The sequence below is a fragment of the Pseudoalteromonas sp. SG43-6 genome, from assembly GCF_014164365.1.
Classification (GTDB): domain Bacteria; phylum Pseudomonadota; class Gammaproteobacteria; order Enterobacterales; family Alteromonadaceae; genus Pseudoalteromonas; species Pseudoalteromonas rhizosphaerae.
Map to the genome: position 1 here is coordinate 1 of NZ_JACJEZ010000028.1, position 57671 is coordinate 57671.

51 protein-coding genes, 1 other RNA gene and 1 pseudogene (1 of these 53 running past the window's edge) are annotated in these 57671 nt (G+C 40.9%); 16 read left to right on the forward strand and 37 right to left on the reverse strand.

What is annotated here, in order from left to right; translation table 11 throughout:
• Both H5201_RS13030 and H5201_RS13035 read left to right on the forward strand, forming a co-directional pair.
• Positions 1-510, forward strand: a pseudogene (locus H5201_RS13030) (chitodextrinase); the annotation flags it as partial.
• Positions 507-1661, forward strand: a complete 1155-nt coding sequence (locus tag H5201_RS13035; protein ID WP_182784761.1) for a KTSC domain-containing protein — start codon at positions 507-509, stop codon at positions 1659-1661. The pseudogene H5201_RS13030 and the gene H5201_RS13035, both read left to right, overlap by 4 nt.
• A gap of 138 nt (positions 1662-1799) precedes the next feature.
• On the opposite strand, the gene gcvP is transcribed toward H5201_RS13035, so the two are convergent.
• The 4 genes from gcvP to H5201_RS13055 form a co-directional block, all read right to left on the reverse strand.
• A complete protein-coding gene (gcvP, locus tag H5201_RS13040; protein WP_182719175.1) occupies positions 1800-4691 on the reverse strand; it encodes an aminomethyl-transferring glycine dehydrogenase in 2892 nt (963 codons plus the stop codon).
• Between the two features lie 176 nt (positions 4692-4867).
• On the reverse strand, positions 4868-5257 hold the full coding sequence (gene gcvH / locus H5201_RS13045; RefSeq protein WP_145241859.1) for a glycine cleavage system protein GcvH: 390 nt from the start codon (positions 5255-5257) through the stop codon (positions 4868-4870).
• A gap of 219 nt (positions 5258-5476) precedes the next feature.
• Positions 5477-6559, reverse strand: a complete 1083-nt coding sequence (gcvT, locus tag H5201_RS13050; protein ID WP_145241861.1) for a glycine cleavage system aminomethyltransferase GcvT — start codon at positions 6557-6559, stop codon at positions 5477-5479.
• A gap of 186 nt (positions 6560-6745) precedes the next feature.
• The gene (locus H5201_RS13055; protein WP_182784763.1) at positions 6746-7345 is read right to left on the reverse strand and encodes a hypothetical protein; all 600 of its coding nucleotides are present in this window, start codon (positions 7343-7345) and stop codon (positions 6746-6748) included.
• A 126-nt stretch (positions 7346-7471) separates the two neighbouring features.
• Between H5201_RS13055 and H5201_RS13060 the strand changes: the two genes are divergently transcribed.
• Positions 7472-8317, forward strand: coding sequence for a LysR family transcriptional regulator (locus H5201_RS13060; RefSeq protein WP_145241866.1), 846 nt, complete (start codon positions 7472-7474; stop codon positions 8315-8317).
• Positions 8318-8523: 206 nt separating this feature from the next.
• The gene (locus H5201_RS13065) at positions 8524-10674 is read left to right on the forward strand and encodes a TonB-dependent receptor domain-containing protein (protein WP_182784765.1); all 2151 of its coding nucleotides are present in this window, start codon (positions 8524-8526) and stop codon (positions 10672-10674) included.
• Positions 10675-10947: 273 nt separating this feature from the next.
• On the opposite strand, the gene H5201_RS13070 is transcribed toward H5201_RS13065, so the two are convergent.
• Genes H5201_RS13070 through H5201_RS13085 form a run of 4 tightly spaced genes read right to left on the reverse strand, consistent with a single transcriptional unit; the run spans position 10948 to position 15231 of the window.
• Complete coding sequence (locus H5201_RS13070; protein WP_182784767.1) at positions 10948-12114, reverse strand: FAD-dependent monooxygenase; 1167 nt, start codon at positions 12112-12114, stop codon at positions 10948-10950.
• Positions 12111-13295 (reverse strand): 2-octaprenyl-6-methoxyphenyl hydroxylase, encoded by a 1185-nt coding sequence (ubiH, locus tag H5201_RS13075; protein ID WP_149983223.1) that lies wholly within the window; start codon positions 13293-13295, stop codon positions 12111-12113. The genes H5201_RS13070 and ubiH overlap by 4 nt, the downstream gene beginning before the upstream one ends.
• Before the next feature lie 9 nt (positions 13296-13304).
• On the reverse strand, positions 13305-14636 hold the full coding sequence (gene pepP, locus H5201_RS13080; protein WP_182719171.1) for a Xaa-Pro aminopeptidase: 1332 nt from the start codon (positions 14634-14636) through the stop codon (positions 13305-13307).
• A 31-nt stretch (positions 14637-14667) separates the two neighbouring features.
• Complete coding sequence (locus H5201_RS13085) at positions 14668-15231, reverse strand: UPF0149 family protein (protein ID WP_145241895.1); 564 nt, start codon at positions 15229-15231, stop codon at positions 14668-14670.
• Positions 15232-15425: 194 nt separating this feature from the next.
• Between H5201_RS13085 and ssrS the strand changes: the two genes are divergently transcribed.
• Positions 15426-15609: non-coding RNA, 6S RNA (ssrS, locus tag H5201_RS13090), on the forward strand.
• A 15-nt stretch (positions 15610-15624) separates the two neighbouring features.
• Here ssrS and H5201_RS13095 read toward each other — a convergent pair.
• Positions 15625-16548 (reverse strand): DMT family transporter, encoded by a 924-nt coding sequence (locus tag H5201_RS13095; protein WP_149983224.1) that lies wholly within the window; start codon positions 16546-16548, stop codon positions 15625-15627.
• A gap of 149 nt (positions 16549-16697) precedes the next feature.
• Between H5201_RS13095 and H5201_RS13100 the strand changes: the two genes are divergently transcribed.
• On the forward strand, positions 16698-17600 hold the full coding sequence (locus H5201_RS13100; protein ID WP_182762185.1) for a LysR substrate-binding domain-containing protein: 903 nt from the start codon (positions 16698-16700) through the stop codon (positions 17598-17600).
• Positions 17601-17629: 29 nt separating this feature from the next.
• Here the strand turns inward: H5201_RS13100 and H5201_RS13105 are convergent, their stop codons facing one another.
• The 6 genes from H5201_RS13105 to hrpB form a co-directional block, all read right to left on the reverse strand.
• Positions 17630-17821 (reverse strand): DUF3185 family protein, encoded by a 192-nt coding sequence (locus H5201_RS13105; RefSeq protein ID WP_149983225.1) that lies wholly within the window; start codon positions 17819-17821, stop codon positions 17630-17632.
• 99 nt (positions 17822-17920) lie between these two features.
• Positions 17921-18388 (reverse strand): nuclear transport factor 2 family protein, encoded by a 468-nt coding sequence (locus H5201_RS13110; protein ID WP_182784769.1) that lies wholly within the window; start codon positions 18386-18388, stop codon positions 17921-17923.
• Positions 18389-18834: 446 nt separating this feature from the next.
• On the reverse strand, positions 18835-19197 hold the full coding sequence (gene bamE / locus H5201_RS13115; RefSeq protein ID WP_145241390.1) for an outer membrane protein assembly factor BamE: 363 nt from the start codon (positions 19195-19197) through the stop codon (positions 18835-18837).
• A 415-nt stretch (positions 19198-19612) separates the two neighbouring features.
• Positions 19613-20074: a DUF4019 domain-containing protein gene (locus H5201_RS13120; protein ID WP_182784771.1), complete on the reverse strand. Its 462-nt coding sequence runs from the start codon at positions 20072-20074 to the stop codon at positions 19613-19615.
• Positions 20075-20194: 120 nt separating this feature from the next.
• Positions 20195-20539 carry a 5-carboxymethyl-2-hydroxymuconate Delta-isomerase gene (locus tag H5201_RS13125; protein WP_182719168.1) on the reverse strand — a complete coding sequence of 115 codons (345 nt, stop codon included), beginning with the start codon at positions 20537-20539 and terminating at the stop codon, positions 20195-20197.
• Between the two features lie 115 nt (positions 20540-20654).
• Positions 20655-23078: an ATP-dependent helicase HrpB gene (gene hrpB, locus H5201_RS13130; protein ID WP_182784773.1), complete on the reverse strand. Its 2424-nt coding sequence runs from the start codon at positions 23076-23078 to the stop codon at positions 20655-20657.
• A gap of 269 nt (positions 23079-23347) precedes the next feature.
• Between hrpB and H5201_RS13135 the strand changes: the two genes are divergently transcribed.
• Together H5201_RS13135 and H5201_RS13140 are read left to right on the forward strand one after the other, a co-directional pair.
• On the forward strand, positions 23348-23545 hold the full coding sequence (locus H5201_RS13135) for a CsbD family protein (RefSeq protein ID WP_182719166.1): 198 nt from the start codon (positions 23348-23350) through the stop codon (positions 23543-23545).
• Between the two features lie 220 nt (positions 23546-23765).
• Entirely contained in the window at positions 23766-24398 is a 633-nt protein-coding gene (locus tag H5201_RS13140; protein WP_182719165.1) for an RpiB/LacA/LacB family sugar-phosphate isomerase, read from the forward strand.
• A 64-nt stretch (positions 24399-24462) separates the two neighbouring features.
• Here the strand turns inward: H5201_RS13140 and H5201_RS13145 are convergent, their stop codons facing one another.
• The 6 genes from H5201_RS13145 to metA all read right to left on the reverse strand — a co-directional run bounded on the left by H5201_RS13145 (position 24463) and on the right by metA (position 33688).
• On the reverse strand, positions 24463-25221 hold the full coding sequence (locus H5201_RS13145; protein WP_182719164.1) for a hypothetical protein: 759 nt from the start codon (positions 25219-25221) through the stop codon (positions 24463-24465).
• 179 nt (positions 25222-25400) lie between these two features.
• The gene (locus H5201_RS13150; RefSeq protein ID WP_182784775.1) at positions 25401-27563 is read right to left on the reverse strand and encodes a DKNYY domain-containing protein; all 2163 of its coding nucleotides are present in this window, start codon (positions 27561-27563) and stop codon (positions 25401-25403) included.
• A gap of 166 nt (positions 27564-27729) precedes the next feature.
• The gene (locus H5201_RS13155) at positions 27730-28830 is read right to left on the reverse strand and encodes an NADH:flavin oxidoreductase/NADH oxidase (protein ID WP_182740792.1); all 1101 of its coding nucleotides are present in this window, start codon (positions 28828-28830) and stop codon (positions 27730-27732) included.
• Between the two features lie 212 nt (positions 28831-29042).
• The gene (gene metH, locus H5201_RS13160; protein ID WP_182784777.1) at positions 29043-31673 is read right to left on the reverse strand and encodes a methionine synthase; all 2631 of its coding nucleotides are present in this window, start codon (positions 31671-31673) and stop codon (positions 29043-29045) included.
• Between the two features lie 10 nt (positions 31674-31683).
• Positions 31684-32751: a homocysteine S-methyltransferase family protein gene (locus tag H5201_RS13165; RefSeq protein ID WP_149982019.1), complete on the reverse strand. Its 1068-nt coding sequence runs from the start codon at positions 32749-32751 to the stop codon at positions 31684-31686.
• A complete protein-coding gene (gene metA / locus H5201_RS13170; protein WP_182784779.1) occupies positions 32741-33688 on the reverse strand; it encodes a homoserine O-succinyltransferase in 948 nt (315 codons plus the stop codon). The genes H5201_RS13165 and metA overlap by 11 nt, the downstream gene beginning before the upstream one ends.
• A gap of 211 nt (positions 33689-33899) precedes the next feature.
• Here metA and ettA point away from each other — a divergent pair, with 211 nt between their 5' ends.
• The 5 genes from ettA (at position 33900) to H5201_RS13195 (ending at position 38295) form a co-directional block, all read left to right on the forward strand.
• On the forward strand, positions 33900-35573 hold the full coding sequence (ettA, locus tag H5201_RS13175) for an energy-dependent translational throttle protein EttA (RefSeq protein WP_182784781.1): 1674 nt from the start codon (positions 33900-33902) through the stop codon (positions 35571-35573).
• Between the two features lie 116 nt (positions 35574-35689).
• Entirely contained in the window at positions 35690-36178 is a 489-nt protein-coding gene (locus H5201_RS13180) for a TlpA disulfide reductase family protein (RefSeq protein WP_182784783.1), read from the forward strand.
• A gap of 43 nt (positions 36179-36221) precedes the next feature.
• A complete protein-coding gene (locus H5201_RS13185) occupies positions 36222-36578 on the forward strand; it encodes a PilZ domain-containing protein (protein WP_182784785.1) in 357 nt (118 codons plus the stop codon).
• 70 nt (positions 36579-36648) lie between these two features.
• On the forward strand, positions 36649-37557 hold the full coding sequence (locus H5201_RS13190; protein ID WP_182784787.1) for a histone deacetylase: 909 nt from the start codon (positions 36649-36651) through the stop codon (positions 37555-37557).
• 69 nt (positions 37558-37626) lie between these two features.
• Positions 37627-38295 (forward strand): hypothetical protein, encoded by a 669-nt coding sequence (locus H5201_RS13195; protein WP_182784789.1) that lies wholly within the window; start codon positions 37627-37629, stop codon positions 38293-38295.
• A 26-nt stretch (positions 38296-38321) separates the two neighbouring features.
• Here H5201_RS13195 and H5201_RS13200 read toward each other — a convergent pair whose 3' ends face one another.
• Positions 38322-39782, reverse strand: a complete 1461-nt coding sequence (locus H5201_RS13200) for a PLP-dependent aminotransferase family protein (protein WP_182784791.1) — start codon at positions 39780-39782, stop codon at positions 38322-38324.
• Positions 39783-39897: 115 nt separating this feature from the next.
• On the opposite strand from H5201_RS13200, the gene H5201_RS13205 reads away from it, so the two are divergent.
• Positions 39898-40473: a GNAT family N-acetyltransferase gene (locus tag H5201_RS13205; RefSeq protein ID WP_182784793.1), complete on the forward strand. Its 576-nt coding sequence runs from the start codon at positions 39898-39900 to the stop codon at positions 40471-40473.
• Entirely contained in the window at positions 40473-41075 is a 603-nt protein-coding gene (locus tag H5201_RS13210; RefSeq protein ID WP_182719155.1) for an FMN-binding negative transcriptional regulator, read from the forward strand. Before H5201_RS13205 ends, H5201_RS13210 begins: the two co-directional genes overlap by 1 nt.
• 79 nt (positions 41076-41154) lie before the next feature.
• Here H5201_RS13210 and cyoE read toward each other — a convergent pair whose 3' ends face one another.
• From cyoE to H5201_RS13240, 6 genes are all read right to left on the reverse strand, one after another.
• The gene (gene cyoE, locus H5201_RS13215) at positions 41155-42039 is read right to left on the reverse strand and encodes a heme o synthase (protein WP_064665626.1); all 885 of its coding nucleotides are present in this window, start codon (positions 42037-42039) and stop codon (positions 41155-41157) included.
• Between the two features lie 44 nt (positions 42040-42083).
• Positions 42084-42443: a cytochrome o ubiquinol oxidase subunit IV gene (cyoD, locus tag H5201_RS13220; RefSeq protein WP_182784795.1), complete on the reverse strand. Its 360-nt coding sequence runs from the start codon at positions 42441-42443 to the stop codon at positions 42084-42086.
• Positions 42443-43063 (reverse strand): cytochrome o ubiquinol oxidase subunit III, encoded by a 621-nt coding sequence (cyoC, locus tag H5201_RS13225; protein WP_182784797.1) that lies wholly within the window; start codon positions 43061-43063, stop codon positions 42443-42445. The genes cyoD and cyoC overlap by 1 nt, the downstream gene beginning before the upstream one ends.
• Entirely contained in the window at positions 43060-45063 is a 2004-nt protein-coding gene (gene cyoB / locus H5201_RS13230; protein ID WP_182784800.1) for a cytochrome o ubiquinol oxidase subunit I, read from the reverse strand. Before cyoB ends, cyoC begins: the two co-directional genes overlap by 4 nt.
• Positions 45064-45065: 2 nt before the next feature.
• Positions 45066-45989, reverse strand: coding sequence for a ubiquinol oxidase subunit II (gene cyoA, locus H5201_RS13235; RefSeq protein ID WP_182784801.1), 924 nt, complete (start codon positions 45987-45989; stop codon positions 45066-45068).
• A 236-nt stretch (positions 45990-46225) separates the two neighbouring features.
• Positions 46226-46636 carry a hypothetical protein gene (locus H5201_RS13240; RefSeq protein ID WP_182784803.1) on the reverse strand — a complete coding sequence of 137 codons (411 nt, stop codon included), beginning with the start codon at positions 46634-46636 and terminating at the stop codon, positions 46226-46228.
• A gap of 1267 nt (positions 46637-47903) precedes the next feature.
• Here H5201_RS13240 and H5201_RS13245 point away from each other — a divergent pair.
• A complete protein-coding gene (locus H5201_RS13245; RefSeq protein ID WP_182761750.1) occupies positions 47904-48365 on the forward strand; it encodes a M14 family zinc carboxypeptidase in 462 nt (153 codons plus the stop codon).
• Between the two features lie 101 nt (positions 48366-48466).
• On the opposite strand, the gene H5201_RS13250 is transcribed toward H5201_RS13245, so the two are convergent.
• The 9 genes from H5201_RS13250 to H5201_RS13290 form a co-directional block, all read right to left on the reverse strand.
• Complete coding sequence (locus H5201_RS13250; protein WP_182784806.1) at positions 48467-49606, reverse strand: PepSY domain-containing protein; 1140 nt, start codon at positions 49604-49606, stop codon at positions 48467-48469.
• The gene (locus H5201_RS13255; protein ID WP_182784808.1) at positions 49606-51648 is read right to left on the reverse strand and encodes a TonB-dependent receptor; all 2043 of its coding nucleotides are present in this window, start codon (positions 51646-51648) and stop codon (positions 49606-49608) included. The genes H5201_RS13250 and H5201_RS13255 overlap by 1 nt, the downstream gene beginning before the upstream one ends.
• Before the next feature lie 195 nt (positions 51649-51843).
• The gene (gene nqrM / locus H5201_RS13260; protein WP_149982042.1) at positions 51844-52056 is read right to left on the reverse strand and encodes a (Na+)-NQR maturation NqrM; all 213 of its coding nucleotides are present in this window, start codon (positions 52054-52056) and stop codon (positions 51844-51846) included.
• An 84-nt stretch (positions 52057-52140) separates the two neighbouring features.
• The gene (locus H5201_RS13265) at positions 52141-53172 is read right to left on the reverse strand and encodes an FAD:protein FMN transferase (RefSeq protein WP_149982043.1); all 1032 of its coding nucleotides are present in this window, start codon (positions 53170-53172) and stop codon (positions 52141-52143) included.
• A 97-nt stretch (positions 53173-53269) separates the two neighbouring features.
• Positions 53270-54499, reverse strand: a complete 1230-nt coding sequence (gene nqrF, locus H5201_RS13270) for an NADH:ubiquinone reductase (Na(+)-transporting) subunit F (RefSeq protein WP_145241329.1) — start codon at positions 54497-54499, stop codon at positions 53270-53272.
• Positions 54500-54518: 19 nt separating this feature from the next.
• Positions 54519-55127: an NADH:ubiquinone reductase (Na(+)-transporting) subunit E gene (gene nqrE / locus H5201_RS13275; protein ID WP_145241327.1), complete on the reverse strand. Its 609-nt coding sequence runs from the start codon at positions 55125-55127 to the stop codon at positions 54519-54521.
• 10 nt (positions 55128-55137) lie between these two features.
• On the reverse strand, positions 55138-55770 hold the full coding sequence (locus H5201_RS13280) for an NADH:ubiquinone reductase (Na(+)-transporting) subunit D (RefSeq protein WP_145241325.1): 633 nt from the start codon (positions 55768-55770) through the stop codon (positions 55138-55140).
• Positions 55770-56534 (reverse strand): Na(+)-translocating NADH-quinone reductase subunit C, encoded by a 765-nt coding sequence (locus H5201_RS13285; protein ID WP_145241323.1) that lies wholly within the window; start codon positions 56532-56534, stop codon positions 55770-55772. Before H5201_RS13285 ends, H5201_RS13280 begins: the two co-directional genes overlap by 1 nt.
• Positions 56527-57671 carry the 3' portion of an NADH:ubiquinone reductase (Na(+)-transporting) subunit B gene (locus H5201_RS13290; protein WP_145241321.1) on the reverse strand. It continues 58 nt past the right edge of the window, so the window shows 1145 of its 1203 coding nt (coding positions 59-1203); its start codon lies off the right edge, out of view; its stop codon occupies positions 56527-56529. The genes H5201_RS13285 and H5201_RS13290 overlap by 8 nt, the downstream gene beginning before the upstream one ends.

Below are 57671 nucleotides of genomic sequence, written 5' to 3' on the forward strand. Positions count from 1 at the left end.
TATTGGAATGAGAATAACGAACCTAAACTTCATAGTAGTTGGCAAAAAATTAAAGATTCATTCTACCAAACCCCAGATTTACCACCTGAACACCCTGACGACTATAAAACGCTGGACGGTGTTGACCAAAATGATAACGGTATTCGTGATGATTATGAGCGCTATGTGTATGAAAAGTTTGATTCTCCACAGCTCATCACCTTTAGTTTAGGCGCAGCTTCAACATTACAACTGGTTATTGATATTGAACAAGGGCGTATACCAAATTTAGATACTGAGATCAGTAAGCAGATTATTTTGGATATGATCAACATAAGCTACTGTGTTCGATATTTACAAAATTCACACCCACACTTTAGAGAACCCGAAGTTTTATACTTTAATACGATAGATAGAGCTTACGCGAACCGAAAAAGCCAAAATAAAATTAGTGACTATATTGCTTGGGATGACGGTTTTCATCGAAGTGCTGATCAAGACTGCAATATCCTTAAGAAGGACATAAAATGAAAGCTATATATATTTTACTCTTACTTATATTTCCAGTTTTGGCGAATGGTAATTATCAAGCACAAGATCGGTATTGCTCTAGAAATATTGATAATGTGCGCATTTTCTATGTAAATGGTATGCGGACTAATATCAAGCAATATAGGGCAAACTTAAATAGATTAGGTAACTTTCAAAATTCTCACCTACCTGAATTTAAAAAAGGAGCATTTCCTACAGGGAGTCATAATAAAAGTGAAGCTATATTTATGCAAATATATGAAGTCGCACAGCAAAAGTATAGTGACTTGCCCGTATTTTCACCTGAGTATCGTATAATAACTGCAATAATTGGAGGCACTGTTAGCTCACTATCAGATATAGATATCGCTCAAATTGAGTCTGTTTTACAGGATGTATTTACTGAAGTAAATTACTCTATTATTGACGAGACAGACTATAAAAATGCATTTCAAAGACTTCAATTTCAGATGCATTCTTGCAACCGTATTATTCTTATTGGTCACTCGCAAGGTAACTTTTACACCAATGCTCTTTTTGAGGAAACCATATCTACTTATCAATATAGCGACGGGTATCTTGCTTCCGATTATCCACTGGTTAGCCTAGCCGCAATAGCAACACCAACAAGTTCAATAGGAGGAAGTTTGGGGGAGGAATATAAAGAGATCATTTCACACCTTACACTTGACGAAGACTGGGTCATACGAGCCGTAAGGATTTTATTTGGTAGTTTACCTTCAAACTATTCTGCTGAGTCTTTATTTGACTCAACTGGTCATGGGTTAATTGCTGCATACCTAAGAAATAATGCAGTTGCAAATGCAATAAGTGCTAAAATTGAAGCTTCTATTTTAAACCAAACTCCTTTCCCCTTATTTGAACAACACCCTGTAAATTCAGATGCTTTTTCACACATCGGCTATTCAACGATTAATAAAATTCTTGATCTCAAATTTGAATCAGGAAGTGTTTATCGTTATTACAATATACCTATTTTAGTATGGGATGAGTTGTATTACTCAACATCAATGGGGAAGGTTTTTAATGATAATATTCGAGGCCAATACCCTTTTGATAAGTTAGATATTGAAAGTATGACTTATCTAAAAATGACGTCACTTGAACCAGTTGCAAAAGTTGAAAAATAACTAAACATTGGACTAGAAATAAAAAAGGGTGAGCCACTTCAGCTCACCCTTTTTAATAATTATTGTTTGGGAATAGAGATTGGATTCCCAATCTATAATTTCATTCCCAAACTATAATGACTTTTATCAATAAAATTATTAGTCTCTGTATGTCTCTACCGCTGGGCATGAACACACTAGATTACGGTCGCCGTATACGTCATCGATACGCGTTACTGTAGGCCAGAATTTGTTTTTGGCCACTGCTGGTACTGGGAACGCAGCGTAGAAGCGGTCGTATGCTCTGTCCCACTCGTTACCAAGTACGTCGCCTTGTGTATGCGGTGCAAACACTAGCGGGTTGTTTTCTATAGACCATTCGCCAGAGATCACTTTGTCGATTTCGCCTTTGATTGATACCATAGCTTCGATGAAACGGTCGATCTCAACTTTAGACTCAGACTCAGTGGGCTCAATCATCAAGGTGCCCGCTACTGGGAACGACATAGTTGGTGAATGGAAACCGTAATCTTGTAAACGCTTAGCAACATCCATTTCAGTGATGCCCGAAAGCTCTTTAAGTGGGCGTAAGTCAACAATACATTCGTGAGCAACACGGTTGTTGCGACCACGGTATAAAATTGGGAAGTGCTGGCTTAACTCATGAGTTAAGTAGTTAGCACTTACGATTGCCATTTCAGTGGCTTGTTTAAGGCCTTCGCTACCCATCATGGTGATGTAAGCCCATGAGATAGGTAAAATAGCTGCTGAGCCGTATGGCGCTGCTGATACTGCTCCGTTGCCGATACTCGTACCAGGTACGTTAATTACGCTGTGGTTAGGCATAAATGGCGCTAGGTGTGATTTAACACCGATTGGGCCAACACCTGGGCCACCGCCGCCATGTGGGATACAGAACGTTTTATGCAAGTTTAAGTGCGATACGTCTGAACCGATAAAGCCTGGGCTTGTTACACCTACTTGTGCATTCATGTTCGCGCCGTCCATGTAAACTTGGCCGCCGTGTTGATGAATGATGTCACAAATTTCACGAATTGTTTCTTCGTATACACCGTGCGTAGACGGGTATGTGATCATGATACACGATAGGTTTTCTGATACTTCTTCTGCTTTCGCTTTAAGATCAGCCATATCTACATTACCGTTTTTGTCACAATCAACAACTACAATTTTCATGCTTGCCATTTGTGCAGAAGCTGGGTTAGTACCGTGCGCTGAACTTGGGATCAAACAAATATTACGGTGTGCATCGCCACGTGACTCGTGGTATTTGCGAATCGCGATTAAGCCTGCGTATTCACCTTGTGCACCAGAGTTTGGCTGTAATGAAACGGCATCGTAACCGGTGATGTTAACTAACCAATCATGTAGTTCGCCCATCATGATTTGGTAACCTTCTGCTTGGTCTAGCGGGCAGAATGGGTGAAGATTAGCAAACTCAGGCCAAGTAATTGGGATCATCTCAGCGGTCGCGTTTAGTTTCATAGTACATGAACCTAACGAGATCATTGAGTGATTAAGTGCTAAATCTTTGTTTTCAAGACGTTTGATATAACGCAGCATTTCAGTTTCGCTGTGATATGAATTGAAGTTAGGGTGCGTTAAGATTTCATCATCGCGTTCAAGGTTTGCAGGGATTGAATCGCTACCGTTTGCTTCGATGTCTGCTGCGATTGCATCAACACTTAAGCCGTGGTCTTCGCCAAGAATGATATCGAACAACTGTGCTACGTCTGCGCGCGTTGTGGTCTCAGACACTGAGATTGAGTATTCGCCATCATGGTTAGTAGCAAAGTTTACGCCGTTTGCTACAGCACGCGCTGTTACATCGTCTTTGTTATCGCTAACAACTGTTAGGGTATCAAACCAGGTGCTGTGCTTAAGGTTTACACCTTTAGCTTTAAGGCCTGCGGCTAAAATATCAGCAAAACGATGAATACGCTGTGCAATTGTTTTTAAGCCTTGTGGGCCATGGTACACCGCATAAAACGCAGCCATGTTAGCGAGTAATACTTGCGCTGTACAAATGTTTGAGTTGGCTTTGTCGCGGCGAATGTGTTGCTCGCGGGTTTGCATTGCCATACGTAGTGCATCGTTACCTAAACGGTCTTTAGACACACCAATGATACGACCTGGTAATGAACGTTTGTATGCATCACGTGTTGCGAAAAATGCAGCGTGTGGACCGCCGTAACCCATTGGTACACCAAAACGCTGGGCAGAACCAAGTACTACGTCTGCGCCAAGTTTACCTGGTGCTTTTAATAGTAATAAGCTCATGATGTCAGCAGCAACACAGGCAATCGCTTTTTTGCTTTGTACGCCAGCGATTAAATCTGTGATATCGACTACTTCACCTGATGTTGACGGGTATTGGAATAACGCACCAAAAATTTCGTGATTTACAGCATCAGCAGCAGGACCTACCACAACTTCAAAACCAAACTGCTCGGCGCGAGTTGTCACTACGTCGATAGTTTGGGTATGTACGTCATCAGCGATGAAGAAGATGTTGGCTTTTTTAGCTTTAGATACACGCTTTGCAAGGCCCATGGCCTCGGCAGCCGCAGTTGATTCATCAAGTAATGATGCACTTGCTAAATCAAGACCGGTAAGGTCTAAGGTCATAGTTTGGAAATTAAGTAATGACTCTAAACGCCCTTGAGCAATCTCTGGTTGGTATGGAGTGTACGCTGTGTACCAGCCTGGGTTCTCAAGTACGTTACGTAATATTACGTGTGGTACGTGAGTTGGGTGGTAGCCTTGACCGATGTAAGATTTGAATACTTTATTTTTGCTTGCTACTGATTTTAAGTAGCTTAGTGTTTCAACTTCAGTGCGGCTTTCACCCACTGTTAGGCCTTGCTCTAAGCGGATGCTTGCAGGTACAGTTTGACCGATCAGCTCTTCAACACTCGATACTCCAAGAGCACTTAGCATATCGCTTACTTGTGCTGGGCTTGGCCCAATATGACGGCGAATAAAATCTTGCGTTTGCTCTAATTGTTCAAGAGATTTGGCGTTTGACATTTGTCCAGATTCCTATGATCCAAAAAATAAATGGTTATTACTAATGGGTGACCAGTAATAACTTAAAAGCTTTTGATTTAATAACTTACAGTGTATGGAAAAGTAAGCAGTAAAATCATAAAAGCCCCAATTATGTTAGGTATAATGGGGCTTTTAGTACGGCGATAAACTAATTATTAGTCTTCGTCGATGGTGTTTGCATAGCCTTCAGCGTCAAGCAAGTTTTCTAGCTCAGACTCGTCAGATGCTTTAATGCGGAATAACCAACCGTCGCCGTAAGCGTCGTTGTTAACTGTTTCAGGTGCATCTTCAAGGTCTTCGTTGATTGCAACGATTTCACCGCTGATTGGTGCATAGATGTCTGATGCCGCTTTTACTGACTCTGCTACTGCACAGTCTTCGCCTGCATCTACTTCATCGCCTACTTCTGGTAATTCAACAAATACCATGTCGCCAAGTAGTTCTTGTGCGTGCTCAGAAATACCTACAGTGAAAGTACCGTCACCTTCGTTGCGAACCCACTCGTGTGAAGAGGCATACTTTAACTCGCTAGGGATATTGCTCATTTTATTCATCCTTTGGTTTTGATACCAATCAACTTAAAAATTTAACCATTCTAGCGGTCTAAATAAAGCGCTAACAGCGTTATTAATTTATCAGGTAGAACAACTACATATCAAAATTAATGCCTTGTTATCACTCTATTTATCTGTCGCTATAACTGGTTAATAACTCAACATGATTGGTATTATTGGGTGATAACACCAAATTTTTTAATTAATACTTTAAAGTACAGACTTACCGTTACGTACAAAGCTTGGTTTAACTACTTTTACGTTAACTAATTTTTTACGCATTTCTACTTGAGCAGTTTCGCCAGTTGAACGTGGTACACGTGCAAGGGCAACACTAAAACCAAGTGTAGGTGAGAAAGTACCAGAGGTAATGACCCCTTCGCCACCATCAACAATTACTTTAGAACCACTACGCAATACGCCTTTTTCTTCCAGCACTAGGCCAACAAGTTTATCAGTGCTTTTGTCAGCGCGTTGCTGTACTAGTACGTCACGACCGATAAAGTCACGATCTTCAGGTTCCCATGCAATGGTCCACGCCATGTTAGCAGCAAGTGGTGATACGCTCTCGTCCATATCTAGGCCGTAAAGGTTCATACCCGCTTCTAAACGTAGTGTGTCACGTGCACCAAGGCCCGCAGGCGCAACACCAGCATCTAGCAGTTGTTGCCAAAGATCCGCAGCTTGCTCGTTCGGTACAACAATTTCGTAACCGTCTTCGCCAGTATAGCCTGTTGTAGCAATAAATAAATCACCAGTTTGCACACCAAAAAACGGCTTCATATCTGCAACAGCTGCTTGTTGATCAGCCGTTAAGATAGTGGCAGTTTTTGCTTTAGCATTAGGGCCTTGTACTGCAATCATGGCAAACTCTGGGCGCTCTGTTACTGCAACGGCAAAATCAGCTGAAACTTTAGCCATGTGCGCTAAATCTTTTTCACGAGTTGCAGAATTAACCACTAAGCGATAATCAGTATTTGAGAAGAAGTAAATGATAAGGTCGTCAATTACGCCACCTTGCTCATTCAGCATGCCAGTGTAAAGCGCTTTACCAGGAACGGTTAATTTAGCAACATCGTTAGCGACTAGTTTACGAAGGAATGCTTGTGCTTGCTCGCCTTTGACATCAACAATAGTCATATGTGAAACGTCAAACATGCCTGCATCGGTGCGCACTGCGTTGTGCTCTTCGATTTGCGAACCATAGTTGATTGGCATTTCCCAGCCATGAAAATCAACCATTTTTGCTTTTGATTCTAGGTGCTTTGCATGTAAAACTGTTTTAGAAGTCATAATATTCCTTCACTTTATAATTAACCCAAGATTGGGCGTGGCCTCAATTTAATGAGGGGGAATAACATGGGCGGCGATTATACATAAGTTGTAATGCACCTAACACCCAAATTGCGATTTGTTCTAACAAATAAATTACAAAAGCTGGCAACTAAAAAATACGCTAGCCAGCTTATCAATTTATGTTTAAGCAACGTCTGGTAGTGACATATCAAAACCGCGTTGCTGTAAATATGTTTGCCATTTAGTCAGCTCAGGCGCTTTGGCCACCAGCTGAAAATACTGTATTGATTGTTTATCAATAGCGGTAATAAATACCTCACCACTTTGCGCACCGTAGCAGCTGTTGGCGTCTGACAAGCGCAGTCCAGGGGTGAGTTTAAATGCTTCGACTAACGCGTCAAATGCCTGCTCACCAGATAAAGTTAAGGTCGCTAAATCAGTGCGGGTAACAAACTCAATATCGTAGCGCAGTTGCTGTTCACTGATCAGTGCTTGTAATTGAGCCGCTGCATCTGTGTGCAACACAAATCTAAACGCTGTTGCACTAAAGTAATATAACGCAAAGCTATAATTGCTGTTTAGGTCACCATCTAAGGTGCCTTTCACACCTAAACCACTGGCGGTTAGTTTGTTTAAATCTAACCCTAATATAGTGGTTAAAAACGGGATTGCTTCAGTGCCGCTAAAATCGATCACCACGGTGTTTGTATTGAGCTGCAGCATATTGCTATCAGCTGCTTCAATCTGGCTATGACGAGCAAACATTATCGGGCTAAAAGTCATTATCGACACCTATCAATCTTTAATGGCAAAAGTATATTGTGCAAGTCTAGCAACAACAAATTGTAATTATTAATCAATTGATAAATAATACTTATCAATCTACCCCCATAAATTGTAATTTTTAATATGAAAAATATCTCAACAGACAGCTTACGCACGTTAGTTACTGTGGTTGAAGTAGCAGGTTTTGCTAAAGCAGGTGATTTACTTGGCTTATCGCAACCCGCTGTAAGTTTACAAATAAAGCGGTTAGAAGAAATGCTCGGGCATAAGCTATTTAAAAAACAAGGCCAGCGCCAAGTACTCAATCAATACGGTGAACTGCTGCTGCCGATGGCAAAGCAAATGCTGCTGCAAAACGACACCATTTTGCAATTATTTACTAAAGAGAATGTGACCGGTAAGGTGAGGTTGGGAATACCCAGCGAATTTGCCGCTCGGATCTTACCCGCTATTATCGGTGACTTTGTGGCACTTTACCCTGAAGTATCGTTAGAGGTTAAATCGCGTTTAAGTAAGCATTTATTGTCGGTTTCACGAGAAGACCAGTTTGATTTAGTACTGGCGTTAAATGAAGATTTAAACTCTGAAAAGTTCCCTGTTTTTATGCAAGACCAACTGGTCTGGGTTGGTGATTTATCAATAGCACAAAATGACGTTGTTACGCTTGTGACTGCACCGGAAGGTTGTATTTATCGACGCCGCGCCATCGAGGCATTGCAACTTGCAGGTATTAAGTACCGCATAAGTTATAGTAACGCTGATTTAACAGGCCTTACTGCGGCTTTAAAAGAAGGATTAGGGATCACCGTTTTGGCTAGAAGCACAGTGCCTAATGAACTTAACTATGAGTTAAACACCGCTATTTTACCGAGCCTAGGTAAAATAGGTATTAGCTTAACAAAGCATGCAGAACAAGCCGAGCATGCGGTAGATAAACTTGCCGAGTTTATTGCATTACGCTTGACTTAATAGCTAACAAAAAGCCGCCTTTAGTTACCTTTTGATAATTTAGATTATCGCAACGAATATAGTAATACAATATTAACAACAATATGTTTTCATATTTATATTCAAAAACTTACTTAACGATCGGAATTGTTACAAATAGGATTGATTCGTATTATTTTACATGTTTAAATTGCGCCAGTTAAAATTAGACACATACAGGATCTATAATGCCTCCTAAGCTTATTGTTTCAACACTTTCGATGGCTATTGCTTTATCATTAAGCGCTAATGCCGTTGCAAATGATGCAACAAATAAAAAAAAGAACTTTGAGCAAATTACCGTTATTGGCTCGCAAGCTGCTATTAACGATATTCCGGGCTCTGCTACATTTATCTCAGACGAACAATTACAAAAATTCGAATTTACCGATATTTCTCGTGTTTTAGCATCTGTACCAGGTGTTTATGTGCAAGAAGAAGATGGTTATGGCCTGCGCCCTAACATTGGTATGCGTGGCACAGGTACTGGCCGTAACGATAAAATATCAGTAATGGAAGATGGTGTTCTCGTAGCACCCGCACCTTACTCAGCGCCATCGGCTTACTACTTCCCTACTATGGGCCGTATGGAGTCGATTGAAGTATTAAAAGGCGCAGCCTCTGTTAAGTATGGTCCGCGTACAACCGGTGGTGTTTTAAACTTACTTTCGCGCAGCTTACCGACCGAAGGTTCAACGGGTTTAGTAAACGCCGAACTCGGTAGCGATGGTTTTTATAAGGGCCATGCTTACTTCGGTAAAGAAAAAAACAACGCAGCTGGCCTTATTGAAGTTTTCAGCTATGGTGCAGATGGCTTTAAAGAATTACCTGTAGGTAGCGACAACACAGGCTTTGAAAAAACAGATTTTTTACTTAAATTTGGTTATAAGTTTGGTGAAAACAACGCGCATAACCTAGAGATGAAAATTAAGTACTCTGATGAACAATCTGATGAAACTTACATGGGTTTAACAGAAGAAGATTATAAAGCGTCACCAAACCGTCGTTATGCCGCATCACAAAAAGACCAAATGAACACGCAACATAATGCATACCAATTAAACTATGCTTATCGTTTTGGTGATGGTTATGAGTTATTAGCGACAGCTTACCTCAATGATTTTCATCGTAATTGGTACAAAGCGAGCAAAGTAAGTGAAAGCTATTTAGCACAGTACAGTGAATTTGAAGCGGCACCAACAGCTGAAGGTATTGAAGGCATTGGTATTAAAGCAAATAACCGCGACTACCAAGCCAAAGGTGTGCAATCAGAGTTGCACATTCCTGCGGGCGATCACTATGTGACTGTTGGCGTGCGCTACCACGAAGACGAAATGGATCGTTTTCAGTGGGAAGACAAATACACACTTAATCAAGATTTAAGTATGACCTTAACGTCTCAGGGCGTTCCGGGTTCTGACAGCAATCGTGTAGATAGTGCAAAAGCAACAACGTTATTCATTCAAGACCAGTGGTCAATCGATGCATTAGTGATTAATGCAGGCCTTCGTTATGAAGACATCACAATTACCCGCGTAGAGTGGTCAAAGTCTGATCCTAAACGTGAAAATGGCTTAACTAAAGACGTTTCAAACGATACACAAATCTTAGTGCCATCACTGGGGGCAACTTACACCGTAAGCGACAGCCTAACGCTACTTGCAGGTATTCAGCAAGGTTACGCTCCTGCTGCACCAGGTAATGCAGACCAAGAAGAAGAGGAAAGCGTAAACATTGAGTTTGGTGGCCGTTATAACGTTGCTGGTTTTAATGGTGAAATCATTGCATTCTTCTCTGATTACAGCAATATGCATGGAAATTGTACTGCATCTGTAGGCTGTAGTGATGAAAACATTGGCGACCAATACAACTACGGCGAAGTAGAAGTATCGGGCTTTGAGTTCTCTGCAGGTCGTATTTTCGAAATTAATAGCGCAACATTCCCTGTACGCTTAACTTACACTTATACGGATTCACAGTTTAAAAATGATTTTGCATCAGATATCTGGGGGCAAGTAAATAAAGGCGATGCAATGCCTTACGTTCCAGAGAATCAAATCGCTCTTTCATTTGGTGCCGTGCTTTCAAGCTTTGCATTTGATACGCAAGTGCGTTATGTATCTGACGCACATGCTGATTTAAGTGCTGACGGCCTGAATGCAATCGACAGCCGCGTAGTGTGGGATTTAGCCGCTAAATATTTAATTGATGACAAGCAAAAAGTATATCTAACGGTTGATAACCTATTTGATAACACTTACATCGCTAACCGCGCAAACGGTGGTATTCAACCAGGTAAACCACGCACAATCCAAATGGGTTACAGCTACGCGTTTTAAGTAAACGCTAAAGGTAAAGGCTAAAAATTATAAAAGCAGTGCTTGTTAAGTCAAAGTACTGCTTTTTTGTAGATCGTGATTTATCACGAAAGTAGTGCGTAAATTGAACTGATATAAAATCGCAAACCTCAGCACCTTTGGGCTAAAACCCAGCTAACAGGTAGACACCGAGCTTATCTGGATTATTTTATCAAATTTAAGGCATAAAAAAGCGCGGTATAAAATCACACTACTCATCACTTAGCTAGCCTAACATCTATCTCACTAACTCTGCTACTTCCCTATCGCTTGCTTGGCAAACAGGTGCTTAATTGGGCCTAAGTTATCAACCAAGCTTAAACCCACACCACGTACCAGTTTTTTAAGTGGGTTAGCGCCTGCAAATAATTCTTTTAAGCCTTGCATCATCGCAATATGCTTTTGTGCATCAAGCTTGCGGGTACGCTCGTAATCACGCAATAGTCGATTACTGGCAAACTCTTTATTGTCAGCAGTTAAAAGCTCAATAAGGTAAGCGGCATCTTTAAGGCCTAAGTTCATACCAAGTCCTGCTAACGGATGAATGGTATGTGCGGCATCGCCCATTAATACCACTTTACCTATCACCCATTGCTGCGCGTAACGCATTTTCAAAGGGAACGCTGTGCGCGCACTTTGTACCTCACATAAACCGCATTGGCCATCAAGGGCTGCCATAACTGCTTTATTAAAATCGCTATCATCCATGGCTAGTAACGTTTGGCAATGCGCAGGACTGGTTGACCATACAATTGAGTGCGTATTGGCATCTGGCAGCGGTAAAAACGCCAGTGGTCCAGTAGGTAAAAATACTTGGCGCGCAGTATTATTATGTGGCTCAGTGGTTCTTACCGTCGCAACGATGGCGTTATGATCATAATCTTTAAACGTAATGGGCAAATTAAACTGTTTCCGAATCGCTGAATTTGCGCCATCGGCTGCCACTAATAACTTGGCTATAACTGGCTCACCAGAGTCTAAGGTTATAAAGACGTCATTGTCACTTTGGTGTATTTGTTGATAGCGTGTATCAAACATAAGCGTTGCTTGGCTGTATTGTTCTAATTCATTGATCAGTGCATAACGAATGATGTCGTTTTCAACAATATGACCTAAATGAGGAAGGTCCAGTTCATCGCTGTTAAAAGCAATTTTGCCAAAGCTATCTTGGTCGCGCACATCCATATGGGTATAGGCGCGTGCTCTTTGAGCAATGATCTCAGGCCACACTTGCAAAGATTCAAACAAGTGTTGGCTGGCAAGGCTCAGTGCACTTACGCGCAAAGCGTATTCATCGCCTGGCAATACTTGTTTTGCTGCCGCATCAATTACTACTACACTGATATTGGCTTTAACAAGCCCCAGCGCGAGGGTTAAGCCAACACAGCCGCCCCCCACAACACATACTTGTGTCTGTTTCATAGTCGTTTACCTTGTTTAACCTGACCCATTAATTGCTTAGCTAAAGGTGTTTTTAAAGAAGAACACAAATCCATGGCGAATAGACCACAGCTGCGACCAAATGCGAGTATTCGTGATGAGTTTGAAAATAACCGCACTAAAGAATCTGTTAACGTCATTACAGTGGTTATATCTTGGTTACGTTGTTTGGCATATTCACGGGTAAATAGGTAACTGCCAATTGCCAATTCGCTCTTTACTAATTCACATAGAAGTTGCACATCGCGCAGGCCTAAATTAAAGCCCTGCCCTGCAATAGGATGAATCGCATGCCCTGCATTGCCAATTAGTACCGTACGGTGAGCACTTAATGACTCAGCACGGCCATACACCAGTGGATAGTTTGCACGCATGCCGACTTTAGTAAATTGCCCGCCACGATAACCAAATGCAGTTTGCAAAGCACTTACAAAAGCGCTGTCGTCAAGCTGCATATGCGCGTCAATATCGGCTTTATCCATACACCATACTAACGAGTAACGGTTATTACTCATCGGGAGTAATGCCATTGGTCCATGCTCAGTAAAGCGCTCAAAAGCATGGTTATGATGACCACCTGCCACTTCAATATTGGCAATGATCGCCCCTTGTGAATAAGGCTCAGGAGTAAAATTGATCTTTGCCAGCTGGCGAGTAGCCGATTGCGCACCGTCGGCAATCACCACTAATTGGCCATTAAGTTGAGCACCAGACTGCAAAGTAATACTTGCAAAATCATGCTGATAGGTAATATCTGCAACACTGTCAGGGCAATACATGACCACTTGGGTAGCTGCAAGTTGTTGATGTAAAGCACGACCAAACGGATTTACCTCAACAACATAACCTAGAGCTGACTGCGAAAATTGCGCACAATCGATCTGCGTTTTACCAAAGTGACCGCGATCCGACACGGTCACTTTTTTAATTGCCGCAGCAAATGAGGCATCAATATCAAAGGCATTAATGGTCTGTAAAAATTGCACCGATTGTTGTGCTAAGGCGATACTTCGGTCGTCAAAACTAGGATGGTGTTCAGTGCTTGGTTGATTTGCTTCAACCACCGCAATCGTTAATTGCGGCGCATGTTTCGCAAGACTCAGCGCACAACTGGCACCCGCTAAGCCACCACCGATAATAACAACATCAAACTGCTCTGCCACGTTATGCTCCTAGCGGTTAATTGCTTGCTTTTGCATTAACGCTTCAATCTCGCTGATACTTTTTGGCACACTCAAAGTAAGATTTTCGTGGCCTTGCTCGGTCACTAACAGGTTATCTTCAATACGAATACCAATGCCCTTATATTGCTCAGGTGCTTGCGCATCTAGGCTAACATACAAGCCAGGTTCAATAGTGAGTACCATACCAGCTTCAAATGGGCGTTCTTTTTCGTCTTTTTTATAGTCGCCTACATCATGCACATCAAGGCCAAGCCAATGACCAAGGCCGTGCATATAAAATGCTTTACATGCTTGGTTATCAAGTAACTCTTGTAACTCACCTTGCAAAATACCTAAATCAACTAAGCCTTGGGTGAGCACTGTCATCGCTAATTTATTAGCCTTTGATAAGCTACCACCGGGCTTTACTTCAGTAAACGCTGCTGCTTGCGCCGCTAGAACAATGTTATAAAGCTCAGCTTGAGGTTGACTAAATTGCCCATTAATAGGGAAAGTACGCGTAATATCTGCCGCGTAACCTTGCAGTTCAGCGCCAGAATCAATCAGCACTAAATCACCGTCGGTCAGCACATCACTGTTAGCAGTGTAATGCAATATATTGGCGTTATCGCCACCGCCGACAATGGTGCCATAGGCGGGATGACGCGCACCATGCATAGCGTAATGATGATGAAGCTCGGCTTCTAGCTGATATTCGGTAGCGCCTGGCTTTGCAAACTGCATAGCACGAATATGTCCTTGGGCACTTATTTCACACGCTTGGCGCATAATATTCACCTCAGCAGGTGATTTAAATAAACGCATTTCGTGCACTAAACCACGAATATCTTTAATCGTATGTGGCGCTTTATAACCTTTTTTAGGCGCGCCACGCAGCGTCTTTAATAACGCCCACACTTTATCGTCAAACTGTGGATAAGTACCTTGTGCATAAAATAAAATCTGCTGGCCGTTCACCAAATTCAATAATTGTTCAGTTAGTTCACTCAGTGCACATGTTTGGTCGAATAAATAATCTTTTTTAGCTTTTTCAAAACCAATACGACGACCATGCCAAATTTCCGCCAGCTTATCTTTGTTCAAACAAAACAGCGTACTCGGTGTATCGCTGCTTGGGCAAAGCACTAACACTGCATCGGGTTCATTAAAGCCAGTTAGGTAGAAGAAGTCGCTATCTTGGCGAAACGCATATTCAGTATCACGGCTGCGGGTTACTTCACTTGCCGCTGGAATGATAGCCACACTGTTTGGTTCCATCATGGCAAGTAAACGATCTCTGCGTGCTTTAAACTCTGCTTTTTCTATTTTAACTGTTGGCATTATAAACCCTGTTTATACTGTTAATTTTAACTTAGTGAAGTGTTTTTTTAGTGCTTTTTGGCGCTTGCTCTTGACCAAGTTCAGCAAAACACAACAGCGCAGAAACTCGCACATATTCAATTACTTCGTGCAATGCTTGGCTGTCTTCTTCGGTTTCATCAAACATGGTATCTAAACGCGTAATTTCACTAAAATCACTGATCACTTCTTTTACATCAGCTGATAACTTGCCATAGTCTTTTTGTTTTAAGCCAAAACCAAGCATAAATCCAGCGACCCATGACACTAAACCATTCGCTTGATCTACTAAGGTTTCGTCATCACTTGGTAAAAATAAATCAAATTGAAACTCTTCGTTGTTAAAACTTTCTACAACTTGCTTATAAATAATGGCAAAAAATTCTTTCAGATCATGGCTAAATGCTTGGCCATCATTAAACACATCGCTTAATAAGCCTAAGTATTCTTTGGCTTCAATACTCAAGCCGCAGGCTAATAATCCACTGATCACGCCGTGTGCTTCTGAAGGAGTGACAAATATTTCGTTTTTTTCCAATAGTAATTGGGCTTGTTGGTAATCTGGTAATTCGTTCATGCTGAGATCTTCGCTTGGCTAATTAAGTCAATGCTACCACTCGATAAATAGCAACTCCAATGAAAAGTATGATTGAGGTCAAAAAGCAATCCGAAAAGTAAATAGCCAGTTACCAGTGCTGGAAAATTACCCGAACAGTATAATTATTTTGAATTTGGGGTGTAAGGATTGGCTTATGTCTTATATACTGAATTTGTTCCCTAGGGTGTTGGAGCTTGGTTAAGTCCCTGAGCCGATAAATTTTATGTTAGGGTTTCTGTTCGTCTGCTATTGTGCAAGCTCGGCATGTACCGAGAAGCCTACGGCAAACCGCAGATTCCCGCCCTGAGACCTTATGGTTTCAGGACTGACACCGAGTGCCGCATACTTGGGGAACACCTTTCTTACCTTCCTTTATACTATCTGCTGTTGTGCTTTAAACCATTGATAATAATATGAGCCAAATGTATTTAATAGCGTCGCAAATGCAATTAAGCTCGTACCCAGAATTTGCATCAAACTCATTACGGTACTAAAAAATAAAAACTGGAATAACACCGCAAAGATTAAGTTAGTATAAATTAAAGGCGCCAGCTGTGAGTTTGAATCAACTAATCTATATGCTTTGGAACGAAAAAACTGAGTTGCAGCAGTTGAAAGTCCTAAAAACAATAATAACAATAAGATCCCCTGCTCGAAATTGACTATCATTATTATACTTTGTTGATACTCAACTTGGCTGGTAAAAATAACCATCACAGGTAAAACAAACAATGCTGCAATTGCAAAACAGCACCCGTTTATTACCAAGATAGGTAAATTTATTTTACTGGCTCTAAATAAAGCAACTTGCGAGCAACCATTAAAAAAACCAGCCGCTAAACCTATTAATAATTCCCAGCGCCACGTTATCCCTTGTACGGTTAAGTTTTGCATCACCACGCCAATGCCCATTAATATTAAGGTAGGTAAAACCATTCGACTGATTTTGGTTTTATAAAAATAGCGCTCAAGTAGCGGAATAAATAACGGCCCAGTACTAAATAATACCACGGCCTCAATTAACGTTAAGCGACTTAAGGCCAACATAAAACAACCTTGGCAACTGGCAATAAAAATGGCACGTAAGATAAATGCCCCCCAAGCTGCTTGATTTGGCATCACCCAGCGGCTGCATGCAGCAATAAACAACATAACTAACGCAGGAAGTAATAAACGCAACATCACTAATATTGCATCACTAAAATACTCAGTTAAAAGCTTTGAAAATAAACTATTCAACGCTAAAGTAAATGTGGATAACAGCATAAACATACTGGGTCGTAATAAAGCAGCCATAACAACTCCTTTCTCAACGAGAAACACATTTCACATTGAGAATGATAAGCTTAACATTAATCTGAGGCGCTAAATTAGCGTAAATAGGTAGAATGAAAAAGCGAGTAATTATGCACAAACCTGTAAGTAAAACTTAACAAAGAGAAACTATGGCTAACTCTATTCCTTTAAAATCGCTTCATAGTTTTATTGCAGTCGCAGAAACTGGAAGTATGATCCTCGCTGCTGAGCAATTAAATATTAGTCATTCTGCAATAAGCCAAGCAATTAAGTCTCTTGAATCGCAACTAAACACTCAATTATTTACTCGTATCGGCCGACGCGTTGAGCTAAATAGCACGGGTAAACGCTATTACCTGCGAGTACAGCCAGCTCTAAATGAGATTATAGCTGCAAGTTTTGAGATCTCTGCGAGTCAGCTCTGCGCGCACTTAACTTTAAATATGGTGAACTCGATGGCATTGCATTGGTGGATCCCACGAGTAGCGGAACTACAAGCTTACGCGCCAGAGTTAGATGTGCGTTTATCTAATTTAGTCGGAGAGTTTAACTTAGAGCAACATGGCGTGGATGTCGCTTTGGTGCATGGTAAACAACAAGATTGGGCGCAATATCACTGCGAAAAACTGGCTGATGATGAGCTTATTTTAGTATGTAGTCCTGAATTAATAAAAACCTTGCCCACAGATTGCCAAACTGGCAAAGAGCTACTTACTCGTTTCCCGGCTATTTTTGCCATAAACCCACGCCGCGATAACGATTGGCACGTATGGTGTAACGCCCATCAATTAGCAATACCGAAACAACATAAAAATCTCACTTTTAATATTTCAGTACAAGCAACGCAAGCGGCAATGCGCCAATTAGGTGTTTTGGTCACCCATAAACAATTTGTAAAAGATGATATTCAACAGGGTATGCTGGTGCAAATAGGTGAGCCGGTATTAAACCCACATCAACAGTTTTATTTTGCTACCAGCCATAGCAAGCGTGAACAAGCCACTATATTGATATTAAAAAAATGGTTAAAATCGCAGTTTTCTAATCAATAAAAGTTTATCAGCCTACGGCTTACTAAAAGTTAATTTTTAACTTTTAGTGCACCTAATACAATACAGACAACACCACCGACCATTCCAGCCCAAGCCTCAATGGGTGTATCACCACTAAAAGTTCGCGTAATTTGCGCACTTGCAGAGTCATAAACGTCATAACCCCAAAAAGCCAGTGCAGCTCCAATACAGATCAACACAATACCAATTACTTTATTCATTTTAATTCCTATTAAAGCTAATAAAGGTAATCTCTAAAAGTACGCTAAGGTATTGATTAAAGCAAAACTAAAAATAACCTTCACACCGCTATTTAAAAATTACTCATGGTATTTACGGATCACCGCAATCTTACCGTTTTCAATTTCCAGAACATCCATCAACGTTTGGGTGTATTCAATCAGTTGCTTGTTTTGCGGGTGCACACCTTTCGCGTGTTGCGTGTAACGAATCGCAATCGCGGTATTATTAAATATGAAAGTATCAAGTAACTTTACTTCATATTCAGTGTGGGCACCTAGATAAAAAGTCATACCTTTGCGCATCATGGCCTTACCGTCAGGTGAACGAGAATCATCGCTTTGATAAGGTAGGTGTTGATTAGCAACATCGTCAGTGAGTAACGCTAAAAAAGCTTCTAGTTCTTTACTGCTAGCTTTAGGCGCCTGAGTTGCCGTCATGGTGGAAAAATATTGCTGGGCGAGTCCTTCTAGTTCGTTATTTTCGTCTTTTGCATGTAAGTTAAAAGTTGCGATAACAGCTAACAATAAAAAAGTAACGTATTTCATTATGCTCTCTTGCATTGTGTTTAATTATCACTCTATCAAAACAGCAACAAACTAAAATGTATAGTCTTTTTATAATAAATCACGCTTCGCCGGATGGTTTTATAAAATACTCTTATAAAATATCATCTAAAAGGCTGGCTTGTTCTGGACAATCTCAGTAAGCATGTAGCGAATCTTCTACAACTTAAGACCCATACCTTTTTAATTAAATTATTTTAATGTTCACCGGCACTTTCAATGCATAATAAAATTAACACACTCAATAACTTATTTAAATAAAAAGTCATTAGACTAACAACCAGCCTATAATTTACTTTAAAATAAATATAAAACTTAATGACCATTTAATATAAAAAAGTGATTGATTTAGGGAGAGGATAAATAATAGGGGTATTACGACTGCTAAGCAGCCGTAATAGAAATGCGTTGAAATAGATAGTAACGAGTTATAGGTGTGAAGAACTACCTGCTGATTCATTGAATGATAAACCTGATACAATGCCTTTAGCATTAAAACGGATTGTTACATTCTTTGTCTCATTTTGAGAACCACCGACATGGCCTGCGTATGGAATAAAGCCTACACCACCGCCTTGACCTTCGCTGTAGCTGTATGTCCATACAACTTCGTCATTACCTATATCATTAACGCCCATAGGGTCGCCAATCGCTTCTTTGACTTGCTCTTGAGTTGTTTCGCCTTTTTTGAAGCCTTTTACAACTTCCATATCAAAATCACGGCCTTGTGAGGTGCTATTACATGCGGCCAAAACAAACGCCATTGCAATTGTTAATAATATCTTTTTCATGTCATTCCTTAATAATTATCTTTTAAATTCCATTTCAACGCGATTAAGCGCGTTAATTATGAACAAAAAAAATAAAATATCAACCCCAAATGGAAACATATTAAAGATAAAAAATTAATCAGTAAAAATGTATAATAAAATAAAAAACAAATACTATAATTATAAATATTTCAATCCCACTTATGATTAGATATTACTTCCCAACCCACTATAGCAACCATTTTATACCATGATTTCATTTGGATAACTTACTCACTAGTAGAGCACAACAATCCACAACTAAAGTAAATTAATGCAACATCAGCAACAATAAATGTCATTATCATTATTTTATTTTTGTAAACTCCAATTTTTAATAATTATTTTATATTTTTTATTTCGTTAAAAAATACAGCTGTAGTAATAATAGGTTAATTCACTGGATAAAATAACCAATCACTTGCCATTGCTCAGCAGATTTTTTTAATGTCACGGTTTCAATCGACTGTGCTTTATTTTCAAAATCAGTTTGAAACTCTAAAATCACATAATCACCGTCGGGCAGTTGCGGTATTGAGGTTAACACTTGACGACTGATACCTTCGCGAGATGTAACAGAACCTAGCGGCGTACGAACTTGCTCTAACTTAGATACCCAAAGCGCTTGCGGTACATTTTTTTGAAAAAACGCCCCAGCCTGCTGCCAACTGTTTGCGTATTTACCACTATCAACAACTTCTAACCAGCTAGTCGCAGGGGCGATTTCTGTTGATACATCAACAACTTCTAACCAGCTAGTCGCAGGGGCGATTTCTGTTGATACATCAACAACCCTTAGCGTCTGAGACCACGTTAATGTGCTTATAAATAAACATAAAACAACAATTATATTTTTCATGGTGAGTCCTTTTTTCTATCAAGTTATTTTGCCTCAAGCACAAAATCACTGTTCAACTTTGCCATAAATGATTTTCAAAAAACAATCTGCACTGTCGAAGCATCGCTCACTATGTTCTGCTTAAAGCTGGCTTTTATTACAATATGTTGCCTTTTCAAAGTCACTGACATTCATTGCAATATTGTCGATATGTGGGAACATCTGAGTAAGTTTAGTCACTATCGCTTTTGATAATTCAGCTTTTTGCTCAGTCGTTCGCCCCTCCATTATATATCCAAAAACATGAATAAATTCGTGCTGTTTATTACCCACTAAATAACGATTATACGGGTTTACTCTGACTTTAATTTCATGCTCAGCGAACAAATCCGACGCGTTTGCAGTATGGTAAATTTGCTCATTAATAGTATCTTCATCATGATAGGCCAAGATACTCTGCGAGCAATCGATGATAAAATGTGGCATTAAATAACTCCTTGTTTATGCAGTCAATAAGTATTTAATTTACCTTTTTTTTAAACTATAAAACACTGCTTAATAGTCAATTTTACTCTTGCTAACTTTGTCCTTGCTAACTCATTCACATCTTACTTTTAACTTTACTCGTAGCCACACTGGTGGCGGGGTTATCAGGCCAAAAGTGTTTTGGATAACGACCTTTCATTTCTTTTTGCACCTCCCGATAGCTGGTTTGCCAAAAGCCAGCAAGATCTTGTGTTAGTTGTAAAGGTCGTCTTGCTGGTGAGAGTAGTTCCATTAATAAGGGTAACTTGCCTTGCGCTAATATTGGCGTACTGATCATGCCGTACACTTCTTGCATACGAACACTGAGTTTTGCGGGGCCGTCGAGTTGATATTCAATACGAATATTTGAGCCACTTGGAACTGACACTCTCAGCGGGAATAAATCATTTAACGCATTTTGTTGTTGCCAATTAAAACAACTTTGCAAGGCATTAAAGTAGTTAAACTTTTTCAACTGTTCGAGGGTTTTTATATCTTCCAGAAAAGCACCTAACCAAAGCTGTGCGTCATCGATTAAGCTTTGTTTAGTGATGACAGGAAATTGCTCCGGCATTAAATTACTGGCTAAACACATACGAATAAGTAACTGCTCACTGTCGCTTTGCTCATTAAATAATTCAAAGCCTTGTTTTTGAAATAAAGTTAACCACGCTTTCGCCCGCTCACTTTTATCAAGCGGATGTTTACTCGGTTGGCTAGTAACTGTAATTGCCCCTAGTTTGACTTCATCTTGATGAATAAAGCGCCCTGTTTTTTCGTCAAATTCACAGCGCGTTTGTGCAGTAAATAAATGTGTCAGTTCATCCTCAATCTCTGCAGGAGTAAACGCAACAGCTGCAAAAATACGACTGCCTTTTTGGCCTCCCATTGAAGCAATTGCAAGGTAGTCCTCGTTATGCCAATGCTCGTTGTTTAGCTCAGCACCTGCGCCATTGGTAAGCAAGTAACCATTGCCACGCTTTTTAGCTAATCGATCTGGAAAAGCAAACGCCACCAGCAAAGCCAAATAAGTGGTTTGTAGTTCGCGTACTTCAGTTAGCTTTAATCGCTTTAACCAAAATTTCAGTTGCTGTTTAAATACAGGATGTGGCCGAGCATGTTGGCTGTGTAATGCTAAGCTTAAATCTGCGGCATGGCTAATCCGACTCTCTAATAACGCAATTAAATACGCCGCTAATGTATAAATACCTGGCATCTGAGGTTCGAGTTGCTGCGCTTTAATTAGCATGTGCGCTAGGCGAATATCCGCGCCAAAACTTAGCATACGTGTACCGAGGGGGGTCAATTTATTGTTATTATCGAGCGCCTCTAACATTTGCAGTAATTTTGTTGCTTGCTGTATTTGTTGTGCTGTTGGACTATCTAACAAGCTTAGATCAGTTAACTCCGCGCCCCAGAATTTTGCCTCCAATAATAATTGGCTAATATCAGCACTTAAAATTTCTGGCGCATCATGGCTATTACGCCGCTCAAAGGTTTGTTTTGAACCAAGCCTATAAACTACACCGGGCTCAATACGCCCAGCCCGCCCAGCTCGTTGAATTGCCGATGAGCGAGAAATACTTTGTGTGGTGAGTTCAGTAACGCCAGTTTTTAAATTAAAACTAGCAGCGCGGCGCTTGCCACTATCAACCACAATACGAATACCTTCAATGGTTAAGCTAGTTTCGGCAACATTGGTGGTCAGCACCACTTTACGAGTACCTTTTGCCGCAGGGGCAATTGCAGCTTGTTGAGATGCTTTATCTTGTTCACCAAACAGAGTAACTACATGGCAATTTGCAGGCAAATCTGACAGCGCTTGTTGTACGCGGTTGATCTCATATTGACCGGGCAAAAAAACTAACGCACTGCCTGTTTGTTCAACTAAAGCTTGTTTGATAATACTGGCCATAGCGTCAAGCCAGCGGCTTTCATCTTTAATGGGTATGTAAATTTCATCGATGGGAAAGCTACGCCCGTGGGAACTAATAATTGAACAACCAAAAAACTGCTGATAGCGTTCGCTATCAAGGGTTGCCGACATCAATAAAATCGTTAAATCATCACGCAGTGCAGCTTGAGATTCTAATGCAAACGCTAATGCGGTATCGGCCGCAATAGAGCGCTCATGAAATTCATCAAATATCAGTAGGTCAACGCCACTGAGCTCTGGGTCGTTTTGTAGCATACGCGTGAGCATGCCCTCGGTAACAATTTCAAGGCGGGTATTAACACTGACTTTGGTTTCCTGCCTGATACGTAAACCAACGCTTTGCCCTACGGTTTCGTTTTGGCACTGTGCTAAATAGTTGGCAATATTACGTGCAGCTAAGCGACGCGGCTCAAGCATGACAATGTGCTTAAAGTGCCCGTCGCGCATCAACTGCAATGGTAACCATGTTGACTTACCCGCACCCGGCGGCGCTTGTAGTAAGGTAATCGGATCACTTTGTAATGTAGTAACGAGTTGATGATATATTTCTTGAACCGGCAGCACAGCTATTTATCCTAAATTGCATTGCCGATATTGTAACAAAAAACTGCAGTAAATCAGATTCATAAAATCGGTGATTATTGAGTGTTTGCAATAATTACAGACCGTTGCGTAGATTTTTTAGCTTATAATCTATTAAAAACTCATCTCTAAATAATAAAAACATTAACCAATTGATTATTAATAATAAAGTTATAATTTAATTTTGGTACAAGCCTTGCTACTTTATAACTGAAAGTAAATTCACAAACCGACATTATAAGGAGCGAATTATGAACAGTGATCGTATCGAAGGTAATTGGAAAGAACTTAAAGGTAAAGCGCAACGTAAATGGGGCGATCTTACTGACGGTGATTTAGATAAAATTGAAGGTAGCCGTAAAGAGCTGGTTGGTAAAATTCAACAAGCATACGGTAAATCGAAAGAAGAAGCTGAGCGTGAAGTTGATGAGTTTGAAAAAGGCCATTAATCAAAAACGCTAGGTAACTACAAAACCGCCTGAGCAGGCGGTTTTTTATTTTTAAACTCAAATAGCTGCTTTCATACTGAAGTTAAACTCAAAGCTCCTATGGTACTTCCTAACCTCTAGCAACTTACACAAATACTAATATTTAATAGATAACAACATTTGCCACCGGTAGCATTGGTATGTAGAATCAACTCAACGTTAACAAAATTGGTAGAGTCAAATGAAAATCGCATTAATGAACGAATTCAGTCAAGCGGCAAAAAACCCAATAGTACTTGAACAGCTTAACACTGTTGCTAATGCACAAAATCACCAAGTATTTAATGTGGGTATGGATGGCGATAACGATCATCGACTAACCTATATTCACCTAGGAATTATCGCAAGCTTACTGCTCAACTCTAAAGCGGTAGATTTTGTAGTGACCGGTTGTGGCACAGGTCAAGGCGCACTCATGGCGAGCAATGCGTTTCCTGGTGTGAGCTGTGGTTATTGTATTGATCCATCAGATGCTTACCTATTTGCACAAATAAACAATGGTAATGCACTCGCTTTACCCTATGCAAAAGGCTTTGGCTGGGGCGCTGAGTTAAATATTAAATATATATTTGAAAAAGCATTTACCGGCGAAAAAGGCCAAGGGTATCCAGCAGAACGTAAAGAGTCACAAGTAACAAATGCAGGTATTTTAAATCAGCTAAAAGCGGATGTTGCTAAAGATTACTTAAGCGCACTTGAAGCTATTGATCCTGAGCTGATTAAACAAGCGATTGGCGGACCACGTTTTCAAGAGTGCTTTTTCGCACATTGCCAAGACGACGCAATTGCTGCGTTTGTTAAAGCGCGTATTTAATAAAATAGCGCCCTATATTTAAAGGGGAGAACCCTCCCCTTTTTGCATCTAAGATAATTAACTTTTAACTTCCAGTGTTGATAATATCCTGAGATAAAATACGCTTACCATCTTTATATACTTCAAGCCAACCTGGTGGTGAGGTATCACAGCCAATCACTGTAACTTGTAATACGTAGCTGTAACGGCCGTTTTTAAATGTGTAACTATGATTACCGCCACTGCCCTCAAATTCGATCTCACCTTTTAGTAAGACTATATCTGGCTTATCGCTGGTTTTTTTATCAATGCTCCACGACGCATAGCGGAAGTTTCCATCACCTAAGTCATCAATGCGAATACGGTATTTAGCTGTTTGCCAATCTAAAATAGGCTCTACAAAAGCATTAATACTTGGGTGAAGCGCTTGCTTATCAGCTGCTATTAAATTTTTAGCCAGCAATTGTTCTTTAGCTGTTTGGTAATTGATACCGATGATTTTCCCATCCGTATCTACCCAAACGACACCGCTATTTAGCATAATGCCGCGCCAACCTACTTTATCCCAGTCAGTATCGATATTTGAATCAACAATCTGTTTAATAAGCGTCTTATCAAACACGTCATCAAAACGCTCAACTAACTCAGCTTCATTATTAATATCAGGCACTGGATATGTGCGCGAAAGCGGATAACTAATATGTGAGGAAATAGCCGCTTTATCGTGGTTTTTAAATGCTTTTATAAGATCTACAATAGGCTGTTGATATTGTTGTTCAAGCGCAAAACTATTTGCGCTAAACATGAGAGATAAAAATAAGCCGGTATAATATAAAAATTTCATTTAAGTCCTTTATTTTGATGATTCAGTTAATGAACATCATGTTATTTATCTGTTTAGGTTTATACCATTCACAACAACTTTTAGCCATGTTGCCCAAAGTCAATATTGTGTAAATTGATGTAGCGACTAACAAGGAGCAACATACGCCTTTATAGACTCTACAACGTGTTAATTCAATTTTATAAACAAACGATATGACCATTACGAATAGTGAACTGATGATTATCATCAACAAACTGCGCATAACCCATAATTTTAAAGCTAGCGGGATCAGCGTGTTCCACTCTTTTTTCGCGAAAGTAGACATTATTTTTATCAACGGACACGTTATTACCTATCACTTTAAATGAGGAGACATCCGCATCCATGATTTCACTATCAATAAAAAACACTCGCAGATTATCAACCACGTAGACTTCATCAAGAAATACGGTTTCATCAGCATTTAAAGGTAAACGGTGCTGATTATGATAAATACCTTGATTGTCTCGTTGAAAAAACCGAGTACTCAGTTGATACGAAGATGCCTCTGCACCAGTTAAATAATGTGTTTTATAATAAACATGGCGGTTATCTTTCACAATGTCATCATTAAGTATCTTCATATTACTTACTTCAATATCAAGACGGGTTGACTGGTAATAAAGTGTGTTGTTGTCGTGAATAAAATTATGATTTAAAATCGTAACGTCAAGAGGATTAAGTTCAGGGAGTTTTTCTTGATTACAAAAAACAGCTTTTTTATCACGCGAAAAGCCATACTCTAATACCTCAAAGGTATCAGGATCAGCATCTTGTATCGCTAACTCTTGAAAATACACTGTATCAGGCGTTTTTAAAAAACATTCATCTATAAGTACAATATTCTCGGTATTAATATCAAAGATGGTATCTACTATTTCAAAATCATTATCAAAAATATAGACATTACTTTTATCTTTAAAGCGATTGTCATCAAGGGCTTCAAACGTATTTGGGTCGCCTTTATCAAGTAATTCTTGTTGGTAAAATAGTCGATCAGCACAGGCATAGAATGGAAAAATCAGCAGATGCCACCCTTTTGCATTTGCACCAGCAATAATGCCTCTATTTGAGATGATTTTATCATCCACTCTTAATAATAATTCATCAAAAATTTCTGCTGTTTCGTAACCCCCTTTATAAACTACCTCATCTTTATAATAAATATGGGTTTCATCTTTCGCCCAAGTACAATTGATTGAAGAAAAAGAAGCTAAATCAGCGTCAAACGGATGTTCTTTATCAGCCCAATACAGGGTATCGTTTACGGCAAAGTAATCATTATCGTAATCAACAAATACATCATCACACTGGGCTATTTGTGTAATATTTAGAAAGTCAGTATAAATGCCGTTTTTATCACCAACAAAACTTTGTGAAATATAATAGAAACTCTCAGCATCAAATAGAGCAATACGTAGCCCTGAGCGATAAACCCAGTTTTTATCAGCCGAATAACGTCCATGAATAATGCGAAAAGATGCCAAGTCTGCACCGATAATGGCTTCACCAAAATAATAAACTGTTTGCTTGTCTTTACTATATTGTTGATATGCATCTTGTTCTTTACCATCAATCACGATAAATGATTTAGCATCCGCACCTTTAATAATCTTTGAAAATTCATAAACATGATTTTTATCTTTTGCTAAAGTCGTGGTGATCACCTCAAACGTCGCAGCATCCGCTTGCGAAATAACATCTGCACCACATACAACAACATGATTATCTTTTGCATAATTAAAATGTAAAACCTTAAAGTCTGCTAACGTTAATTGAGGTACTGGCCTGTCGTAGTAATATAGCTTTTCGCCGTCTTGCGTGAATCCCGTTTCTTCCTGTACAAAATATGAAAATTCAAGCTCATGCATAGCAAGTGGATATTCTTTTGCATCAATTTCAAGAATAAAGCTTGAGTCATCATTTTGCTTTAGCTGGGCTTTGCAGCCATTAAGCTTACTAAAGTGGTAACGCTTTTTTGTGGTTGGCATTTGGCTCAAGTCAGTATTTATTTTTTTTCCATAAAGCTGCCCGTCAATATAAGTGTATTGTACTGCATCTTTATCATCACAAGGCTCAAATACTAATCCGTCTCGGGTGCGCAAGCAGGTTTGCCCAGTAATCCAATAATAGCCTAACGTTGTCGGAGAAAAATCAATAATAGAGCCATTGTCACTTTCATAAAGCACACAATCTTCAGACTCAATGATGATCTCTAAAGGCAGTGATGGCTCAAAAACATTACCCGTTGCCATACTGACAAACACATTATCAAACAAATCTAAGCGCTGATGGTATTGCGCTTGAAAATAATATTTCATATAACTCCTTTTATTAAACTTTCTTTGCTCATAGCTATAAAAGGCAGAGTTATATGCTGGGATATATACTTATTCAGAGGGTTTTCCTTAATCAGCGTATTAAAAACTGGCTTGAATAGTCAAAGCCTCTCACACTCGAAGATTATCTAGCTATAAGAGGTAGTAATCAATCGCGTATCAGTAATGACTTAAGTTCATGTGGCTGGCAGCGCAAGTATTGCGGCGCGGCTTGTATTGTAACTCCGAGCTCCGCTGCTGCATGCCAAGGCCAACGCGGGTTATAAAGAATACCACGTGCCAACGCAATCGCATCAGCTTTACCTTCGCAGATAATATCTTCAGCTTGTTGAGCTTGAGTAATTAAGCCTACAGCAATAACCGGCATAGAAACGTTATTACTTATTGCATCGGCAAAACCAACTTGATAATTAGGGGCAACTTTAATTTGCTGCTGTGCAGTCAAGCCGCCACTTGATACGTGTATATAATGGCAACCACGAGCGTCTAAAGCTTGAGAAAATACGATACTTTGCTCGATATCCCAGCCATTATCAGCCCAATCACTTGCACTTATACGTACACCAATCATGAAATCATGTGGTAAAGCAGCCTTTATAGCATCAAATATTGCCAAGGGTAGGCGCATGCGGTTCTCTAATGAGCCGCCAAATTGATCTGAACGCTGATTACTAAGCGGTGATAAAAATTGGTGCAGTAAATAGCCATGAGCTGCATGAAGTTCTATGCCAGAAAAACCAGCTTTATGGGCACGTTGAGCACTTTTCACAAACTGAGTAATTAATCGTCCAATATCGTCTTGCGTCATTGCTTTTGGTAAAGGAGCTTCATCTGAAAAAGCAAGTTCACTCGGAGCAATAGTTTGCCAACCGTTCTTTATTGCTGGAGCGATAGGCGCACCGCCATTCCAAGGTAATTCAGTTGACGCTTTACGACCTGCATGACCAATCTGCATCACCATCGGAATGTTAGAGTATTGACCTACATTAGATACGACTTCACGCCAAGCTTGCTCACATTCGTCGCTATAAATACCTGAATCGGCGTAAGAGATTCTTCCTTCAGGGGATACAGCGCTCGCTTCAACAATCAATAAGCCAGCACCGGATTGCGCGAGCATACCATAATGTTGATGATGCCAAGGTTGCACCTTGCCTTCTTCTGCGGCATACATACACATGGGAGCAATAATAATGCGGTTTTTGAGTGTTATCGGACCTAATTCTAGTGGGCTAAATAATTTTACCATGGAAAATTCTCAAATAATGAATGTGCAGAAAATCACAAATATAATGTACTAATCATTCTACACCCAAGGTTAGGGGCATACCCAAGCTCATTGAATGTGAAAGTATGATGATATACCGAAGAGCTATCAGGAAAAACTTTGTACAAAAAAAGCGAGCCTAATTTGGCTCGCTTTTTTGTTTTAAACTAACGGCTGATAGCTGACCGCTTCACTTACTCCGGCTCATACCCCAAATTAGGCGATAACCATCTTTCCGCTTCTTCTAGCGTCATGTTGGTTCGTTGAGCGTAATCTTCAACCTGATCCTTTTGTACTGCCGCTACGGCGTAGTATTTAGCCTCAGGGTGAGAGAAGTACCAGCCTGATACCGCAGCACCGGGCCACATGGCGTATGAGCTGGTGAGCTGCATGCCAATGCGCTTTTCAGTATCGAGTAGTTGCCAGATTTTCTTCTTCTCAGTGTGCTCTGGACATGCTGGGTAACCGGGTGCTGGGCGAATACCTTGATAGTTTTCACGAATAAGATCTTCATTCGCAAGGTTTTCGTCTGGGGCAAAACCCCAATATTCTTTACGCACTTGTTCGTGTAAGTACTCAGCAAAGGCTTCGGCGAGTCTATCTGCCACCGCTTTTACCATTATTTTGTTGTAGTCATCTTGCTGTGCATCGAACGCATCAGCTAAGTCGTCTTCTTCAAGACCGCCGGTTACCGCAAATGCACCAAAGTAATCAGGCGTGCCTTTCGGAGCGATATAATCAGCTAAGCAGTAGTTAGCAAAGTCGGTTTTTTCTGTTTGCTGACGTAAATGGCACGATGTGGTTAATAGTTCAGAGCGAGTTTCGTCTGTGTATATTTCAATATCGTCACCCACGCGATTAGCTGGGAATAAACCAATTACGCCAAGCGGTTGCAAACTGCCTGACTTTTCAAGATCGTCTAACATGTCGTTGGCGTCTTTAAATAAGCTTTGCGCCTGCTCGCCAACCACTTCGTCGGTCATTATGCGCGGATATTTACCGGCGATTGACCAGGTCATAAAGTATGGCGTCCAGTCTATGTATTTACGTAAAGTGGCTATCGAGATATTTTTAAACTCTGTCACGCCCAGCTTTTTCGGCACCGGTGGAGTGTAATTATCCCAATCAAGCTTGGCGGCGTTGTCGCGGGCACGTTGAATAGTAACCGGTTTTGAGCGTGGTTTTTTACGCGCTTGTTGCTCGCGTACTTTGACGTATTCGGTACTGGTTTTTGCTAAAAATTCAGCTTTATGCTCTTTCGACAATAAGTTAGAAACTACGCCTACAGCGCGACTGGCGTTATTTACATACACCACGCCTTTGTCATATTGTGGCTCGATTTTAACGGCAGTATGCGCTTTTGAGGTAGTCGCGCCACCAATCAATAGCGGTAGTTCAAAACCACGGCGTTTCATTTCTTTGGCAACATGCACCATTTCATCAAGCGATGGTGTAATCAGCCCTGATAAACCAATGATATCGGCTTTTTCATCAATCGCGGTTTGCAGTATTTTATCTGCAGGCACCATTACGCCTAAATCGATAACTTCATAGTTATTACATTGCAGTACTACGCCAACAATATTTTTACCAATATCATGTACGTCACCTTTAACGGTGGCCATCACGATTTTACCGTTAGTAGCCCCTTCTTCTTTTTCTGCTTCAATGTAAGGGTCTAGGTAGGCCACTGCGCGCTTCATCACTCGCGCTGATTTAACGACTTGCGGTAAGAACATTTTACCTGCGCCAAATAAATCGCCTACCACATTCATGCCGTCCATTAACGGCCCTTCAATCACATGAATAGGTTTATCGGCAGCAGCACGGCATTCTTCGGTGTCTTCATCTATAAAGGTAGTAATGCCTTTAACAAGAGCATGTTCAAGGCGCTTTTCGACCGGCCAAGTACGCCATTCTAAATCCTCTACGCGTTCGGCTTGTGCCATGCCTGAGTATTTAGGTGCCAACTCAACTAAACGTTCACCTGCACCTGGATCGGTATTTAAAATAACGTCTTCAACGGCTTTTCGCAGCTCCGCTGGAATATCATCATACACAGCGAGTTGCCCTGCATTAACAATTCCCATATCCATACCCGCTTGAATTGCGTGATATAAAAATACTGAGTGAATAGCCTCTCGCACGGGGTTATTCCCACGAAACGAGAACGATACATTCGACACCCCACCCGACACTTTACAGTGTGGCAAGTTTTGCTTAATGCGACGTGTACCTTCAATAAATTCAACTGCGTAGTTGTCGTGCTCTTCAATACCGGTTGCTACCGCAAAGATGTTGGGATCGAAAATAATATCTTCTGGCGCAAAGCCAATTTCATCCACCAAAATGCGGTAACTACGCTGACAAATTTCAAACTTGCGATCGGCTGTATCTGCTTGGCCGTCGGTATCAAACGCCATAACCACTGCAGCGGCGCCAAAACGTTTAATAATTTTAGCTTGGCGAATAAATGGCTCTTCACCTTCTTTTAGCGAGATTGAGTTTACAATTGCCTTGCCTTGAATACACTTTAAGCCCGCTTCAATGACTTCCCACTTAGAAGAGTCGACCATAATTGGCACGCGAGAAATATCAGGCTCGGAGGCAATCAAATTTAAAAATTTCACCATGGCGGCTTTTGAGTCCAGCATGGCTTCATCCATGTTGATATCAATAACCTGTGCGCCGTTTTCTACTTGCTCGCGGGCAACATTAAGCGCGGTCTCGTAATCTTCTTCCATGATCAAACGTTTGAACATGGCTGAGCCGGTCACATTGGTACGTTCGCCAACGTTGGTAAATACTGCTATTTTTTGTGTCATCTCGGCTACCTTAGTTTAAATTACACGCTTCAAGGCCTGATAAGCGCATACGCACTTCAAGCTCTGGCAATAGGCGAGGTTTAACACCTTCAAGCCCTTTCGAAAATGCCCTGATGTGTGCAGGTGTGGTACCACAACAACCGCCAACAATATTGATAAAGCCAGACTTGCCCCAATCGATAATTTCTTGAGCCATTTCAGGTGCTTCTAAATCATATTCCCCAAACTCGTTCGGTAAACCAGCATTGGGGTGAACAGAGACAAAGGTTTCGCAAACACGCGATAGTTCTTCTACATATTGGCGCAATAAATCTGGACCTAGCGCGCAGTTCAAGCCAATTGAAATTGGCTTTATATGACGAATAGAATTATAAAATGCTTCGGTGGTTTGCCCTGACAGCGTACGGCCCGAGGCATCGGTTATGGTGCCAGAGATCATCACAGGCAACTTGCGCCCTGCTTGTTCAAACGCTTCTTCAACCGCGAATGAAGCCGCTTTTGCATTAAGCGTATCAAAAATTGTTTCTATCAAAATTAAATCAACACCACCTTCCATTAAAGCAAGGGTTGATTCAACATACGCGGTGACTAACTTATCAAACGTGACATTGCGATAACCCGGGTCGTTCACATCCGGTGAGATTGAACAGGTTTTTGAGGTTGGCCCTAAAACACCCGCAACATAGCGTGGTTTTGCTGGATTTTTAGCAGTAAACTCATCACAAATACTGCGTGCTAATTTAGCTGACTCTAAGTTTACTTCACGGCTGATGCTGGCCATATCGTAATCTTCCATCGAAATTGTAGTCGAATTAAATGTGTTGGTTTCGATAATATCGGCACCTGCACTTAAAAAGCCACGATGAATATCAGCAATAATTTTTGGTTGTGTGATGCTTAATAAATCATTATTACCTTTAATTAGCACATGCCAGTCTTTAAAGCGCTCGCCACGGTAATCGTGTTCTTCTAATTTGTGTTCTTGGATCATGGTACCCATAGCACCATCAAGAATTAAAATACGCTGTTTTAACGCTTCAATTAACTCGGCGCTTTTGTTTTCTAAATTATTCGGCATAGTTGTTAGTCCTTACGGCTTGGCTAACTAAATTAATATCATAGGGTGTGGTTTGGTACACATAATAATTTAACCAATTCGAAAACAGTAAAAAGGCATGGCTTTGCCAAGTTTTCGACGGTTCGTTATCTGGGTTGTTATCTGGAAAGTAATTTTCAGGCAATGGCGCATCAGGGCCTTTTTCTAAATCGCGCTGATATTCGCCTTTTAAAGTGTCTGCATCATACTCAGGATGCCCGGTAATATACACTTGGCTGCCGGATTTGTTTTTTATTAAGTAAGCGCCTACTTGCTCTGAACCTGCCAGCACCACTAAGTCATCACAAGCGTTAATTTTTTCAATATCAATATGACCATAACGTGAGTGCGGCACTACAAAGGTATCGTCAAAACCACGCGTTAAGGCTCCATGTTCAAAGTAACACTTATGGGTAAACACACCACAGAGCTTATTTTCTTTTAGTTCACGCTTTAGATTATAATGATGAAATAAACCCGCGTGAGCCGCCCAACACGAAAATAATGTTGAGGTTACATGCTGCTCCGCCCAATCTAAAATTACTTTTAGTTCATCCCAGTAGGCTACATCGTCATATTCTAAATGTGCCAATGGTGCGCCGGTAATGAGTAATGCATCGTAATTGTTGTCTTTCACTTCAGAGAAATAACGGTAAAAAGTGTCTAAATGCTGCTCTGAATTGCTACTGCTGCGATGAGTGTCTAAACGTAGAAGCTCTACATTCACTTGTAAGGGTGAATTAGCGAGCAAACGAATAAATTGCACCTCGGTTTCTACCTTATTAGGCATTAAGTTTAAAATCGCCAAGCGCATCGGACGGATCTCTTGGGTTTTAGCGCGGCTTTTTGGCATTACGAATACGTTTTCTTGACGTAACTTCGCAATTGCGGGCAATTCATCTTTAACGGTAATAGGCATACTCATCTCCAAGGCATAATTAACCAATGGCTAATTATGAACGGATAGCTGGAAATTTCAACCTCTAGATGTTTAGATGTCCAAATGAATTTAATTCGTTACCCTATTTGTTCAAAACACACAGCCAACTTTGCTGTTTCGTTGACTGTTTCACCTTTGAGCCACTACAATACAACATTGAAATTTTTATTATTATTTGAAGGCTCCTTCCATGGTTTTACCTGATAAGTTTATTTTCTCGATGAGTCGAGTATCTAAGGTTGTGCCACCTAAGCGCACTATCTTAAAAGATATCTCTTTGCATTTTTTTCCTGGCGCTAAAATTGGTGTACTTGGTTTAAACGGCTCTGGTAAATCGACATTACTGCGCATTATGGCCGGTCTTGATCAAGAGTTTGAAGGTGAGGCGTTTCCTCAACCAGGCACTAAAATTGGTTACTTACCACAAGAGCCGATCTTAGATGAAAGTAAAACAGTTCGTGAAACAGTGGAAGAAGCCGTTAGCGAAGTTAAAAACGCATTAAATCGTCTTGACGAAGTGTATAACGAATACGCGATGGACGGTGCTGACTTTGACGCACTTGCCAAAGAGCAAGGCGAGCTTGAAGCAATTATTCAAGCCCACGACGGTCATAACATCGACAACGTATTAGAACGCGCCGCAGATGCCCTGCGTTTACCTGAATGGGATGCTAAAATTGAATTCCTATCCGGTGGTGAGCGCCGCCGTGTCGCTATCTGCCGTTTATTGCTTGAAAAACCAGATATGCTTATTCTTGATGAACCGACTAACCACTTGGATGCAGAATCAGTTGCATGGTTAGAACGCTTCTTACATGATTATGAAGGTACTGTTGTGGCGGTAACCCATGACCGTTACTTCCTTGATAATGTTGCAGGTTGGATCTTAGAGCTTGACCGTGGTGAAGGTATTCCATGGGAAGGTAACTACTCTTCTTGGCTTGAGCAAAAAGATGCGCGTCTGCAGCAAGAGCAAAAATCTGAAAAAGCGCGTCAAAAATCAATTGCGCAAGAGCTTGAGTGGGTACGTTCAAACCAAAAAGGCCGTCAAGCTAAGTCAAAAGCGCGTATGTCGCAATTTACTGAAATGCAGCAGTCTGATTATCAAAAACGTAATGAAACCAATGAGCTATTCATTCCTCCTGGTCCACGTTTAGGGGATCAAGTTATCGAAGTTAAAAACTTGAAGAAGAGCTTTGGCGATCGCGTGTTAATTGATGATTTAAGCTTTACCGTACCTAAAGGTGCGATTGTTGGTATTATTGGTGCCAATGGTGCGGGTAAATCAACACTGTTTAAAATGCTCAGCGGTGAAGATAAGCAAGACAGCGGCGAAATTAGCTTAGGTGAAACGGTTGAACTAGCAACAGTTGATCAGTTCCGTGGCAATATGGATGACAGCAACACTGTTTTCCAAGAAATTTCAAACGGTCAAGATGTGCTGAAAATTGGTAACTTTGAATTCCCAAGCCGCGCGTATGTTAGTCGCTTTAACTTCAAAGGGAACGATCAGCAAAAATTTGTTAAAGACCTCTCTGGTGGTGAGCGTAACCGTTTACACTTAGCAAAACTATTAAAAGCCGGTGGTAACGTTATCCTGCTGGATGAGCCAACCAATGATTTGGACGTGGAAACATTACGTGCCCTTGAAAATGCGATTTTAGAATTCCCTGGCTGTGTTATGTGTATCTCGCATGACCGCTGGTTCCTAGACCGTATTGCTACACATATTCTTGATTACCGTGACGAAGGCCAAATTAACTTCTTCGATGGTAACTACACTGAATATGAAGAGTGGCTTAAAAAGACCTTAGGTTCTGCTGCCACACAACCTAAGCGTATTAAGTACAAAAAGATAGGTTAAGTTCTAGGTTCTAAATATCTTTCAAGCCCTGCATTTATGTGGGGCTTTTTATTTTTGAAAGAAATAAACGCTTACGCCTTTCTAGTTAAGTATCTTCACTTTACAAAAAAGTCATCATGAAATACTTATTCGCACTGATTTTAGTGAGCACGAGCTTATTAAGTTTCGCCGCTGAGCCGCAACAAATAACCAAGCTACCTGCTTTTACCTTAACTATGGCCGACGGTAGTCAGATCAAAACAGATGATTTAATTGGCAAACCGTATATTTTACATTTTTGGACGACGTGGTGTCCGTACTGTAAAAAACTACAACCGGGACTTGATAAAATCCACCAACAATATAAACAATATGGGTTACAAGTTATTGCAGTGAGTTTTCGTGAAGACGAAGACGCTAACCCTGCGCAATCGCTAATTGAGCGCGGTCATAATTTTAAAACGGCCATAAAAGCCGATGCAATTGCAACCCAACTTGGCATTCGTGGTACACCTACTACTTTATTTATCAATAGACAGGGCCAACTGAGCTGGGCTACCACCACTTCGGATCCAAATGATCCTAGTTTGCTCGAACATGCAGCTAAACTTGCTACAAGCGAGTAAAAAACACGCTATACTCAAGCTAATGCAATTAAAAGGAGTAATTATGGAAAACCGTCGACATTACACGCGTATTTTATTTTCAACCCCTGCGCATTTGACCAATAATACCCATAGTTATCCGTGCCAATTGCTTGATATATCATTAAATGGTGCGTTAATTAGCCGCAGTGATGACTTTGATTTTGCAAAAAACAGCAATGCTATTTTGGCTTTTAAACTACCACAAAGCGATATTATCATCGCGATGACAGTGACTATTTGCCATATCGAGCAGCAACATATCGGCTTAAAGTGCACTCATATCGATATTGATAGTATTACTCATTTAAAACGCTTAATTGAATTGAACCTCGCAGATGATGATTTGCTACACCGTGAGCTTGAGTGTTTGATCCATTGAATGAGCAAGTAACTGGATTGCAGTTATCCAGTAGGTTACCCTAGGCACAAATTAATAAAATAATCTCCCTATGGCGCTAAATCCACATCTACCACTGGTTTACCATCCCAACTATTCGTTTAACTTTGACCCTAACCACCGGTTTGTTATGAGTAAGTTTGCTAATTTGTACAAGCAAGTCAAAGCGCTGGGATTAATTAATAACAACCTTATCACACCAACATTAGGAACTGCAGAGCCACTTAAAATAGTGCATTGCGAGAGCTACATTGATGATTTATGGCATAATCAGTTAGATGAAAAAGCCATGCGACGTATTGGCTTACCTTGGTCTGAGCAGCTAATAGCGCGTACTTTTACCGCCCCATTGGGCACCCTACAAACCGCCAGTTTAGCCCTTGAACACGGTGTTGCTTGCCATTTAGCTGGCGGTACACACCATGCTCACAGCGACTTTGGCTCAGGTTATTGTATGGTCAACGACTTAGCCTTTACTGCGCAAACGCTAATTCAATCAGGCGAAGTAACCAATGTATTAGTTTTTGACTTAGACGTACACCAAGGCGATGGCACCGCCGCCATGTTGCAACACCAACCTTATGCATATACTTGCTCGACTCATTGTGAAAAGAACTTTCCATTTCGTAAATCAGCCAGCGATCTCGACATTGGTTTAGCCAACAATATGCAAGACGATGAATACTTAGGTATTGTTGATGATACCTTGAGTTTTCTACTCAAAGAACTCAACCCTGATTTAGTACTTTATGATGCTGGTGTCGATATTTGGCAACAAGATGGCCTAGGCAAACTTGATATTAGCTGGCAAGGCATTGAAAAACGAGATCACTTGGTTCTTAAACGCTGTCTTGAAAACAATACACCAGTGGCAACCGTGATTGGCGGAGGTTATGACAGAGATCACCTGCGCTTAGCAAAACGCCACGCCATTGTTGTAGAGCAAGCTGCGCGTTTTTAAGCAGAGTATAAAACTGCTAAAACAGTATTTTTGACTACACTTTAAATTCATACCTTTATTGAGATCATTATGCGACTGTTGTTTATTATGTTACTTGCATTTATGTCGAGTATTGCCACTGCCGAAGAGGAGGCAGTAAAAGAAGAACTTCCCCCTATCAATCCAGCTTACGAAGCCGAGCATGCCATGATCCTCGTTAATCAAGGCCCACGTATTTTTGCTGCGAATTTACCTACCTATAAGCTACCTCACGATGTGCAGTTGGTTTATAAGATTGAAAACCCTGATGTGGCATTTTTAAATGTAGTCAGAGGTGCAGAGCTGGTAACCATCAAGCCCAAACCTTTTAATATTCAACGTTTAATGCGCGGCGAAGAACTCACAATCACAGCCGACGTGTATGAAGGTGATTATAGAAATGGCGGTAGTTTAATTTATGAAAATAGAACAATTGTTTTCAATAAACTACTTTACGCACGCGAGCTTAATGAGTTAAGCCCAGCATCAAAATGGCAGCAATACGACATGATCATGCTCAATGAAAATGAACGTATTTATATCCATCAAATCACCCAAACACCGAGCTTTAACCATCTTATTTACGTCGATCTAACCAGTGCCTGTTTGCAAAAATTCCGCACTAGCAATCTCGTTCCGAGTGTAGGTGAGCTCACCTATAAATTTGTCAATTGCGGCACCTTAAAACCGCTCTATTTTGATAGTGAAAGCTATCAGTAACTTTTCTATAGTAATAAAAATCAGATTCAATAAACCTGATTGATAATAATATCTAAACCTTGTTGCATGCTCTCGCTCGATTGCCCTGCAAAACCAAGCCGAGCATAGCTATAGTTTATGGGTTTTAAGCTACGTACTGAGTTGCTAAAGTAAAACTCGGCTTCGGTTTGTAAGTAAACACTTTGCTTTGCTAAGTTTGCTTTTAAGTGCTGGGTGTTTTTATTAAAGTTAACCCACATCGCCATGCCGCCGTCGGGTTTTTTATATTCAATAGGAAAGCCATCAGCTTGTAACGCTGCTAAGTAAGAATCCATCGCTTCATAGCGCTGTTTATACAATTTAGTCATGCGTTTTAAATGGCGCTCAAAGCCGCCCTCTTTCATCCAGTGCGCGACTGCTAATTGCATGACTACATCGTTCTTATGGTTCATCAACTGCTTCCAGGCGGTTAATTGTGCTAATACTTCAGGCGCTGCGCAGATATAACCGATTCGAGCGGCTGAGAACATAATCTTTGAAAATGTCGATAGGTAAATAACGATGCCCGCGGGGTCATCGGCGGCCATGGGTTGTAATGGCTGACAGCGATAATGAAATTCATGATCGTAGTCATCTTCGATGATCATAACGTTATGAGCATAACACAGTTGATAAATTTGCAAGCGCCGCGTTGGCGATAAGGTCACGGTAGTTGGGTATTGGTGCAGCGGCGTTAAGTACAGCATTTTAATTGGATAACATTCCAGCTGGGCTTTTAAATCATCAACACATAAGCCTTCATCGTCTTGTTTTATATCAACCAATTGCGCGCCACAAGCTGCAAATGCTTGCCTTGCTGGCGGATAACCTAACGTTTCTACTGCGACAAAATCATCTTTTTTTATAAACGCTTTTGCGATTAAAAACAGTGCTTCTTGCGAGCCATTGCAGATCAATACGTCGCTTACGTTTAAATTACGCGCTTTGTATAAGTAATCACAAATATGAGCTTTTAATTGCTCGTTACCACTGACCTGCCCATAATGCAGTTGATTGATATCTAAGTGATTACACACATGGCTGACGGAGCGTTTAAATTCTTTTTGTGGGAAACTGGCAAGATCAGGCAAGCCACCAGCAAAGTTATATCTATATGCAGTTAAATCCATTCCAGCAGCAGGCACAGCCAATGTTTTAGCAAATTGATAAGGTTTTGCTTTCAGTATTGGAGTACTTGAGGTACTAACACTACTTTGAATGGGCAATGACTTGGTGATCCGATAACCTGAGCGCTGCTGAGATTCAAGCCAGCCTTCCGCTACTAATAATTGCAATGCATTCATCACTGTATGGCGATTGAGCTGATAAGTGTTTGCCATGACACGCGCCGAGCTGAGTTTTACCCCTGGCGCAAGCTTGCCTTGCATTATGGCACTGCGTATCGCGCTGGCCAGTTGCAAATATTTGGCAGGCTCTGACTCATCAAATTCAATAACTAACGGCTGCATTACGACTCCAAAAACACTCTAAACTGGTCTAGTTAAAAAGCTAAAACTGGTTGTTTATTACTGACCAAAGTAGCGTACCTTTGTTATTCATAAATAGCAAAATATGGGGCTTATCATGTTTACAAAACACATTCATCAAACCAATAAGCTGGCTTTAGAGCCACTGACACAAAACCACCTTGAGGGGCTATATCAAGCAGGCCAAGATCCACAAATATGGCGTTGGGTGTTAATGAATTACACTCAAACCCGTGCAATTCTCGATGATTGGTTTATCAATACAGCGCAGTTTAATGCCGAACAACAAATAGTCTACGCCATAGTTGATAAAGTAAGTAAGCAGGTGCTTGGTACCACACGTTTATTTAGGTTAGATAAACAAAATCGCAGCGCTGAGATTGGCCACACATTTATTGCTAAAAAGTGGCAACGTAGTTTTGTAAATACCCACGCTAAATACTTGCTACTGCAATATGCGTTCGAAGAATTAGGCTTAGTGCGTATTGCTTTTAATACCCATGAACAAAACCAAAAATCGCGTAATGCTATAGCACGCCTTGGCGCCCGCTTTGAAGGCATTAGTTATAAAGACAGGTTACTTGCCGATGGCTCATACCGAAACACCGCTCAGTTCAGTATTATAGACGAGCAATGGCCGACAATAAAATCTCAGTTAGAAGGAAAACTATAATGTACCCAGCGGCCCATTTTCAACAACATGATAGTAAGCAATTACAACAGTTAGTAAATAACTATCCACTGGCGACCATTTTAATGCCTAATACACAAAACCAACTCAATGATATATGCCGCGTGCCATTATTATATGACCCAGCTCGCGAAGTTTTTATCGGCCATGTGGCCAAATATAACCCCCTGTCATCATTTGATGGTCAATCAGTGAAGCTATTATTTAGTGGCGATGATTGCTATTTATCGCCCGCTTACGCACACAATAAAACCCTACCTAGTTGGCTTTATTCGAGTGTTTATGTGACAGCTAAAGTGCGTATTGTTAAAGACCAACAGCACAAAGAACAGATCATGCAACGACTAACCGATCACTTTGAGCAACACTTTACTGAGCACGCTACAGATAAATGGCAAATTAATGAGGTACCCGTACAGCAGCGCAAGGCAATGTATCAACAATTAAGTTTTATTGAATTTATTACCATTCATTGGCAGGGCAATTTTAAACTTAGTCAAAACAAGCCAGCTGAAATACGTGCAGCCATAAAGCAAAGTTTAATGTTAGCGGGGAAACTCAGTATTGCTGAGTTAATCAATTAGCGGTGCTATAAAAATGAAAAAAGGCTCCTCGGAGATCTTAGAGCCTTTGGTTAACTTTGGAATTAACTCGGTTTAGTAATTAGTTAAATGCAAGCAGATGCGGTGCAATATTTTGATAATCAACTGCCATAGCAATGCTCAAAGCAGTAATATTAAGGATTGAAAACGCAAACACTTGGCGCGCCCAACCACTAATATCAATGTTACGTCGATAACCTCTTAGCGCCATTAACAACCACCAAAAGCTAGTGGTGCAAGCAACGGCTAAAAACGCCATACCGGTATAACCGCCAATGGTTAATAACATCACTACTAACGCATATATGGCAATATACAAAACAATATGGTGCTTTGCTTTATCAATACCGTGCGCTACTGGCAGCACTGGAATACGTGCGGCTTGGTAGTCTTTATAGCGAAAAATAGCAATCGCGTATGAGTGTGGCATTTGCCATAAACTAAACATTACCAATAAAATCAATGCACCAATATCAAACTGTGCCGTCACGGCGCAATAACCAACGACTGGCGGTACAGCACCAGATAAGCTGCCTACAAATGTGCCATATACTGAGCGACGCTTCATATATAAGCTATAAACACCCACGTAAATAACATAACCAAACACAGCAAAAAACACTGCAATCCAGTTAGTAAAAATCACTAGTAGAGCAAAACCTAATACGCCAAGTGCTGTACCATGTAGCAAAGCAGTCTTGGCAGACATTTCGCCCGTTACAGTTACCCGTGTTCGCGTGCGCGCCATGCGAATATCAATATCACGGTCAATCACGTTATTGATTACGCAGCCTGAGGCTACTACCAGCGATAAACCAACTAATGTAGCAAGCATTAGCCAGCCATCAATATCACCACGCGAAGCAAGTAAAAAACCACCCGCAACCGAGATCACATTGCCCATAATAATACCGGGTTTAGTGACCTTTAAATAACGACGAAACATCTGCTGTCCCCTATTCTTTGCTTTTAACAATGTACTAGCTGGGGCTAGTACATCATCATGGCGTTCGATTCGTAGATGATCCACACCGACAGCCCTACCACCATCACGATGATCAGCGCACTGAAGATGAACGATAACGAACTGGCTTTACCGTCTTCGGTAGTAAAGTTCAGGTGCAAAAAGTATTTTAAGTGCACCCAAATTTGCACAATGGCCATCACCACAACACAGGCAAAGGTTGTTGGCTTTGATAAAGTGCCGCTCATTACCGCCCAAAATGGAATCGCCGTCAGTACAATTGATAAAACAAAACCAATTAAATAGTCTTTAACACTGCCATGTGAAGCATCACTATGGCCTTGTACGTGCAGTTCATCTAATACATGTGATTCACTATGACTCATTACATCACCCCCATTAAGTAAACAACGGTAAATACGCAAATCCACACCACATCTAAAAAGTGCCAGAACAAACTTAAACAACTTAAACGGGTGACAGTGGCTGGGTTTAAACCACGACGTGATACTTCAATCATCATCGTCGCCATCCAAATTAGGCCAGCGGTAACGTGCAGGCCATGCAAACCCACTAACGAGAAGAAAGAGGTTAAAAATGCGCTGCGCTGCGGGCCATTACCATGAGCAATTAAATGATGAAACTCATAGACTTCCATGGAGATAAACACCACGCCAAAAGCAAAAGTAATAGCCAACCAAATTAATGTAGCGGCCTTTTTCTGCGCATGGGCAGAGATCATCGCAAAACCAAAGGTGATACTACTCAGTAGTAACGCGGCGGTTTCGACCGCAACAAAGTCCAGTTCAAAAATATCTTTGCCAGATACGCCACCGGCAGTGTTCATATAAAGCACAGCGTAGGTTGCAAAAAATGAGGCAAATAACAAGCAGTCGGTCATTAGATAAAGCCAAAAACCAAATACCGTGTCACCACCAGTATCATGATGCTCGTGAGCATGGGCATCATGATTGATGATATTCATATCAGCAGGGATCGAACTCATGCGCTGAACTCCTTACCTTGGTTAAATGTTGTGGCACTGGCATTATGTGCACTTTCAATTTCAAGAATTTCTTCTGGTTGCACGTAGTAATCAACATCGCTGGTGTAACAGCGTTTAAAGAATACTGCGGCTCCAGCAATAACACCGACAATTGCCAACCACCAAATATGCCAGATCATGGCAAAACAGAATGTGGTAAAACAGGCACTCATCATCACCCCTGCCGCGGTATTTTTTGGCATATGGATAGGCGCGTAACTCGATTTTTGCTGATACGCTTGGCCTTTCTCTTTCATATCAGTCCAAGTATCGATATCGTGCACATGCGGTATCGTAGCGAAGTTATAGTATTGTGGCGGTGACGATGTTGACCACTCAAGCGTGTGACCATTCCACGGATCGCCAGTTGTATCTTTTAGTGCTTCACGGTTTTTAAAGCTGACAATAAGCTGAACAACTTGGAATAAGATACCGAACATAATGATCACTGCACCAACAAAAGCAATGTACAGCCAAATATTCCAATCTGGATTATTTGTGTGGTTTAAGCGACGCGTCATACCTAAGAAACCAAGTACGTATAACGGCATAAATGCAACAAAGAAACCAATTAACCAACACCAGAAAGACGCCTTGCCCCAACCTTCGTGAAGTTTAAAGCCCATTGCTTTAGGGAACCAAAATGCAAAACCAGCTAAGTAACCAAATACCGCACCACCGATGATAGTGTTATGGAAATGTGCAATTAGGAATAGGCTGTTGTGTAATACATAATCAGCACCCGGAATTGCCAGTAGTACCCCTGTCATCCCGCCTATGGTAAAGGTGACCATAAAGCCAAGTGTCCAAAGCACAGGAACTGAGATACGTAAACGACCACGGTAAATAGTAAATAACCAGTTAAACAATTTTACGCCGGTGGGCACCGCAATGACCATGGTCATTACGCCAAAGAAGGCGTTAACATTAGCACTAGACCCCATAGTGAAGAAGTGATGTAACCACACAACAAAGCCTAAGATAGAAATCGCGCCACTGGCATATACCATTGACTTATAACCAAATAAGCGTTTACCGGTAAAGGTAGAGATAACTTCAGAGAAAATACCAAACGCAGGTAAAATCAAGATATATACTTCAGGATGACCCCAAGCCCAGAACAGGTTGATGTACATCATGGCGTTACCGCCAGCTTCATTAGTAAAGAAATGGAAATCTAAATAACGGTCTAGGGTTAACATAGTCAACACTGCCGTTAAGATTGGGAATGATGCAGCAATTAAGATATTTGCCCATGTACATGTCCAGGTGAAAATAGGCATTTGCATTAAACGCATACCAGGGGCACGCATTTTAAACACAGTCACTAAAAAGTTTACCGCCGTTAATAGTGTACCAATACCTGATATTTGCAGCGCCCAAATATAATAATCGACCCCGACCCCAGGGCTGAAAGACATCTCCGATAGCGGCGGATACGCCACCCAACCTGTTTTCGCAAACTCACCACAGAACAATGAAATATTAATTAATATTGCACCACCTGCAGTTAACCAAAAACTTAAGTTATTTAAAAACGGAAATGCCACATCACGCGCACCAATTTGCAGCGGTAATACAATGTTCATTAAACCAATCATAAATGGCATTGCCATAAAGATGATCATGATCACCCCATGCGCGGTGAAGATTTGGTCATAATGCTCCGGCGGCAAATAGCCTGTGGCGCCACCTGTGGCTAACGCCAATTGTGCTCGCATCATAATGGCATCGGAGAAACCACGAAACAGCATGATCAAGGCAAGAATGATGTACATCACGCCTAAGCGCTTATGATCGATTGAGGTGATCCAGTCGTGCCATAGCACGCCCCATTTTTTATATTTTGTGACCAAAGCGGCAATCAATGCTGCTGCAATCACTACTACCGCCATTGTCACCATCAAAATAGGTTCATGGAACGGAATAGCATCTAATGTTAATTTTCCAAATAACGACATAATTATTCCTCACCCTCGCTGTGCATTGTGTGATTTGCATGGCCGCTATGCTCAGGCATTGCTTTGTGCATCTTGTTCATATCACCATGAGCCTGCATATATTTCATAACGATGGTGTGAAACAAGCCCTCTTCTACATCACCAAAATAGCTCACAGGGTTATTTTCACTCGGTTGCGCCAATGCATCATAATCCGCTTTAGAAAGCGTGTTTGGCTGGCTTTTCACCTTGTTTACCCACGTATCAAAGTCAGCTTGTGTTGGCGTAGCGATGGCATTAAATTTCATCCCCGTAAAGCCTGCACCGCTGTAGTTAGCTGAAAAACCTTTAAACGTACCCGGTTCATTAGCAATTAAATGCAGTTTGGTTTCCATGCCCGCCATTGAGTAGATTTGACTACCCAGTTGTGGGATGAAAAATGAATTCATGGTGCTTTCTGAGGTGATTTTATATTCCACAGGCACATTGGCTGGGAAAACCAATTCGTTCACCGTCGCAATACCTTGCTCAGGATAAATAAATAACCATTTCCAATTCAGCGACACGACTTCAACAGTCAAGTGCTTGCCTTTGCCTTCAAGAGGTTTATAAGGGTCAAGCTGTTGCGTTGATTGCCAAGTGATAACACCCAATACAATCACTATCACAATAGGAATGGCCCAGACAGCGGCTTCAATTTTTCCTGAGTGAGCCCATTTTGGCGCATAAATTTGCTGATCTTGGCCATCGCGATATTTCCAGGCGAAGTACAAGGTCATAACAATGACGGGAATAACCACTATGAGCATTAGCACGGTGGAAATAATGATCAGATTTTTTTCATCTATCCCAATTTGCCCTTTAGGATCAAGCACCCCGCCTTTACAGCCAGTTAGTGCGAGCACAGTTGTGCCCAGAGCAATATTACAGAGGTTTCGAATTAACAAAGGACTATCCTACAACCTAAAATTTGACGTGTGCTGCCTTACCCAAGAATACCAATAGGTCAGAACAACGGTTTAAACTATTCCTAGTCTGGCTTAAACGTGTAGTAACAAATTTAAACACAAAGGAAATTTAATGGGGCGGCCGAATCGCAGACACACTGCGGCTAAGCATTATTAGTGAAGAAACAAAATTAGTAAGCGACTAATCCAGTCAAGCCATCAATAACGAGTAGCGTTCAACCGAATACAAGGGGTGGAGCACGACAGCCGTGAGCGCTGTGTACAACAAGTGATGTTTTAGGAGCACGAAAAGCAAAGGCTGCTTTACGTAAAATAACCCCAGCACGACGCGCTGGAAAAAAGTGAAAAATCAACCAACATAAACCAATTAACAACTGGCATGAAACAACGGGATACGCTAAAAAGCTCAATACATTAATTAAAGACGACTCTACAGCCCCTTCAGTTAATAAGCCCTTTAATTCTGTTGCATCTTCAACACTACCATTTACTAACATGGCTGAGTTAATTAATAAAATTACTAATGCAGAAAACAGTTCACGTCCGGCAAAAAGTGCACGCGCACGCAGCTGCCAACGTGTAAACGTTGTTTGCTGGGTTGCTTGTGGACAATTTTTTGAGTTCAAACGTACTTGCCTTAGAAATTTAATAACAAGCAAATAACAGCACTACGCTATTTTTTACTACGTTGATATGATTTACATCAATAAAGTTTCAGTAATTACTGAAATTTCGGGAGGATTATAACAAAGTCAACACAAGCTACAAGTATAAAACAACATAGCGGGCTAACTTTTTATTAATATGTTGAATTACAGCTATAAAAAAAGCGCCATACTGGCGCTTTAAAAATAACTTAAATGATAATTGGCGGCTTTTAGAAAATAAAAAGCAACTCAAGCTAAGTTATCCCCTAACTTGAGTCGTCTTTTTGACAACATCTTCACACACAATTATAAAGATTCGTTTAATAGCGTATTCGCTATTGAATTTAGTACTGGCTGCTTCGCCATCTAACTGCATGTCGGTTAAAATAAAAAGCAACTCAAGCCAAGTTATCCCCTAACTTGAGTCGTCTTTTTGACAACATCTTCACACACAATTATAAAGATTCGTTTAATAGCGTATTCGCTATTGAATTTAGTATTGGCTGCTTCGCCATCTAACTGCATGTCAGTTAAAATAAAAAGCAACTCAAGCCAAGTTATCCCCTAACTTGAGTCGTCTTTTTGACAACATCTTCACACACAATTATAAAGATTCGGTTCTAATATTTTTCAATACGTATTGTAGATTCACTGATGAACAATAAGTTCATTTAATCGCGTGGCAGTAAATAAAAGCAGTTCAAGCTCAGGTTAACTAAACTTGAACTGTCTTTTTGACAACATCTTCACACACAATTATAAAGATTCAGTTTTAGCGTTGTTCATAAACACTGTAATTCAGTGACAAACTTTCAGTTCGTCTAATCATGTGGCAGTAAAATAAAAACAGTTCAAGCCCAGTTTGTACTAAACTTGAACCGCCTTTGACAACATCTTCACACACAATTATAAAGATTCTTTGTAAGCGGCTTGTTCATTTCGCTTCCTTGAAACTAAATTTAGTGTAATAGCTCAAAGCTTACAACTGATAAAAATAAATCTGATAGATGAAAAAAATTAACCCATAGACTTTAGTCTAAATTTTAGCCCTAAAATCAACTTAAATGTTCACAAAAAACTTTATCAAAAGATATTATTTTATAATAAACAATCAATTGAAAATAAAGCCCGTAAAGCATCACAGTTATGAGAAATGATTTCACTTAAAGTGAAGATAATTTTGGACCGATCCACATTAATATTATATTCTTAAAAAATTGCAAAATAAGAATAACAGGATGTTAATATGATTCGCAAAACCATACTAGTTAGCTTACTTAGTTACTCATTTAGCTTAACTGCCGCACCAATCGCAATGCACCAAATTAAAGGATTAAACAAAGCAGCGATTACACACGCTGATCTTGCTCCTTTACTAGATACGTTAGCTGCTCACCCCAGCATAGAGCGAAAAAATTTAGGTCAATCATTCTTAGGTAAATCAATTGATGCATTTTATATTGGCTCGGGGCCAATCAAAGTTATGATGTGGAGCCAAATGCATGGTGATGAAAATACGGCAAGTGCCGCATTAACGGATTTTTTAAGCTATGCAATCGAAACAAAAAATGATGCATGGCGAGAAAATTGGCAAAAAAAACTATCACTGATGATCATTCCTATGGTCAATCCCGATGGCGCACAGCTGCAAACCCGTTTTAATGCGCAAGGAATAGATTTAAACCGCGATGCTAAAGTGTGGAGCTAAAGCACACTTTTTACTACGCAACGATAAACACATCGAATACGCCGTATTAGGTAGTCAACTTATAAAACTTTAAATTTAAGTACGTCAGGTAAGCCCTGTTCTCAGGGCTTGTTATTTTTTGCGATCTTTTTGGCTGTATTTTTACGTAGGTAATAACGATACCAACCTAGCCAAGCCAACACTAAGCTTGCCAACGAGGCGATGATCCACAGAACTTTAAGGCTTAGCCCACCTACACTGCCATTATGCAAGGGATGTAGCCAGTTTTTGATTTGGTTACTTGTTCCTTGCTGCCTAAGATCGAAGACCTTCACTACCTCACCTGAGCGTGGGTTAATATCAATATAACTGTTTGGAAAGCGTGTCGATTTATCATCACTTACCTGCATGCGCAGCCGATAATAGCCTTGGTTTACGCTGGGAGTTTCTATCCATGCAAGTCGTGCTTTAGGCATTTGTATTTGTGCTATTTTCACAGCCTGAGTAACACTAATTTGCGGGTTTGAAAAAGTTAATTGTGGTGCTGGTCTTGCAGCACTTTCGACTTCGCCCAGTACCAAGCCAAGCAAGCCATTGGTCTCTTTGGGCAAGGCTAGCATCGCACCGGTACTAGTAAGAATAAACAAGGGTAACAACATCACTAAACCGATTGTTTTATGCCAATCGTACATGCGTCCTAATAAAGCAGCGCGGCGCTTAAAACGCAATTGCCTCAACCAAAAACCTGACTTAGGCCACCACGCAACTAAACCTGTGAGTAATAAGAGCGCGCTGCCAATTCCAAGGTAACCGACAATAATTGCCCCTGTACTGCCAAGTAGTAAAGTAAAGTGCAAGTTATACAGCCAAGTTACTAGGTAATCGCCCCAAAATGACTGTCTGAGCAAGGTGCTGCCATCAGCTGACAACCACACCATCATAGGTGCAAAATCCTGCCCTTGAGTCTCTTGAGGGTTATAATAGCGCGCCGGAATGAATTGTTGTTCAGGGGTCACTTCAAACCGCCACGGTCCCAGCTTATCTGGATACTGCATGCGTAATGTTTTTAATGCAGTGTTGTAATCACACGGTTGCTGCGCTGCATTCGCTAATTCCGGATGCAACCAGGTATCTATTTGCGGATAATAAACAAGTGCAGCTCCTGACAAGCAAAGGATCACAAAAAACATGCCAAGGCTTAACCCCAACCATAGATGAAGTCGCCTTGCCAACTTACGCCACGCGAGTAACTGCTTACTCATTAATACTTAAACTTAATTGCAGCAGATACAGCACGACCTTGTGCTGGGCTATGCAGAGTTTGCGAGCCATCCCACCATACATATTCATAATACTCATCAGTTAAGTTATCAACTTGCGCGCTTAACATCAGTGCCGAATTAACGTCATAACTTGCTTTAAGCCTAAGTTGAGTAAAGTCACCATATCGTCCTTGGCTATTACTTGGTGTTAATTCGTAATCAGATTGCGTACGCAGTGTTGCAGCCAAATTTAATTGGGTTGTTAATTGATAATCAATGCCTGCTGTGAATAAACGATTAGGAATATGGTCAATGTTATTACCTGTGTACTCTGGCGTGCTTGGATCTGCGATGTCTATTTGGGCTTGTTGCCAAGCAAATGCGCCCCACAAAGAAAACTTATTTGTTGGGCTCCACGATGCTTGTATATCAATACCTTTGCGTTTAGTTGCTCCTAAGTTATCAAAATCACCAAGAGGGTCGTTTAATTTACGTTTAAATTCTCCCGTTGCTGTTTGCTGCCATAAAGCAATGCGTATTTCACTGTCTCGACTTGGCTTCCACTTAACCCCTGATTCCCAGCCCTCATTGATTGAAGGAGCTAGATGCTTCTGCCTTGCGCCAATTAAGTAAGCCCCAGAGTTGGTACCGACCTGATACGTTTTTCCCCAGTTGGCAAAAATGGTTATCTGCTCAGAAGATATTACCGCCAGCGATAATTTCGGCTGTTTTATCGCACCATAATCGTTAATATCAGCATGTTCGTCAGTCAAAGCGTTATAAAATCCGCCATCAATCCAATCAACCCGTATAGCTGGAGTAATGCGTAACCACGAGGTTGGCTCAATCATGGTTTGTATATAGAGCCCTTTGACAGAGAGGTCAAAATCTTGATCACGAGTTTGCTCCACAACTACTCGCTCGTTGGTCAAATACCTTTTTGAAACTACATCTTGATTCTCGATACTGGCTCCGACCTCAACCAAAAGTGCATTTATAGCTGCTATTTTAGGTGTATAAGTTAATGATGTACTTGCGCCATAATGCTTTTCTTTACTAAGGCGATTTTGTTGTGAGGCTAGTGCTGAGAACTTAACAAAACGGTCGTCCTTATATTCATTTAGCCACGCCAGTGTATTAAAGTGAGTATGTGCGGCTATTTGACTCCCCAGGGCCAAACTATATTGGCTGATAGTACGAGCGTCTTTATCTGATTCATTGTAGGTATTAGTTGCATTGGGCGTAGAATAAGCAACATCAGCGGTTAAATAACCAGGCTCTTCAGCATTTGCTTGATAATGGCGAGCACTGGCAGTAACTTCTGTATCACTTGAAATACCGTATCCCCACTTCCCTGAGATGCTTTTTTTATCAAGCTCGGAATGCTCGCGATAACCTTCTTTTTCGCGATAACCCACAGCATAGTTTTGAGTAAAGTTACCACTTGCTATACCCATTGCAGCTTCAGCTTGGTAAGCACCAAAGCTGCCAGCGGTAACACGTCCATCAAGGTAATTACCACCACTGCGAGTTGCAAACGCAACATTACCAGCAATGTTATTAAGCCCGTAACGTGGATCATTAGTGCCCCGTATAACTTCTACAGCATCAATCTCAATAGGGAAAATCATATCAATAAACGGCATGTTGCCATCATTGGTATTGGCGGGAATACCATCAATCAGTAGTTTAACAGCATTCACCGAGCCTTCCCCATTAAAGCCTCGAAATGATAGCTTACCGCTAGTAGTACCTTGATTAAACTCCGTCAGCATAATTCCTGGCATTTTACCCACTAACTGCCAGGCATAATCAAAATCGGTATTTTGGGCAACATCTGGCGACATTCTATCGACAGAAGTAAGCGCTCGAGAACTGTCTATAAACCGTGTACCAACAATGCTGATTGTGTCACCAACAGCAAAACTAGTATCTCCTGAGCTTTGAGTATTATTATTTCCTTGCGGCTGGGTTTGTGCACTAACTGAAGAAACAGTTAATAAAGAAAGAGCAGTAAAAACCGGCAAAACATGCAGAACCATGATCACTCCGAACATAAACGTAGGATAGTATTATAATTTATTCATCATATTATACAGTCCATACGAGCTTCACTGGGTGTGACATATTGTCGCAGTGGTCGATTACTTGACACATTTTAGCCGTAAGTGGGCATTAAAAAAGCGCCTGTTATTAAAGAGGCGCTTTTTAATGTATATTTGATAGCTATCAAGAGCTTATAATATTTGGTTTTCTTTCCAAACTTGCTCTTTTGCCATACGCTTTTTGCGTTTGTCGCATGGGTCATCACAATCACAAGCTTTATCAATGCCTACAGAGCCTAAACCACCACAGCTGCTGGCCATAGATTTCTTTTGCACTATCATGCCCACAGCCATCGCTGCGACAATTAAAAGCAGTAAACCAAACGTAAGAAGAAAAAGTGACATTGCTTAGCCCCTATTGATCAGCAATAAAATAATGCTTGATGATAATCACCAAGCTGTTGCTATTATAAACTGATTTAAACCGCGCTACAAATAGGGTTTAAATGCAGGGCTCGAATAAGTCACTAAGCCATCTTTTGATTTGCCGATCAGATAAACCGGTAAATCATTTTTTTCAGCATAGGCTTTGGCTTTATCCATCCCCATCACAGTCAGTGCTGTTGCAAGGCCGTCAGCTGTCATCGCTGATGGATGCAATACAGTAACCGATACTAGATCATGACGACTTGGCATACCGGTTGCTGGATCAATTAAATGGCTATAGGTAATACCATCCATCTCATAGTAAATGCGATAATCACCCGATGTCGCAATGCCGTTATTACCCGGCGCTAATACACGGTGCACTTTACGCACACCAGGCTCAGCATCCGGTTGCTCAATAGCGATACGCCAATCTTGATCATTCGGTTTTTTACCTGATACACGTAACTCACCACCAATCTCAACCATATAATCAGTTAAGTCATGGCTTTCTAATAATTCAGCTACTTTATCTATCCCATACCCCTTTGCAGTAGAAGAAAATGATAATTCTAAACCCGCTACTGTTTTCGCTAGGCCTTGCTCAGTCAGTATTAGTTTATCAACCCCAATTTGTGCAACCATGGCTGCGAGCTCTTCATCTGTTGGACGTTTTGTTGGTTTTTTATCAGGACCAAAACCCCATAAATCAATCAGTGGTCCCATGGTCACATCAAGAGTCTTAGTAGACTCTCCTAAGCGGATGGACTCGCTTACAACTGCTCTAAAATCACGGCTAATAGGCATAACTTGACCTGCGGGAAGACGATTAAAAGTGTTGATTTCAGAATCATCAATATAAGTCGACATTGATTGATTTATATCTTTTAGCAACAGAGTTACTTCTGGTAATAAATTTAATGAATCCAGCTTTTGTTGCTTGGCGAAGACCTTAATATGGTAAGTAGTACCCATAGTTTTACCTTCAAGGTATAACTCTTGGGGCTCATCATTTTGGCCACAGCCACTAATGAGTAAAGTGAGGGTAAGAAAAAAGATGGCAATCATGCCTTGTCGGTGAAAAACTCTATTCATAGCAGCCTACTTAAGTAATGGAAATAAAAAAGCCCCGTAACATATATTGCTACGAGGCTGATATTCTAACCAAAACTAAACTGTTTTGATACGGGTGTTAGCCACCGAAATCATCTAGTAAGATATTTTCGTCTTCAACACCTAAGTCTTTCAACATAGTGATAACAGCGGCGTTCATCATTGGAGGACCACACATGTAGAACTCACAATCTTCTGGCGCTTCGTGATCTTTAAGATAGTTCTCAAATAACACGTTATGGATAAAGCCAGTATAGCCTTCCCAGTTATCTTCTGGTTGTGGATCTGAAAGCGCGGTATGCCATACGAAGTTATCATTTTCAGCCGCTAGGCCGTCAAAATCTTCAACATAGAACATTTCACGCTTAGAACGTGCACCATACCAGAAACTCATCTTACGCTTAGAGTTCAAACGCTTAAGTTGGTCAAAGATGTGTGAACGCATAGGTGCCATACCAGCACCACCACCTACAAATACCATTTCAGCATCAGTATCTTTTGCAAAGAACTCACCAAATGGACCAGAGATAGTTACTTTATCACCTTCTTTAAGTGACCAAATGTACGATGACATTTTACCACAAGGTAAGCTTAAATCTCTTGGCGGCGGCGCAGCTATACGCACGTTAAGCATGATGATGCCTTCTTCTTCTGGGTAGTTAGCCATTGAGTAAGCACGAATTGTTTCTTCGTCTACTTTTGACTCCAGCTTGAAGAAACCAAAATGGTTCCAATCGCCACGATACTCTTCTGGTACATCGAAATCAGCATATTTAACGTGATGCGCAGGGGCTTCAATCTGAATATAACCACCGGCACGAAACGGTACTGACTCGCCATCAGGGATCTGTAGTTTAAGTTCTTTAATGAAGGTTGCTTTGTTATCGTTAGAGATAACTTCACAATCCCATTTTTTAACACCGAAAATTGACTCTTCAAGTTCAATTTCCATGTCATTTTTAACATTTACCTGACACGCTAAACGACAGCCTTCACGGGCTTCACCTTTAGAGATGTGATCAAGTTCAGTTGGTAAGATATCGCCGCCACCAGAATGAATGTGTACACGACACTGACCACAAGAGCCACCGCCACCACATGCAGATGATACGAAAATACCTGACTCAGATAACGCGCCTAAAAGCTTGGTACCTGCAGATGTTGTAATGGCTTTGTCTGGATCGCCATTTACGCCAATGATGATGTCACCGCTTGCAACTAACTGAGATTTAGCACCAATGATGACTAAAACTAGCAGTACAACGATAGCGATGAAAACACCAACGCCTAAGAAAATCTCATAACTCATGATTTATCCTCGCTACCTATTAAAGTGAAATGCCAGAGAATGACATAAAGCCAAGACCCATCAAGCCAACAGTGATAAAGGTAATACCTAAACCACGTAAGCCGTCTGGCACGTCTGAATATTTCATTTTCTCACGGATACCAGCAAGCAAAGTAATTGCTAGCGCCCAACCCACACCAGAACCGATACCATAAACCACTGATTCAGTGAAGTTATAGTTACGTTCAACCATGAAAGATACCGCACCAAAGATTGCACAGTTAACTGTGATCAATGGTAGGAAGATACCTAACGCGTTATAAAGTGCTGGGAAGAACTTATCTAATGCCATTTCAAGAATTTGTACAAGTGCCGCAATAACACCGATAAACGTCAAGAAACGTAAAAAGCTAAGATCCGCGTCAGGATAACCAAGCCACTCAAGTGCACCAGGTGCAAGAACCGCATGATAAACCAAGTTGTTAACTGGTACTGAGATACCCAATACCACGATAACTGCCACACCTAGACCGATAGACGTTGTAACTTTCTTTGATACTGCAAGGAAAGTACACATACCTAGGAAGAAGGCCAAAGCTAAGTTTTCAATGAAAACTGCTTTTACGAATAAACTAATATAATGTTCCACAGTCTGCCCCTTACCCTTTCGCTTCTACTTGGTCTTTCTTATAAGTACGAAGTACCCAAATGAATAAACCAATGATGAAGAATGCACTAGGCGGTAAAATCAATAGACCCATAGGTTGATACCAACCACCATCTTGTACAAGAGGGATGATTTCAACACCAAATAATGACCCTTTACCAAATAGTTCACGAATAAAGCCAACAGTCAGTAACACTACTGAGTAACCTAAGCCATTACCGATACCATCAAGGAACGACATTACTGGCGGCGACTTCATTGCGTATGCTTCTGCACGACCCATCACGATACAGTTAGTAATGATTAGACCAACGAATACAGACAACTCTTTCGCCGTAGCATAAGAGAAGGCTTGTAATACTTGGTCAACAACGATTACCAATGATGCAATAATGGTCATTTGCACGATAATACGTACAGATGACGGGATCTGGTTACGAATAATTGAGATAAAGAAGCTTGAGAACGCTGTTACCAAGGTCAATGCGATTGACATGATTAAAGCATTTTTTAAGCTCGACGTTACCGCAAGCGCAGAACAAATACCAAGTACTTGTAATGCGATTGGGTTGTTTGCCAGTACCGGACCAAATAGGACCGACTTCATTTCTTTAGTATCAGCCATTATTTCAACGCTCCTTCACGTACTCTCGCAAGGAAAGGACCAAAGCCGTTTTCGCCAGTCCAAAAGTCAACTGTGTGATCAACACCATTTGAAGTTAAAGTTGCACCAGATAAACCATCAATTTGATGATCATTTTTAGCGCCGCTTTTTACTACATCAATAGGTAGCTCTTTGCCACCCCATTTAGCAGTCCATTGTGGATTTTGAATTTCCCCACCTAGACCTGGTGTTTCACCGTGCTTATAAAAGTTAATATCTTTAATTGTCTCGCCATCGCTTTCAAGCGCTAAGAAACCATACATAATACCCCAAAGGCCATAACCTTGGATTGGTAAAATGATAGCATCTGTAGAACCATCTGCTTTTTTCGAGATATATGCAGGAGACTCATGAGTCATACGCTGAATACCAGCGATATCCTTAATGCCCTCTGCTTTTAATGCAAAGCTAATTTTTTGATCAAACTTGCTTTTTTCAAAATCGAAAGCGTCGATTTTAGCCTGAACTGCTTCGCCAGTTTGAGACTCACCTGTTTCCATATTAACTAGGCGAGTTTCGATCTTAGCTTTAAAAGTTTCTGATACAGAACCAGATACATCAATGCCCGCAGCTGCCAAGATATTTTTTTGAATATCTTGCGTTTTGTTAGCTTGCTGTAAAGGGCGAAGCTGAACTGAAGCAAACGATACGATGATTGCACACACTAAACATAGTGCTACAACAACGCTTAGCGTTTTGCCGATTGATTCGTTATTACTAGACATTACGTGCCAACCTCCGCTTGATATTAGCTTGCACTACGAAGTGATCGAACAATGGTGCGAATAAGTTAGCAAATAAGATTGCTAGCATCATACCCTCAGGGAATGCAGGGTTAATTACACGGATCATTACTACCATCACACCAATTAGTGCGCCATATGCGAACTTTGCTTTGTCAGTAAATGCTGCAGACACAGGGTCTGTCGCCATAAAGAACATACCAAAAGCAAAACCACCAAGTACAAAGTGCCAATGCCAAGGCATTGCAAATACTGGGTTAGTATCAGAACCAACAGCATTTAATAAGAATGCAGTTGCCACCATACCCAAGAACACACCTAGCACGATGCGCCATGAAGCAATACGTACGTAAATGAGGAATAAGCCACCAACTAGCAATGCAAGTGTCGATGTCTCACCTACTGAACCTTGAATGAAACCATAAAACGCATCCCACCAAAGAGCCATGTTGCTGTAATCAAGTGAACCAACAAACGCTTGACCTAGCATAGTTGCACCAGAGAATGAATCTACTGCTGTCCATACTGTGTCACCTGAAATTTGTGCAGGGTATGCGAAGAATAAAAACGCACGACCCGCTAATGCAGGGTTTAAGAAGTTACGACCAGTACCACCAAAGATTTCTTTAGCGATTACTACACCGAATGTAATACCTAGTGCAACTTGCCATAAAGGAATGGTTGCAGGTAGGATAAGCGCGAATAACACAGACGTTACGAAGAAACCTTCGTTAATTTCATGCTTACGCACTGAAGCAAATATGACTTCCCAGAAACCACCTACAGCAAATGTAACTGCGTAAATAGGTAGGAAGAAACATGCGCCATAAAACATTTTAGCGCCCCAGCCGGATTCAGCAGTTAATTCACCACCAAATATCTGGAACAGGCCAACTTGCCAAGAATTTGCTAGTTCAAAACCTTGTGCTAATGCACCAGCGGCCTGATGACCGATATTGAACATACCAAAAAACATTGCAGGGAACGTCGCCATCCACACTAAAATCATCATGCGTTTTAGGTCGATGTTATCACGAACGTGTGTCGCGCCTTTATTTACGTGACCAGGGGTATAAAAAATAGTTGCAGCTGCTTCATACAGTGCATAAAACTTTTCAT

Bases quoted from the DNA above. Each gene is read 5' to 3' on its own strand.
- H5201_RS13035 (WP_182784761.1), top strand. From the start codon at position 507: ATGAAAGCTATATATATTTTACTCTTACTTATATTTCCAGTTTTGGCG.
- gcvP (WP_182719175.1), bottom strand. From the start codon at position 4,691: ATGTCAAACGCCAAATCTCTTGAACAATTAGAGCAAACGCAAGATTTT.
- gcvH (WP_145241859.1), bottom strand. From the start codon at position 5,257: ATGAGCAATATCCCTAGCGAGTTAAAGTATGCCTCTTCACACGAGTGG.
- gcvT (WP_145241861.1), bottom strand. From the start codon at position 6,559: ATGACTTCTAAAACAGTTTTACATGCAAAGCACCTAGAATCAAAAGCA.
- H5201_RS13055 (WP_182784763.1), bottom strand. From the start codon at position 7,345: ATGACTTTTAGCCCGATAATGTTTGCTCGTCATAGCCAGATTGAAGCA.
- H5201_RS13060 (WP_145241866.1), top strand. From the start codon at position 7,472: ATGAAAAATATCTCAACAGACAGCTTACGCACGTTAGTTACTGTGGTT.
- H5201_RS13065 (WP_182784765.1), top strand. From the start codon at position 8,524: ATGCCTCCTAAGCTTATTGTTTCAACACTTTCGATGGCTATTGCTTTA.
- H5201_RS13070 (WP_182784767.1), bottom strand. From the start codon at position 12,114: ATGAAACAGACACAAGTATGTGTTGTGGGGGGCGGCTGTGTTGGCTTA.
- pepP (WP_182719171.1), bottom strand. From the start codon at position 14,636: ATGCCAACAGTTAAAATAGAAAAAGCAGAGTTTAAAGCACGCAGAGAT.
- H5201_RS13085 (WP_145241895.1), bottom strand. From the start codon at position 15,231: ATGAACGAATTACCAGATTACCAACAAGCCCAATTACTATTGGAAAAA.
- H5201_RS13095 (WP_149983224.1), bottom strand. From the start codon at position 16,548: ATGGCTGCTTTATTACGACCCAGTATGTTTATGCTGTTATCCACATTT.
- H5201_RS13100 (WP_182762185.1), top strand. From the start codon at position 16,698: ATGGCTAACTCTATTCCTTTAAAATCGCTTCATAGTTTTATTGCAGTC.
- H5201_RS13105 (WP_149983225.1), bottom strand. From the start codon at position 17,821: ATGAATAAAGTAATTGGTATTGTGTTGATCTGTATTGGAGCTGCACTG.
- H5201_RS13110 (WP_182784769.1), bottom strand. From the start codon at position 18,388: ATGAAATACGTTACTTTTTTATTGTTAGCTGTTATCGCAACTTTTAAC.
- bamE (WP_145241390.1), bottom strand. From the start codon at position 19,197: ATGAAAAAGATATTATTAACAATTGCAATGGCGTTTGTTTTGGCCGCA.
- H5201_RS13120 (WP_182784771.1), bottom strand. From the start codon at position 20,074: ATGAAAAATATAATTGTTGTTTTATGTTTATTTATAAGCACATTAACG.
- H5201_RS13125 (WP_182719168.1), bottom strand. From the start codon at position 20,539: ATGCCACATTTTATCATCGATTGCTCGCAGAGTATCTTGGCCTATCAT.
- H5201_RS13135 (WP_182719166.1), top strand. From the start codon at position 23,348: ATGAACAGTGATCGTATCGAAGGTAATTGGAAAGAACTTAAAGGTAAA.
- H5201_RS13140 (WP_182719165.1), top strand. From the start codon at position 23,766: ATGAAAATCGCATTAATGAACGAATTCAGTCAAGCGGCAAAAAACCCA.
- H5201_RS13145 (WP_182719164.1), bottom strand. From the start codon at position 25,221: ATGAAATTTTTATATTATACCGGCTTATTTTTATCTCTCATGTTTAGC.
- H5201_RS13150 (WP_182784775.1), bottom strand. From the start codon at position 27,563: ATGAAATATTATTTTCAAGCGCAATACCATCAGCGCTTAGATTTGTTT.
- H5201_RS13155 (WP_182740792.1), bottom strand. From the start codon at position 28,830: ATGGTAAAATTATTTAGCCCACTAGAATTAGGTCCGATAACACTCAAA.
- metH (WP_182784777.1), bottom strand. From the start codon at position 31,673: ATGACACAAAAAATAGCAGTATTTACCAACGTTGGCGAACGTACCAAT.
- H5201_RS13165 (WP_149982019.1), bottom strand. From the start codon at position 32,751: ATGCCGAATAATTTAGAAAACAAAAGCGCCGAGTTAATTGAAGCGTTA.
- metA (WP_182784779.1), bottom strand. From the start codon at position 33,688: ATGCCTATTACCGTTAAAGATGAATTGCCCGCAATTGCGAAGTTACGT.
- ettA (WP_182784781.1), top strand. From the start codon at position 33,900: ATGGTTTTACCTGATAAGTTTATTTTCTCGATGAGTCGAGTATCTAAG.
- H5201_RS13180 (WP_182784783.1), top strand. From the start codon at position 35,690: ATGAAATACTTATTCGCACTGATTTTAGTGAGCACGAGCTTATTAAGT.
- H5201_RS13185 (WP_182784785.1), top strand. From the start codon at position 36,222: ATGGAAAACCGTCGACATTACACGCGTATTTTATTTTCAACCCCTGCG.
- H5201_RS13190 (WP_182784787.1), top strand. From the start codon at position 36,649: ATGGCGCTAAATCCACATCTACCACTGGTTTACCATCCCAACTATTCG.
- H5201_RS13195 (WP_182784789.1), top strand. From the start codon at position 37,627: ATGCGACTGTTGTTTATTATGTTACTTGCATTTATGTCGAGTATTGCC.
- H5201_RS13200 (WP_182784791.1), bottom strand. From the start codon at position 39,782: ATGCAGCCGTTAGTTATTGAATTTGATGAGTCAGAGCCTGCCAAATAT.
- H5201_RS13205 (WP_182784793.1), top strand. From the start codon at position 39,898: ATGTTTACAAAACACATTCATCAAACCAATAAGCTGGCTTTAGAGCCA.
- H5201_RS13210 (WP_182719155.1), top strand. From the start codon at position 40,473: ATGTACCCAGCGGCCCATTTTCAACAACATGATAGTAAGCAATTACAA.
- cyoE (WP_064665626.1), bottom strand. From the start codon at position 42,039: ATGTTTCGTCGTTATTTAAAGGTCACTAAACCCGGTATTATTATGGGC.
- cyoD (WP_182784795.1), bottom strand. From the start codon at position 42,443: ATGAGTCATAGTGAATCACATGTATTAGATGAACTGCACGTACAAGGC.
- cyoC (WP_182784797.1), bottom strand. From the start codon at position 43,063: ATGAGTTCGATCCCTGCTGATATGAATATCATCAATCATGATGCCCAT.
- cyoB (WP_182784800.1), bottom strand. From the start codon at position 45,063: ATGTCGTTATTTGGAAAATTAACATTAGATGCTATTCCGTTCCATGAA.
- H5201_RS13245 (WP_182761750.1), top strand. From the start codon at position 47,904: ATGATTCGCAAAACCATACTAGTTAGCTTACTTAGTTACTCATTTAGC.
- H5201_RS13250 (WP_182784806.1), bottom strand. From the start codon at position 49,606: ATGAGTAAGCAGTTACTCGCGTGGCGTAAGTTGGCAAGGCGACTTCAT.
- H5201_RS13255 (WP_182784808.1), bottom strand. From the start codon at position 51,648: ATGGTTCTGCATGTTTTGCCGGTTTTTACTGCTCTTTCTTTATTAACT.
- nqrM (WP_149982042.1), bottom strand. From the start codon at position 52,056: ATGTCACTTTTTCTTCTTACGTTTGGTTTACTGCTTTTAATTGTCGCA.
- H5201_RS13265 (WP_149982043.1), bottom strand. From the start codon at position 53,172: ATGAATAGAGTTTTTCACCGACAAGGCATGATTGCCATCTTTTTTCTT.
- nqrF (WP_145241329.1), bottom strand. From the start codon at position 54,499: ATGAGTTATGAGATTTTCTTAGGCGTTGGTGTTTTCATCGCTATCGTT.
- H5201_RS13280 (WP_145241325.1), bottom strand. From the start codon at position 55,770: ATGGCTGATACTAAAGAAATGAAGTCGGTCCTATTTGGTCCGGTACTG.
- H5201_RS13285 (WP_145241323.1), bottom strand. From the start codon at position 56,534: ATGTCTAGTAATAACGAATCAATCGGCAAAACGCTAAGCGTTGTTGTA.